Raw genomic sequence first — 57,671 nt, 5'->3', positions numbered from 1 at the left:
GCTGCACCGGGTGTTCGACGAGATCTGGGTGGCCGGCGAGGCCGCCCGCGACCGCTACCTGCAGCGCGGCGAGGGCGTGCGGCCCGACCAGCTCGTCACCGTCGGCCGCCCGCAGCTCGCGCACATCGAGGCCGTCCCCGACGGCGCGCAGCAGGCCTCTCCCCTGACGGTGCTCTACGCCCCGACCTGGGAGGGAAACTTCGAAGGGGTCAACTACTCCTCGGTGGCGCCCATGGGCGAGCGGATCGTCGACGCGCTGCTCGCGTCCGACCGCGACATCCGCGTGCTGTTCAAGGCGCACCCCGCCACCGGCACCCGGCTGGAGAAGGCCGCCACCGCGCGGGCCGCGATCGAGCGCCGCCTGTCCTCCGGCCCCCACCAGGTCGTCGGCACCGAACCGGACGCGCTCTACCGTGCGTTCAACGAGGCCGACGTCCTCGTCGCCGACATCTCCAGCGTGGTCGCCGACTTCCTCGCCTCCCGCAAGCCCTACCTCGTGACCAACCCCGAGGACGTCCCGCTGGCCCGGTTCCACGCGGAGTTCCCCAGCACCGCCGGGGGCGGGGTCATCGGTCGAGACGTCTCCGGCCTCCTCGCGGCGATCGAGGACGCCGCCGGACCCGACACCCTGCGACCCCGCCGGCTCGAGCTCGCGACGTACTTCCTCGGCGAACCCGTCGCCGACCCCATCGCCCGGTTCACCGACGAGGTCACCCGGGCCATCGGCCGCAGCGACCGGGCCCTCGACCGGGCGGTCGAGGCGGCCCAGGTCCAGGCGATCGAGGCCGAGGCCGTGGAGTCCCAGGCCGTGGAGTCCCAGGCCGTGGAGTCCCAGGCCGTGGAGTCCCAGGCCGTGGAGACCGAGGCCGTTTGGACCCAGGCCGTCCAGGAGGACGCGTGAAGACCTACCTGCCCGTCATCGGGGTGCTCGGTGCCGGGTTCGCCCTGCTCGCCGCCGCCCTGCCCCTCGCCGGTTCCCACCCGCTGCTCGCGGCGGTGGTGTTCGTCTTCGGCACGCTCGTCGGTCTCCTCGGCGAGGCCGTGGTGCGCCAGCGAGCGGCCGTCGCCCGCGCGCTCGAGGGTTTCGGGGCCGGCCTGACCGTCCGGACCGGACTGCGCGGCCTGCTGCTGGGGGGCCTGGCCGTCGCGGCGTTCGGTGACGACCACGGCACCGTGGTCCTCGTCGCCGTCACCCTCGCCCTGGTGTGGCTCTCGCGCCTGGCCCTGCAGGTCCTCGTCACCGACGCGGTGGCCCACCGGCTCTCGCCGGTCTCGTGGCGCAACCTCGAGGTCCCCGGTGTGGTCCGCAACCCTCCCCTGGCACCTGCGCTCCTGGGCGAGGGACAGCGGTGGATCTCGGCGGCCACCCTCGCCATGGTCGTGGGCGTGGTGGTCCCCCTCGCGGACGGGCCCCGCGCCGCCATCGCGATCGCCTCGGCGGTCGCAGGAGTGGTGTGCGTGCTGTTCGTCGTGCTGGCCCTGGTCGACGCCCTGCGGGCGCGGAACGACACCCCCCACGAGAAGACGGTCGACCTGCTCGCCGACGCCCTGCGCGACCTCTCCCCCGAGGCGCTCTTCTACTACAGCCGGCCCGAGGCCATCGGCTACATCGCCAACGTGTGGATGCCGACCCTGGAGCTGGTCGACCGCAGGGTCGTCGTGCTGGTGCGTGAGCCGTGGAACGAGCCCCTGGTGTCCACCGACACCCTGCCGGTCGTCATGGTGAGCCGACCCGGCGACATCGAGCGGGTCGTGCCGCCCTCGGTCCGCATCGCGCTCTACCCGTCCAACGTCGCGACGAACAACCACCTCCTGCGCCTGCCCGGCATCGTCGACGTGTTCGTCGGGCACGGTGACAGCGACAAGGGCGGCAGCGCCACGGTCCTCACCCGCATCTTCGACGAGGCGTGGGTCAGCGGCCCCGCCGCTCGCGACCGCTACCGCATCGCCGACGTCGGCGTCCGCGACGAGCAGGTGCGCGAGATCGGCCGACCCCAGCTGGCCGAGATCCACCGGGTCGCCGCCCCGCTCGCCGAGGACCACCACGGCGACGACGGGCAGGGCGAGTGGGACTACACCGTCCTCTACGCCCCCACCCGTGAGGGCTTCTTCGCCGAGTGGGAGTACTCCTCCATCCTCAGCCAGGGGCGGGTCCTGCTCGAGACGCTGCTGGCCGTGCCGGGCGTCAGGGTGCTGTTCAAGCCACACCCGGGCACCGGGACCGACGACCCGGCGTTCGGGGACGAGGTGGACTCGCTCAAGGACCTCGTCGCCGCGGCCGGCCATCCGCACGAGGTCGTCACCGGTTCCGAGGGGCTGTACAGCGCCTTCAACCGCGCCGACCTGCTCGTGAGCGACATCTCCAGCGTCATCACGGACTTCCTGGCCTCCGGCAAGCCGTATGTCGTCACGCACTTCGGGACCACCAGCGCCGAACAGTTCCGCCTCGAGTTCCCTTCGGCCGCAGGCGCGTACGTGCTCATGGGTGACGGCAGCGACATCGCCGGGTTCGTGCAGGACGCCCGCGAGTCGGACTCGCTGAGCGAGGAGCGGACCCGCACGCGGGCCTACCTGCTCGGCGACCAGTCGGAGGACCCGGTCGCCCGGTTCGACCGCGCCTTCGACGAGGCCGTCAGCACGTGGGGGCGCCCCGTCGTCAGCCCTTGAGGGAACGGCGCACCCGCGCGGCGAGACCGGTCAGCCGCTCCGTCGTGGTCGGCCCGGCCGTGGCCCGACGGGACGAGACGCCGAAGGGTGACACGACGACGACCTCGAGCAGCCGCACGGCCCCCCAGGGCCCGGGCGCCGACAGCGTCAGCTCGTAGGTGCCAGGACGCAACGACTCGCCCTCGGGGGCGGAGGCCACCCAGGTCTGGCCGCCGGTCACCACCGGCCACGACGTGCGGTGGCCGTCCGCCCGGCGCAGGCCCAGCGTGCCCTTGCCACCGTCCTGCGCGAGGTGCACGTTCGGCGCCAGCTCCACCCGCGTCCGCGATGCGGAGCGCACCGAGGTGCGCGCGATGAGGACCCGGGCGCGGTCCTTGGGGATGTCCACGTTGAGGCTGAGGTTGCCGTGCGGGTCGGTGTCGAACCGCTCGACGAGGCGTCCGCCCGGCTCCGCGAAGAGGTCGGGGACGACGATGCCGGCGCGCCGGTCGGCGCCCAGTCGCTGCTGGCGGGCCCAGCCGAAGACACCGAGCCGCAGGTAGAAGTCCTGCTTGCCCTCGCGCAGCGCCCGGCCAGCGGCTGCCCTGGCCGGGTCGACGGTCGCGGTGCCCCGCCAGACCACCTCCTGCCCGGCGCCGGACTGCTCCAGCGTCACCTCGAGCGGCTGCGGCAGGTACCACTCGTCGCGCAGCTCCCGGTGGCGCAGCACGACGTCGCCGTACGCCGCGTCGAGCTGGTCGTCGACGCGCCGCTCGTCGTCGGTGCACGCGGTGCCGACGACGGCGCGGGGCAGGAACAGCCGGCCGTCACGGGCCTCGAGCACCAGCGGCTTGCCACGGTGGGTCAGCCGCACCTCGACGTCGAGCTCGAAGGACGAGCCGGCCCAGCGCATCCCGGTGAGGACCGCAGCGGCCTTGACCGCGTTGTACTCGCGGGCCAGGTCCATGATCTGCTCGCGGTCACCGGCGCGGACGATGCCGGCCCGCACCCGCATGGCCGCACCCATACCGGCGTCGACGGAGGCGGGGAACCGCTCCTCGAGGAGCGCGCGGACCTCGCGCAGCAGGGCGTCGAAGTACTCCTCCGGGTGCTTGAGCACCTTGCCCCCGCCGAGGCGCCCGAGCAGCTCGACCCGCAGGAAGCGGCGGTAGAAGTGGTCACGCTCCTCGCCCGGCTGGGTGTGCGCGTCGACGACGTCGAGCACCTCGCGGAGGTTGCCGTAGTAGACGGCCGGGTCGAACCGCTTGGACCCGGCGTTGCCCCCGTCGGGACGGCGCAGGTAGCGGTAGCAGACGTAGTCGCCGACGATCGTCGCGGCGGAGGCGGCGAAGTAGGCCTTCGCCATGTAGAGCTGGTCCTCGAGGCGGCGCGGCCCCTCCGGGTAGCGGATCCCCTTCTCCCGCAGGAAGTCCGCGCGGAACATCTTGTGCGGCGTGAGGCTCTCCATGAGCGGGGCGTCGAAGACGGTGCACGACGGCCGGTGCGTGCGGTAGACCTCGTGGTTGACGCCGCGGAAGTCGCTGATGACCTTGCCGAGCACGACGTCGGCGCCGTTGGCAGCGGCCAGGGTGTGCATCCGCTCGAGCGCCTCGGGCTCCATCGTGTCGTCCTGGTCGACGAACATGACGTAGTCGCCCTTGGCCTGGTCGGCCCCGGTGTTGCGGGGCTTGCCCGGCCAGCCGGAGTTGGGGATCGGGATGACGGTGACCTGCGGGTGCTGGGCCGCCACGGCCTGGAGCTTGGCGAGCGAGTCGTCGGTCGACCCGTCGTCGACGAAGATCAGCTCGAGGCCCTCCGCCGCCATGGTCTGGCCCAGGAGGGACTCGATGCAGGGGTCGATGTACGGGCCCGGGTTGTAGACCGGGACCACGACGCTCACCTTGACGGACACCGTGTACTCCTCTCGCTCCGACGCGTCGCCGGCTACTGGCCCGGCGCGGAACCGCTGGCGGCGGCCTCCGCGTCCTCGGGCATCTCGTCGTGCGGTTCGGTCTGGTGCATGTCGTCGGCGAGCGCGGCCGTGAGCTCGTGCGAGGTGAAAGGGTCGGCGCGCCGGATGTCGATGACGTGACCGGTCAGCTCGGACACCAGCACCCGCAGGGCGGCCCGGGCGACGGTCTCGGACTCGAGCAGGCTGTCAGCAGGTTCCTGGCCGAAAGCCTTGGTGCGCATGGGGGTTCCGGTGCGCTCGGGGTTGACGCAGTTGACGCGCACCCCGGAGACGGCCCACTCGTCGGACAGCGCCTGCGTGAGGTTGACCGTGGCGGCCTTGGCCGAGGAGTAGAGGCTGTAGCCCGAACGGCCACGGGTGTACGAGCTCGACGTGAACAGCAGCAGGGCTCCACCGGACTCGCGCAGGTAGGGGTAGAACTCCTGGGCGATGAGGATCGGCGCGATGTAGTTGACCTCGGTCGCCGCGTAGATGGTCTCCTCGGTCGTCTCCTCGAGCGTCCCGCGGGGCAGCACCCCGGCGGTGTTGACGACGAAGTCGACGCGGCCGGTCTCCGCGAGCACCTGCTGGCGCGCGGCGACGATGTCGGCGCGGCGCTCGACGTGGGTGCGGGTGCCGGACCGGCTGAACGCGCGCACGGTGGCACCGAACCGCTCCGCGAGCGAGACGATGTCGGCGCCGATGCCGTAGCTGCCGCCGAAGACCACGACGGTCTTGCCGCGCAGCACCTCGCCGAACTCGTCGTCGGTGTGGTCCTGCGGGAGGTCGTGGCTGGTGAGCTGGAAGAGCTTGTCGGCGAGGTAGACGTCGATGGGCTCGGTGACCTTCATGTTGCGCTCGTCGCCCGCGACGACCGCGATCGGCACGTCGGGCAGGTAGCGCAGGACGACGGTGCAGTCGTCGGTGGCGGTGAAGTTCGGGTCCTGGGACGCGAGCTCGTACGCGCGCGAGATGACCGACTTGCGGAAGCCCTGGGGCGTCTGGCCACGGCGCAGCTCGGACCGCTTGAGGACGTCGCTGATCTCGCTCTGGTCGGTGACCGAGATGATCGTGTCGGCGGACGGGATCGCGGTGTCGACGGCCTCGTACGTCTCGAGCGCGGCCACGCAGTCGCGGACGATGCGCTGGCTGAGCAGAGGTCGCACGGCGTCGTGGAAGAGGACGTTGCACTCCTCGGCGCCGAGCGCCTGCAGCGCGCGACCGGTGGTGCCGTTGCGGGTGTCGGCGCCCTCGAGGATCTGGGTGACCTTGGTGTAGTCGCCGTTGGCGACGATGGCGCGCACCGGGTCGAGGTACCCGGGGGTCATCATGACGATGATCTCGTCCACGAGCGGGCTGCTGTTGAGAACCTCGATCGTGTGCTCGATGATCGGCCGTCCGGCGATCTTGATGAGCTGCTTGGGGATGCTGAGTCCCACCCGGCTCCCGACTCCACCGGCAAGGACCACGGCAACCGTGCGCAACGCTGTCACGCGCCAGACCCTACCGGCTGTGGCGCGAGCGGCTGTCAGCCCCGCGCGGTGCGTCGAGCAGCGAGAGGACCGCCCGGGCGAACGCCTGGTCCCCCTCGGCCCCGACGTAGTGGCGGCGCACCGCCACCCGCTCCTCGCGCAACGGGTCGTCGCCGAGCATGCGGGCCAGCACGGCCGGCAGCTCCGCCAGGTCCGGTGCGACGAGGTATGCCGCCCGTGCGACCGGGTTGCGCGTGGCGAAGTCCGGCTCACCGTCGGTGACCAGCGCCAGGGGCTTGCCCGAGGCCAGGAACTCGGTCACGACGCTGGACAGGTCGCCCACCATCGCGACCACGCGGTTGGCGCTGGCCGCGAACGGCTCGTCCACGCCGTACACGTGGGCACGTCCCGTGGCCCGGGCGTCCGCGGCGAGCAGCTCCTCCACCGCGGCGACGTGGCCGCGTTCGGTGGCGCGGGTGCGCGAGAACGGGTGCGGGCGGAACACGACGGGACCCGGCAGCTCGAGCAGGGCGCGCACCACCTGCACCCCGTGGCCCAGCGAGGAGTAGGACGAGTCGTCGTTGTAGCCCTGCCACGTGGGCGCGTAGAGCACGGCACCGGCGGGGCGACCGTCCGAGGAGCCCGCGACGGTGTCGACGGGCTCCACCGCGGCAGACTGCGGGTTGCCGACGACGACGAACTTGTCGGCGGGCACCTGCACTCCGTGCCGCGCGTACCGTTCGACCGCGGCCTGCCCCGCGACGAAGACGAGGTCGTACATGGCGTGCGCGGGGTGGTGCGAGAGCGCCTTGTCCGACTCGCCGTGGCCGAGGTAGACGTGGGTCAGCTGCCGGTAGGTCACGAAGTCGGCGTTGGCCGCGACGCTGTTGACGTAGAACGCCGCGCGCAGGCTCGGGACGACCACCCGGTCGAGGTCTCGCCACGTGGGGCACGCGACCACGGGAGCCGTCGTCACCTCCGCGAGCGGTGCGAGGGCCGCCGGGTCGCGCGTCACCACGAGGAACGGTCGGCCGAGCGCCTCGAGGTGGGGCAGCCACATCTGCAGCTGGTAGGCGCCACCACGGCGGGCGGTGTAGAGGACGAACTCCGGCGCCACCTGTGCCACCGCGCGACCGAGGGCGGCTGCGGCGGCCGGCCGCGCGGCATACGCGCGCAGCGCCTGGGCCGTGGCGAGCAGGAGGGGCACCCCCTGGACGACGGCGGCCACGCCGAAGACCCACGGCGTCAGCGCCCCGGCCGCCGCGACGAGGACGACCAGGAGGGCGACGAGGGCCGCCGGGACGACGAACCGCGCCACGGCGACGGTGGGCGGCGTCCAGCCGGGGAGCTGGACGGCGGCGGGGACGGGGAGCAGCCGGCGCAGGACCGGCTCGACGGCGGTGGCCACCAGCAGCACGCCGGCCACCAGCCAGACGAGGGCGTCGTCGGGGCGCTGCGCGACCCAGGCCGCGGTGAGGGCCGTGAGGGCCAGCAGCCGGGGCACGGTGAGCCACCCCGGGGTGGCCGGGCCGTCGGCGGCGGACTGGCGCAGCACCGCACGGAGGGTGCCGGACCACGACCTCACAGCGGGCACCGCCGGCACGGCAGGCCTCGCGCGGTGGTGGGCATGCGGTCCTCTTCGGTGCGGCGGCAGGGCCCGCGCAGCATATCGCCAGCGACCCGGCCAGCCCCGGATCCCGCGGCGCCGGGGTCGGGTGCCCGGCACTGCGTCGCGCCGCTCGTATGCTGTCGCCCATGACCCCAGCGACGCGTCGGCCCGTCCCCGGTGCCGTACCGGGGCCCCCCGTGACGATGGCGCGGCGCTGATGGCCCTCGGTTCCACCACGTGGCTCGAGGCCGTGCCGGTCGTGGCCGTCGCCGCGCTCCTGCTCGTGCTCCCCGGAGCGGTGGGCGCCCGCCTGGCCGGGCTCCGCTGGGCCACGGCGCTGGGAACCGGTCCCCTGCTCACGACGACGGCCGTCGCCGGGGGCGGCATCGTCGCCGGGATCGTCGGCGTGGACTGGGGCGTCGCCACCCTGGCGGTCAGCGTGCTGGTCCTCCTGGCCGGCTGCGCCGTGGTCGGCCTGCTGCTGCGGTCCCGCCCCGAGCCCGACGGAACCGGGACGACCGACGGTCCCGACGACGGCCGCTCCGCGGCGTCGGACGGGTCGCCGTGGTCGCTGCTCGTCGGGGTCGCCGTCGCCCTGGTCGTCGCCGTCCTCGTCGTGGTCCCCGAGACCGCCCGTCCCACCGCGTTCCCGCAGAGCCCCGACACGATCTTCCACCTCGGCACGATCCAGTGGATGCTGGCCGGCCACGACATCTCGGCCCTGCACGCCGGCGGGTACGCCTCCCCCAGCGGCACCGGCTTCTACCCCGCCGCCTTCCACGGGGTCGCCGCGACCGTCGCCCAGCTCACCGGTGCCACCCCCGTCGTCGCAGCCTCCTGCGTCGCACTCGCCCTGGCCGGGGTCGTGTGGCCGATCGGCCTGCTCGTGCTCGCCCGTCGCCTCTTCGGCTCCGGGTGGGCGACGACCGTGTGCGCCGCCCTGGCGTCGGTCGCCTTCGCCGCCTTCCCCTTCTGGCTCATGGGGTACGGCGTGCTGTGGCCCAACCTCTTCGGCCAGGCCCTCCTGCCCGCGGCGCTCACCCTGCTGCTCGCCGCGGTCGACGGCCCGGTCCGTTCGCGCTCGCTGCTGCTCGGCCTGGCCGGCCTGCCGGGACTGGCCATCGCCCACCCGAACGCCCTGATCTCGTTCGTCCTCATCGGCGCCCTCGTCGTCGTGGCCGCCCTGCTGCGCCGGGCCTGGCTGCTCCGGTCCACGCGACGCGTGGCGAGCGCCCTCTCGGTCGGGGCGGCGCTCGTCGTCCTGCTCGGCCTGTCGGCCGCCTGGGTCGCCGCCACCGTCGTCTCCGTCGGCATGCGCTCCTCGAACCCCCCGGGCCGGGAGATGAGCAACGCCAAGGGTGTCGTCGACGTCCTGTTCCTCTCACCCCGCGCGCTCTCCCCGCTGTGGGTCGCGGGGCTCGTCGTGCTCGTGGGGCTGGTCGTCCTCGTCGTCCGACGGCAGCACCTCTGGGTCGTGCTCGCCCACCTCGGCGTGACGGCGCTCTACCTCGCGATCGCCCTGGTCGACGACGGTGCCACCCGCCTCCTCACCTGGCCCTGGTACAACAACAGCCCTCGGCTCGGGGCCCTCATGGTCCTGCCGGCCGCCCTGCTCGCCACGGCTGCCCTGACCGCGGCCGCTGGCTGGCTGGGCACCCGGATGGGCACCCGGTTCGGTGGAGGCGCGTCGCCCGAGGCGTCCGCCGGGTCGTCGCGGCGGGCCACGTCGGCCCTGGCCGCGACGGCGCTCGTCGCGGTCGCCTTCGTCGCTGCGACCGCCGGGGCCGACATCGGCGCAAGCCGCCACTCGCTCACGGGGTACTTCTCCGCGCCGGCCGACGAGTCGTGGGCCAGCGAGGCCGACCTCGAGGCGCTGCGCACCCTCGGCGCCAAGGTGCCCGCCGGAGCCGTCGTCGCCGCGAACCCGTGGCAGGGCGGCAGCTACCTCTACCTCACCAGCGACCGGCGCGTGCTGTTCCCCACGGAGAAGGTCTGGTCCGAGGGCGGGGACCTCGAGCTGCTCGGCGCCGACCTCGACCGTGCCGCCGAGGACCCGGCCGTCTGCCAGGCCGCCGCGCGCCACCGGGTGGGCTACGTCCTCACCGGCGGTTCGTCGATGACCGACAGCCGTGGGCAGGAGCGGCGCTACGCCGGGATCGACGGGGTCGCGGACGCGGCCGGCTTCTCCGTCGTCGGCCGAGCCGGCGACTACACCCTCTACCGGATCGACGCCTGCCGCTGACCCCTTGCCGAGGGCGTCAGTCGATCCGGACCCGGCTGGTCAGGAACCCCCAGCCCCAGCTCAGGTGCATGGTGGGCAGCACCAGCGGGAGCCACAGGCGGTCCGCCGGCTCAAGCCTGCGGTCACCCACGGTGAGGCCCCCGACCGTCGTCGCCACCAGGTATGCCGCGGGCACCAGCCACAGGGGCCACCACAGGAAGCCGCCGACGAGTCCGACGACCACCCCGAGCAGGGCAGCGGGCGGGGCGAGGTAGCGGGCGTTGATGGTGCCGGCGTGGGTGCGGGCCACGACCCGGCGCCACCGGCCGTAGTCGCGGTACTGCCGCGACAGGGCGCCGAGGGTGGGGCGCGGCCGGTACGCGACCCGCAGCCGTGGTGAGAACCAGATGAGCCCACCGGCCTCGCGCAGGCGGTGGTTGAGCTCCCAGTCCTGCGCTCGGACGAAGCGCGGGTCGTAGCCACCGGTGCGGTCCAGCCACTCCCGCCGGAACACCCCCAGGTAGACCGTGTCGGCCGGGCCGGACTCGCCTCCCGTGTGGAAGCGTGCCGAGCCGACCCCGAGCCGCGAGGTCATCGCCGCGGCGACCGCCCGCTCGAACGACGTGACGCCCTCGGCGTCCATGAGTCCGCCGACGTTCGCCGCGCCGGTCTCCTCGAGCAGCTCGACGGCCGTGCGGACGTAGTCGCGGTCGAGCACCCCGTGGCCGTCGACCCGGACGACGACGTCCACGTCGTCGAGCGCGGCGATGGCCGCGTTGAGCGCCTCCGGGGTGCGGCCCGACGGGTTGGTGACGGTGCGCACGCGGGGTTCGCGCGCGGCGATCTCCCGCGCGATGGCATCCGTCCGGTCCTGGCTGGGCCCGAGGGCGAGGACCAGGTGCACGGGTCCGTCGTAGTCCTGGCCGAGCACGGAGTCGACGGCCTCGCCGAGGTGGCGCTCCTCGTTGAGGATCGGCATGACCACCCCCACCCGGGCAGGACGGGGCAGGGCGCCCGGGACGTCGGGTTCGAGGGCGTCGTCGCGCTCGAGGGGGTCACCGGGCCCGGGGGCCGGGGACTCGGAGGCCGGGGACTCGGAGTAAGGGGACTCGGAGGCAGGGGGCGTGCTGGTCATGAGGTTGCAGAGCATACGGAGGAGAGATCGCTCTCCGCCGCGTTGCCGGCCGCCTTGGCCGGGTCCTGCACCGCGGTCCCCGGCTGGGCGACGGGCCGGCTGGGCGCCGGGGTCGCGGCCGTGGCCTTCGCGGTGGCCGCCGGCTTCTTCGCCTTCGCGGACTTCCCCGCGCCCTTCTCCGACGCCTTGATGGTCGAGGCGACGGTGCGGGTGATGACGCCCGGGTCGTAGTCCCACGGCTTGATCAGGGGCGGGACGAAGTTCACGCCGCGGATCTTCTGCGAACGCGCCTTCATCGCCAGGTCGGCGAACCGGCCGAGCTCGGCCTGCGGGAGGTCGGTCTGGATGAGGCCGGAGCTGGCCGAGGCGATCTTCTGGAAGCGCAGCAGGACCGTCTCGGGGTCGAGCTGGGCGGACATGGCGGTGAGGACGCAGCGCTGGCGGGCCATCCGCTCGTAGTTGGTCGAGCCCTGGCGCGAGCGGGCGTACCAGAGGGCGTGGTACCCGTCGAGGTGCTGGCGGCCGGGCTCGATCCATCCCATGATCGGCGAGGTGCCGCCGCCGATGGGCGTGCGGTACTTCACCGTGACGTCGAGGCCGCCGACTGCGTCGACCATCTTGCGGAAGCCCTTGAGGTCGACCATGACGTAGTACTGGATCGTCAGGCCACTGAGGGCCTCGACGGCCTCGCGGGTGGCGAGCACGCCGGGGTTCGCGGTGCCCGCCGGGAACTGCGAGGCGTGGTCCTGGGCCCAGGTGTAGAGGCCGTTGAGCAGGCACTTGTCGCCGCAGTTCCAGCCGTCCGGCATCAGCCGGGCCATCGTCGAACCGGGGCGGAAGTCGATGTTCTCGGTGTCGCGGGCGAAGCCGAACGTGACGGGGGCACCGGTCTGCGCGTCGATGCTGACGAGCTGGATGCTGTCCGGGCGGGTGCCGACGCGGTCCTTGCCCGTGTCGGCGCCGAGCAGGAGCACGTTGTAGCGACCGTCCACGGCACCGACGGCCTCGCCGTCGCCGAACAGGGCCCCCAGGGCGTCCTTCCCGGCACCCACGCTGCTCGCGGCATACACGAGGCCTCCGGAGGTGACGACGAGCATCACGGCCGTGACCGCGGTGAGCATCCGGCGGGCCCGGATGACCAGGCTGCTGGGGCGGCCGAGCCGCCACGCGTCGACGAAGAGCAGGGCCCACAGGCCGGCGAACCCGAGGATCAGCCACTCCAGCGCGCCGAGCACCCAGGACCGGCCCAGCAGGCCGATGACGAACGAGTGGCTGGCGAGGAACACGACTCCCAGGACGGCCACGAGGCCGATGAGGGCCAGCCACACGCGCACGGCGAACCGGCCCAGGCGGCGGTTCCCCGCGACGAGCTGGGCGCTGCCCGGCACGACGAGGGTGAGCAGCACGAGGGTGAACGCGCGACGGCGGCGCATGCCCGCGTTCAGCACGTCGGCGTCGGCGAGGGTGCGGTGCGCACGGCCAGAGACGTACACGCCGGCCTCGTCGTCCACGGGGGACGGGGCTGGGCTGCGGCTCATGGTGGACCAGTATGAAGTGGGGCCAGCGTGATTCCTGTGACGCGTGTGATCGTGCGAGTGTCGTGGCGAGGTCTGGGATCGGTCAGGCGCCGGTCAGGTCCCGGTCAGGGTTTCGGTGCGTCGCGCGACCGGCTGGGCCGGGCGCACCATTCCGGGTCGAAGTCGGACGAATTCCCGCCCGTGCCGCCGCGCCGTTTTGCCACGCCCGCTCCGCGCAGCGGACACTGGCGGGATGAGTGGACGCCACACCGGGCCGGACGACGCCCGCCCGATCCCGCAGCGCGGCGACGCCGACCCCACGGCCGGGTGGGAGGACGACCCCGACGACGTGTACGTCGTCGACGTGCGCGGCCGCAAGCAGGGCCGTGGCCCCGGCTCGGGCGGCGGCCAGGCCCGCAACCAGGCCCGCAACCAGGCCCGCAACCAGGCCCGGAACCAGGCTCGGGACACCGGTGCGCGCGCCCAGTACGGCGCAGCCGCCACGGCCCCTGCCGACCGGGCCCCCCGGACACCGCGCCAGTCCGCCACTCCCCCGCCGTCCGCTCCCCCGGCCGGTCCCCGCGCGCCGCAGGAGCCGCGCGGACCCCGCGAGCCCCGCCGGCGCCGCCGACGGCCGGTCGCCCTGCTCGTGGGCCTGGTCGTCGTGGCCTGGCTGGCGTTCATGGCCTTCACCCCGCTGCACGCGTGGAACTCCGTCAGCAAGGTCGACACCACCCCCGCCGGCACCCGCCCGGCCCAGAGCAAGGGGTACAACTACCTCCTCGTCGGGTCCGACAGCCGCGAGGGCCTGACCAAGGCCCAGAAGAAGGAGCTGGCCACCGGCAACGCCGTGGGCCGCCGCACCGACTCGATCATCCTCGTCCACGTCCCGGCCGGGGGCGGCAAGCCCGCGCTCATCTCCCTGCCGCGCGACAGCTTCGTGCCGATCCCGGGCCACAACAGCAACAAGATCAACGCGGCCTTCGCGTTCGGCGGCCCGAACCTGCTCGTCCAGACCGTCGAGCAGGTCACCGACCTGCACATCGACGGGTACGTCGAGATCGGGTTCGCCGGGTTCGCCTCCGTCGTCGACAGCGTCGGCGGGGTGAACATCTGCGTGAAGTTCGCCATGAACGACAAGAAGGCCGGCATCAACCTCAAGAAGGGCTGCCAGCTGCTCGACGGCCGCAACGCCCTCGGCTACGTCCGCGCCCGCTACTCCGACCCGCGCGGCGACATCGGCCGGGCCGAGCGCCAGCGCCAGTTCCTCGCGGCGATCATGAAGAAGGCGCTCACACCGTCGACGGTCCTCGTGCCGACCCGCTACTGGGGGTTCTCCCACGCCGCGGCCCAGGGCCTCATCGTCGGTCAGGACACCTCGATGCGCGACGCGAGCCGCGTGCTGCTGGCGATGCGCGCGGTCTCCAACGACCAGGGCCTGAGCCTCGTGGTCCCGCTGCAGAGCCTGAACTACCAGACCAGCGCCGGCAGCTCGGTCAAGTGGGACACCCCGCGGGCCAAGGCGCTGTTCACGCTGCTGCGCAACGACACCCCGCTCGAGTCCCCGCCCGAGGGCACCGACGGCAAGCCCTCCGGCGGCTGACCGGTATGGCGCGCGGCCGGCTCAGCGCGCGCGGCGCCAACCGTTCACGGTGACGCCCTACCGCGACTCCGTCCGGTCAGCCGTCGCCAGTGCGGCCGAGGTGTCGCGCATCCACTCGAGCTCGCGCGAGACGTACTCGACGATGTCGCCGGTCTTGAGGTGCCCGGGGAGCACGTCCCACGTGTAGGTCTCGATCTCGAGGTGGTCCGAGAGGTCGAGCTCGGCGTGCACCCGCAACGCTGCCTCGATGCCGGGGCGGGTCGTCCGGAACGGACCCAGGTCGTCCAGGAACACCGGCACGTGGAAGTGCGTGCGCCACTCCCGGTCACCGCCCGGGTCCTTGCGCCACGCCGCGATCGCGTCGGAGAGGTTGAGCATCCGCGTCAGCTCTCCCCCGCGGGACTCCGTCGTCTGGCTGAGGTAGATCGTGTCGGTGAACGCCTCCAGCGCCTCGACCGTCTCCGCGTCCACCGTCGGGACCCACAGCGCGGCAGCCGCCTGGAGCTTGAAGATCGGCACCCCGGCGTCGACCAGCGAGTCCAGCGACACCGCGATGTCCTCGAACTCCACCGACTGGTGGCAGATGTCGAACACGACACCGAGGTGGCGACGCAGCGCGCCGATCGCCTCGCTGACGGGGAGTCCGCTCAGCCTCGCGAACGTGACCAGACCAGCGCGTGACCAGATCCGCTCCTGGAAGTACGTGATCGTCTCTGCCGTGGTCTCGAGGTAGCAGTAGGGCTCCGGCTCGAGGGCGAGCTTCACCCGCCGGCCGGTGCGCTGCTCGAGGTCGACGAGGTGGGCCACGACCCGAAGGAGGTTCTCGGTCAGGAGCACGACATCGGCCTCGGAGGTCACCTTGGGGCGGAACGCCAGCGGGGCCGTCTGGATCGAGGGCGACACCGACTCGGGGGTGATCTCGGCCAGGATGTCGGCCACCTGGCAGGTGTAGTCGACCCGCTCCTGCGTGCTCCAGTCGGGCTCGTAGACGTCCTCCATGACGCTGCGGCCCTTGAACGGACCGTGGGGGAACGCGTTGACGGTGTAGACGTACATGTCGTGCTCGTCGAGCCAGTGACGCAGCCGCTTCCGTTCCACGGGATCGCTCGTCAGGGTCCGGGCGGAGGCACCCGAGATCCGCAGGGACACGGCATACGGCTCGTCCGGGGAGACTCGCGCCTTCACCTGCGGCGCATAGGTCTCGAGGCTCTCGCGCATCTCCTCCCAGGTGTCGCCGGGGTGGACCAGCGTCGAGTAGGCGAGGTGGTGGGTCCGGGTGGGACTGGGCATGGGGTCTCCGAGCTTCTGCTGGTGGACGGACGGCTAGGCGCGGGAGTGTGCCCGGCGGACCACGTCCCGGAGGAAGGCGAGGGCGACCTCCCTCGAGACGGTCCCCGGGTCGTGGCTGAGGGCCACGGAGGACCGCTGGCGGACGGCGATGCCGGGTGAGCCGTCGGCATCGACCACGACCACGCGTCGGGTCGGGGTGCCGAAGACGATGGCCGCGACCTGACCCGGCGGGGGTTCGGCGACCTCGAAGAGCACGTCGGTGTCCTGGAGGAGGCTCACCGTGAAGCCGGCCCCGGGCGGGGGCTCGCCAGCGGTGGCCCCGGCGAGGAGCCGCTGGGCGACTCCCCCGACGTTCAGCTCACCGGCCTGCGACAGCAGGCAGGAGGTGGTGCCGGACCCGGTCGACCACGAGACGGCCAGGTCGCCCGCGTCGGCGCCGGCCCCGGGGGGCAGGAGCGAGGGGTGACTGCGCAGGGCACCGGCGACTGCTGCGACGACTGCCGCCGCTGCCGAGCCGGGCACCGGGACGGACGCCTGGTCGGAGGAGCCGACCCACTGCGCCGCAGGGACGTCCACCTCGGCGACCAGGGTGCGGAACGCACGGTTCGCAGCCGGAGCGGAGCTCCTCGCGAGGCTCGGCAACGGCTCGGTGGCCGCCGCAGACGACACGCGCTGGGACGCGGCCCGGTTCGGTACGGACACCGGCACCTCCGGAGAGGGAACGGGCTCGGGGGCAGCGTGCCGGGCGGCACGCTCCACGTCGTCGGGGGTGACCCGGCCTGCAGGCCCCGTCCCGGTGAGGGAGGCGAGGTCGACGCCGCTGTCGTGTGCGAGCCGCCGCACCCGCGGTGAGTGCCGGTGGCGCGGCCCGCCGGCGGGCGGGGAGGAGCGCTCGCCGCTGGGGGGTGACGGCGAGCGCTCCTCGGCCGCCGGCTCGACGGGCGGTGCACCCGTGGCCTCGGCCCGCTGCCCGGGCGATGGAGCACCGGGCGCGACATGGGCGAGGACCGTTCCGACGTCGACGGTCTCGTCCTCGCCGACGACGATCTCTGCCAGCACGCCGGCGGCCGGCGAGGGCACCTCGGCGTCGACCTTGTCCGTCGAGATCTCGAGCAGCGGCTCCTGGTCGGCCACCGCTTCGCCCACCTGCTTGAGCCACCGCAGGACGGTTCCCTCGGCGACGGTCTCGCCGAGCTGGGGCATCGTGACGGCGACCCGCCCCTCCCGTCCTCCGGTCACGACTGCAGCGCCTTCTCGATGGTGGTCGCGATGCTCTCCTCGGAGGGCATGACGAGGTCCTCGAGCGAGTCGGCCGACGGGAGCGGGATGTGGGGGGTGGTGATCCGCTGGATCGGGCCGTCGAGGTCCCAGAAGCACTCGTCGCTGGCGAGGGACGCGATCTCCGCTCCCCAACCCAGCAGCTGCGGGTTCTCCTCCACCGTGAACAGCCGACCGGTCCGCGACACGGACCCGAGGATCGTCTGCGTGTCCAGCGGGACGAGGGAGCGCACGTCGATCACCTCGACGTCCATGCCCCGCGCGGCCAGCGCCTCGGCCGCGGCCAGGGCCCGCGGCACCATCATGCCGAGCGACAGGATCGTCGCGTCCCTGCCCGGGCGACGGACCTTCGCGGTACCCAGGGAGTCGATGATGTCGCCGTCGGGGACCTCGCCCTTGGACGCGTACAGGCCCTTGTGCTCGCAGAAGATCACCGGGTCGTCGTCACGGATGGCCGCGGCCATGAGGCCGACGACGTCCTCGGGGGTCGAGGGCGTGACGACCTTGAGGCCGGGGATCGCCATGGCCCAGTTCTCGATCGACTGGGAGTGCTGCGCACCGAACCGCAGGCCACCACCGTTGCCGGTCTTGATGACCAGCGGCAGGCTGACCTGGCCGCCGGTCATGTACCGCGTCTTGGCGATCTGGTTGACGACGATGTCCCAGCAGACGGCGAAGAAGTCGGAGAACATGATCTCGGCGACGGGGCGCAGGCCGGTCATGGCGGCGCCCATGGCCGCTCCGAGGATGGCCTGCTCCGAGATGGGGGTGTCGACGACCCGCGTGGGGCCGAACTCGTCGAGCAGGCCCACGGTCGTCTTGAACACCCCGCCCGCGCCGGCCACGTCCTCGCCGACGAGCAGGACGCGCTCGTCGCGTCGCATCTCCTGGGCGATCCCTCGTGCGACGGCGTCCCGGTACGTCAGTTGCGCCATGACCAGCCTCCATCCGCCCAGAGATCCGTGAAGGCGCTTTCCGGTGCGGGCAGGTCACCGGCGATCGCTTCCTGGGTGGCGGTGTCGACCGCGGCCAGCACCTCCGCGTCGATCGCGAGGAGCTCGTCGGCGGACACACCGAGCCTGATGAGCCGGTCGCGGTAGACGTCGAGTGGGTCGTACGCCTTCCAGGCCTCGACCTCGTCGCTGGGCCGGTACTTGCCCGGATCGGCGCGGGAGTGGCCGCCGTGGCGGTAGGTCACCGCCTCGATCAGGCTGGGGCCGTCCCCGGCGCGAGCCCGGTCCAGCGCCCGCCCGGCGGCCAGGTAGACCTCGTCGGCGTCGTTCCCGTCGATCAGCACCGGCTCGAGGCCGTAGGCCGACGCACGGTCGGCGGCCGGCCGCTCCACAGCGGTGATGTCGAAGATCGAGGTGTACTCCATGTACATGTTGTTCTCGCACACGAAGACGACCGGCAGCTTGTACACGGCGGCGTAGTTGAGGGCCTCGTGGAAGGCGCCGATGTTGGTGGTGCCGTCACCGAAGAAGCACACGGCGACCTGGCCGGAACCGCGGTACTGGGCCGACCACGCCGCACCGTTGGCGATCGTGAGGTGGGCACCGATGATCGCGTAGGAGCCCATCATCCCGTGCTCGACGCTGGTGAGGTGCATCGATCCACCCTTGCCACCGAGGAGCCCGTTGGCGCGGCCCAGGAGCTCGGCCAGGACGGGGGTCATGGGGACGCCACGGGCGAGCGTGTGGGCGTGCCCGCGGTAGGTCGCGAAGGTGTAGTCGTCGCGGCGCATCGCCTGCCCGAAGCCGGCAGCAATGGCCTCCATGCCGAGCGAGAGGTGGCTGGTGCCCTTGACCAGCTGCTTCATGAACAGGTCGTAGGCGCGCTTCTCGAAGACACGCATCTCGCGCATGCTCCGGTACAGGCCCGTGCGCACGGCCAGGTCGATGTCGTCCCCGTCGTGCCGGGTCTGGTCCTGCGGTGGCAGGACGGACGCGTGCTGTCCGTAGACGTGGTCGGTCAGTGGTGACCTCATCGGCTCTCCTCCCCCACGCCGACGACCGACGTCGACCTGGTGCGGTTGAGGTGGGACTGGCTGTCCCGCACCGTCGGCAGGTAGCCGCCGGTCGTGTAGTAGCGCTTGCCCGCGACCAGCAGGTCCTCGGCGGGAAACTTCGTGATGACCTCGCACCCGTCCTTGGTCACGACCAGCTCCTCCTCGATGCGCGCGGCGCCCCACCCGTCCGCGGACGGCCAGTACGTCTCGAGTGCGAAGACCATGCCCTCCTCGAGGGTCTCGGGGTGCTCGAGCGACGTCATGCGGCTGAAGATCGGCCGCTCCCAGATCGACAGCCCGATGCCGTGGCCGTACTGGAGGGCGAAGGCCGCCTCCTCGTTGGCGAACCCGAACTCCTGCGCCGTCGGCCACACCGAGACGATGTCTGCGGTGGTGGCGCCGGGCTTCACGAGGTCGATCGCGCGGTCCATGTACTCGCGGCAGATCGTGTAGGCGTCACGCAGGCCGCGCGACGCGCTGCCGACGGCGAAGGTGCGGTAGTAGCAGGTCCGGTAACCCATGAAGCTGTGCAGGATGTCGAAGAAGGCCGGGTCGCCGGGCCTGATGATCCGGTCGCTGAAGACGTGCGGGTGGGGTGCGCAGCGCTCGCCGGAGATCGCGTTGACCCCCTCGACGTGCTCCGACCCGAGGTCGTAGAGCACCTTGCTCACGAGGCCGACGCACTCGTTCTCCTTGATCCCGGGGCGCAGGAAGTCGTACAGCTGCTCGTAGGCTCCGTCGACCATCGACGCGGCCTGGGTCAGCAGCCCGATCTCGTCGCGGGTCTTGATCCGACGCGCCTCGAGGAAGACCTGCTGCCCGTCGACGACCTCGTGCCCTGCGGCCTTGAGCGCTGCGGCGACAGGGGGTTCGACGATGTCGACACCGACGGCCTGGCCCTCGAGCCCGAAGTCGCGCATCACCTCGGCGACCTTGCGGGCGACGTCCTCGGCGCGACCTGCCGCCGGCGAGATCGCCCCGCGCAGCGTGGAGATTCCGGCCCTGGAGCCGTAGCGGTCACCGCGCCCGGCGGCGCGGTGCGGCTCGTCGAGCCACTGGGCCTGCAGGGTGTGGTGGCTGGCGGCGGAGCCGAAGTCCCACAGCACCGGGTCACCGCCGCGTGGCAGCAGTGCGAAGCGGATCATCTTGTCCATGGCCCAGGTGCCGATGTGGGTGCTGGTCATGTACCGGATGTTGTGGAAGTCGAACGTCAGCAGGGCACCGAGGTCGGAACGGTCGAGCTCCTCCTTGAGGCGCGCCAACCGCTCGGACCGCAGTCGGTCCATGTCCAGGCGGTTCTCCCAGTCGACGGCGTTCGTGCCGTATGTCGGCGAAACCATGAGTTCTCCTCGGGTCTGTGCAAGAAAAGTCGGGGGCGGGTGGCACGGGTGGGGTGCCGAGCGGGTCGGCGGGGGCGAGCCTGCGGGTCGCCTCAGGCGGGCACGCGACTCTCGGCCTGCTCCTTCGACGGTCTGGAACGCAGGTACTCCGCGGCCGCGAGCCCGCGCGCCTCCTCGTCGTAGTAGGCGATCTCGACGAGCTCGAGCGCCAGGCCGTCGGGGTCGCTGAAGTAGACCCAGCGCCAGCCGGCGAGCGGCCCGTCGTCCACGACGTTCACCTCGGAGTAGAACGCCACCCCGTGGCTCTCGAGCTCTGCCTTGGTCGCCGCGACGTCGGCCACCTTGAAGCACACGTGGGCCGCGCCGAGGTTGTTGTTGGGCGGCGGCTGCGGGCCGCCGTCGGGCCGCTCGGCGTACTCGATGAGCTCCATGATGGTCTCGCCGGCGAGCAGGGAGACCTGGCGCAGCCTGGCTCCGGGAACACCCACACCGACGGACAGCTCCGGTCCCTCGAACCAGGGCGTCGGCTCGTTGACGAAGGGCAGCCCGAGCAGGTCGTGGTAGAACCAGATCGACCGGTCGAGGTCGCGGACGACGAGGCCCACGTGGTGGATGGCCTGGATGGTGATCGCCATGACCGTCGCCTCAGCCCGACGTCGTCGGCGACACGAGGACCTTGAGCTGGTCACCGGTCGGGTTGACGAGGACGTCGAAGCCTCGGGACACGACGTCCTCGAGCCCGATCCGGGTCGTGACCGCCTTGGCGACGGGGTACTTGCCCGACGCGATCAGCCGGATGATGCGGGGCCAGTCCGTGATGAGGTAGCACCAGCTCCCGATGTAGCTGATGTCCTTCTCCGACAAGCGCATCGCGTCGATCGTCGCGGGCCGGGTGTGCAGCCCGGTCTGGACGATGCTGCCGCGGGTGCGCACGCTGTCCATCGCCGTGGTGAGCCCCGGCGTCGAGCCGGAGCACTCGGCCACGATGTCGACGCCGCGCCCCTCGGTCGTCTCGGCGATGAAGTCGGCGAAACCGTCCTGGGTGGGGTCGACCACCGGCCCGATGTCCATCGCCCGGGCCAACGCCGCACGGTTGGGGTTGGGCTCGGCGATCACGACGGTGGTGGCGCCGAGGGCGCTCGCGTACATCGCCGACAGGACACCGATCGGGCCGGCCCCGGTGACGAGGACGATGTCACCGCCGCGGACCCCGACGCGGTCGATGCCGTATGCCGCGACGCTGGCGGGTTCGACGACCGCACCCTCGACGTCCGACACCGAGTCCGGCAGGCGGCTGACCTGGTACTCCTTCAGCACCGCATACTGCGCGAGGCCACCGGTCTCCGCGGACAGTCCGGTGCAGGCGAACTTCTCGCAGAGGTGGCCCAGGCCCTCCCGGCAGAAGCGGCACCGTCCGCAGACGATGGCGGGCATGATGGCGACCCGGTCACCGACCGCCACGTCACTGACGCTGCGACCGACCTCCACCACCCGCGCGGAGAACTCGTGACCCAGCACCTGTGGAAGCGTCACGCCGGTGAGCGGATGTGGCGTCACCGGCGTGACGATGGGACCGACCATGTACTCGTGGAGGTCGGTGCCGCAGATGCCGCACCACAGGACCTCGACGAGCACCTCGTCGTGCTCGTGGATCTGGGGGACGTCGACGTCCTCGACGCGGATGTCGGACTTGCCGTGGAACCGTGCTGCCCGCATGGGGGTGTCCTCCTGGTCTAGACGCTGGCGCGCGCGCCGCGGACGCGCCCGTAGATGACGGCGGCGGCCACGATGAGCCCGCCCTGGAACAGGTACTGCCACGTCTGCGAGAGGTCGAGGAAGACCGTCGCGTTCAGCAGCTCGATGATCAGTCCGGCACCGAGGAGCGTGCCGATGAACGTCCCCCGACCACCCAGGAGGCTGGTGCCACCGAGCACGACGGCCGTGATGCTGCTCAGGGTGTAGCCGACGCCCTGGGTGGGGTCGCCGATCCCGAGCTGCACGAGCAGGACGACGGAGCCCAGGAAGACGAACAGCGAGGCCACGACGTAGCCGAGCACCACCGTGCGGTCGAGCTTGACCCCGACCCGTCGGGCCGAGCCCTCGTCGGACCCGACAGCGCGCAGCCGCCTCCCCCACCCGCTGTAGCGCAGCAGGCACTCCATCACCACCGCGGCGATGACGAGCAGGATGAACACGTTGGGGACCGGGCCGACCCCGAGCTGGAGGAACGCGGTGACACCGTCCGCGATGTTGCCGCCCGGCGCGCTGCGCAGCAGGAGGCTCAGCCCCTGCAGGGCGATGTAGGCCGCGAGGGTCGCGGCGACCGGGGTGAACTTGGCGTACCGGATCAGCGAGCCGTTGACCGCCCCGACACCGGCCGAGGCCAGCACCATGAGGACGATCCCGAGGGCCATGAAGGCCGGTGACTTCCCGTTGACGAGGAAGAACGAACCGATGACGACGACGAAGCCTGCCAGTGGGCCGACGGACAGGTCGATGCCTCCGGAGAGGAGTGCGACGGTCTGGCCCAGGGCGATGAATCCCAGTGCGGCGCAGGACATCGTGACGCTGGTGATGTTGAACGCAGAGAGGAAACGGGGGTTCTGCGCGTAGATGTAGCCGCCCAGCGCGATCATGACCAGGGCGAGGATCAGGACCGGGGCGTAGTCACCCTGCAGGAAGCGCCCGACCCGGGTGGAACCGGTCGCGCTGGTCGACGCGACCGCCCGGTCCTTGGACTTCGTCCGGCTGGTGGCTCGCACGGCCGCGTCGATGAGGTTGCTCTCGGTGACGTCCGCGCCGGCGAAGGTGTTGACCACCGAGCCCCTCGACATCACGATGACGCGGTCGCAGAGCCCCTCGAGCTCCTTGGCGTCCGAGGAAGCGACGACCACGGGTACGCCGCTGTCGGAGACCTCTCGCAGGATGCGGTAGATCTCCGCGCGCGCTCCCACGTCCACGCCCTGGGTGGGTTCGTCGGCGACGAGCAGCTTGGGTCGCGACAGCAGTGCGCGCGCGAGCACCACCTTCTGCTGGTTGCCGCCCGACAGCGCCGAGACCTCGGTCTCCTGCGAGGCGGTCTTCACGGCCAGGTCCTTGAGCTCCGCGCCGACCGTCTCGACCTCGGCGCCGCGGTCCAGCAGCCATCCCTTGCGGAACCGGCCCAGTGCGGCGAGCGCCGCGTTCTCCCGGACCGAGAGGGTCATCATCAGGCCCTCGACGTGCCGGTCCGCAGGGAGGTATGCCGTCGCGTGCGCCAGCTGCTTCGCCGTGTGGTCCTTGGCGCCGATCCTGACGGTCCCCGTGAACGGCTCGAGCCCGTTGAGGGCGCGCAGCAGATCGCTCTGGCCGTTCCCGACGATGCCCGAGATCCCCAGGACCTCCCCTCGACTGGCGGTGAAGGAGACGTCGTTGAAGCCCTTGCCGGAGAGGCCCTCGACGGTGAGGAACTCTTCTGCGTCGACCACGTCCGGGCGCTTGGGCGGGAACGTGTACTCGAGCTGGCGTCCGACGATCAGGGCCAGCAGCTCGTCGTCGGTGATCGTGTCCACCTCGGCCGTGCCGCGCACGCGACCGTCGCGCAGCACGGTCACCCGCTGCGCCAGCTCGCGGACCTCGGCGAGGCGGTGGGTGATGTAGACGACCGCGGTGCCGCGCTCGGCGGCCCGCCTGACCCAGGCGAAGAGGCGGTCGACCGACTCCGGGCCGAGGGGGGCGGTCGGCTCGTCGAGGATGAGGATGGTCGGCTTGACCAGCATCGCCTTGGCCAGCTCGAGCAGGTGCCGCTGTGCGACGCTCAACGAGTCGACGCGGTCCTCGAGGTGGGCGGTCGAGCCCACGTCGTCCAGGACCTGGCGCATGGTCGACTCGGCGGCCCTGCGCCCACCGAGCCGGTCGGCCTGGACCGCCACCCGGATGTTCTCCGCCACGGTCATGTCCGGCAGCACCGCAGGGTGCTGGTGGACGATCGCGATCCCCAGCTGCGTCGCCCGGGCCGGCGTCAGCGAGTCGATGGGCTCCCCGTCGACCTCGATCGTCCCGCCGTCGGGGAGGACGGAGCCGGTGGCGACGCCCATGAGCGTCGACTTGCCGGCACCGTTCTCCCCGAGCAGCGCGTGCACCTCTCCCGGCCGGATGGTCAGGGAGACGTCGGTGAGGGCGGCCACGCCGTCGTAGTGCTTGCTGATCTCGGTCAGCCTCATCGCCGACCTGAGGTCGGTGGCGAGGTCGGCCGGAGTCCGGTCCTGCGTCTGGTCGCTCATGGATCCGTCCTGGACATCAACGTGCATCTTCGACATGGGATCGCCTCACGTGGGACTTACTTCAGCAGCTTCGCCTGGGCGTCGCCGGCCATCTGGGCGGAGAGGTAGATGTCCCCGGGCAGGGCCTTCTCGCAGGTGACGGGGTGCGGCGTGGAGCTGACCGAGTCCTCGAACATCGGCGCCTTGAACACGTCGTCGCTCGGCGTCTTGCCGCCGGTGGCGAGCGCCACGGCCCACTGGACGGCGAGGCGGGCGTTGTCGTTGCCGGTGGCGACCGTCATGAGCTTGAAGTCCGGGTTCTTGGCCTTGTGCGCCTCGTAGAAGCAGGAGAGCACGTTGCCGTCGGACGTGGCGATCATCGGGATCGACCGGCCGGACTTCTCGAACTCGGGCAGGGCGCCCACGAGGGACGGGCCGAAGTCCGAGACGATGACGTCGATCTTCGGGTACTTGGCGATGGCCGCGCTGAGCACCTGCTGGGTCTTGGACGGGTCCCAGTTGGTCACCTCGAACGGCGACTGACCGATGAACTTGTACTTGCCCGTGGGGTCGAGCACGGACTTCATGCCCTTCAGCTCGTCGACGCCCTGGCTGTTGCCCGCAGGTCCGGAGAGGAAGAGGACGTTGCCGCCGTCGGGGAGGTTCTTGACGATCCAGTCGCCCCAGTTCTTGCCGTCGGTGGTGAAGTCGGCCCCGATCCACACGTTGTAGTCGGCCTTGGCCGTGCCGCCCGGGTTCACGCGGTAGGGCACGGTGACCACTCCCGCCTTGAAGGCGCTGCGCAGGGCGGGGAGCATCGCGTTGCCGGCGTCGGGGAAGACCACCATCGCGTTGACGCCCTTGGCGACCAGTCCCTGGATGTCGGAGATGGCCTTCTGGGTGTCACCCTGCCCGTCGGCGTAGGTGAAGTTCGTGACGCTCGGGCACTTGGCGATCTCCTCCTTGGCCGCGGCCGTCGTGACCAGGCGCCAGCTGTTGCCGCCGAACCCGTCGGTCAGGCCGAGGGAGATCTTCTTGGTGCCGCACCAGGACGGGGCGCCGGCCACGGTCGCACCACTGGCCGATCCACTCGTGTCACCGCCCGCTGTGGTTCCGGTGCTGCTGCACGCTGCCAGCGAGAGGGCGACGGCGCCGCAGGAGGCCATCAGCCGGATCTTGCTCGTGGATTCCTTCATGGTTCTGGACCTTTCTGTGGTGCACGGGACAGCGTTGGGTAGAGCCGCGTCAGGGGAGGCGACGGGGCGACGGCGTGGGGCGGAGCAGGGGTGCTGCGTGGTGGTCAGGAGGGGGACGCGACCGGCCCGGGGCTGCGGGCGAACCGTTCGCGCAGACGGCGCCACTCGATGGAGTAGAGGGCCACGCCGATGGCGAAGGCTGCCGCCTGCACGAGCGTCTCGACGGCGAAGTTGACGCCCAGCGCGAGCACCAGCTGGTCGAGCTGCGTGAGGAACAACGCGGCGATCGCCGTGGCGGCGATGTTGCCGCGGCCGCCCAGCAGCGAGGTCCCGCCGAGGACGACGGCGGCCACCGAGGGCAGCAGGTAGCGGTCGCCCTGGTAGGCGCTGGGCTTGTTGAGGATGCCTGCGAGCAGCAGCCCTCCGAGCCAGTAGTGCACCTGGGCGGCCACGTACCCGCCGGCGCGGTGTCGTTGCACCCGTAGGCCGGTCGCCCACGCCGCCCTGCCGTTCGCCCCCACGGCCTCGAACCTGCGACCTGCCACGGTGCGCTTGACCACCAGGGTCGTGACGGCGACCGTGACGACCGCGACGAGCAGCGAGTTCGGGACCCACAGGAGGGTTCCGCCGGCCACGCTGGCCAGCAGGTCGGTGGTCTGGCGGGGGGTGCCTCCTGAGATGCCGAGGACACCGGCATACAGCAGGGCGTTCACCCCGAGCGTCGCGACGATGGGGTTCAGCCCCATCCGACCGATCAGGAACCCGTTGACCAGTCCGGCGACGAGCACCACGCCCAGCGCCATCAGCGCCGCAGGGAGGACCTTCGCGTCGTTCCCGTAGGCCTGGTGGGTGACGATCACGACGACGATGGACACCGATCCCGGGACGGACAGGTCGAAGCCACCCTGCATGACGACCAGGGTCTGGCCGATGGCCACGATCGCCAGGACCGCAGCGAACGGCAGCATTCCCTGGAGCGCTCCGGAGCTCATGCTGCTCGGGGCGAAGACGATCGAGACGACGGCCAGGAGGGCCAGGGCGGCCAGGACGGTCCACAGTCCGCGCGAGAGCACGGGCAGGGTTCGCCGCGGGCTGCTGCCGTGGGCGCCGTCGGTCGATGCCATCCCGTGCCTCCTCGTCGAGGTCCTCCGCAGTGTTCACAGAACGACTGCAGTTCGTTAGGTGTGACTGTACAACTGTGCCGAGGTGTTCACAAGGGGTTTACGCCTATGGGTTCGTCCCACGGGCGGACCGTCGCGCTCAGAGGCGACTGAGATCGGCCATGTCCCGGTCACCGAAGCCCGACTCCACGGCGAGCTGCACGGTGCGCAGCACCTGCTCGGTCACCACGGCCGGCGCACCCGTGCGACGGGCCTGCTCGGTGATGAGCTGGAGGTCCTTGGCCACCAGCGCCAGCGTCATGGCCACCGGTGTCGTGGTGTCCAGGAAGGCGCCACGCTTGTACTGCACGTACGGTGCGCCGACCACGCTCTCCTGGAGCACGGCATACGCGTCCTCACGCGCGAGACCCGCTCCCTCGGCGAGCCGCAGCGACTCGGCGAGCGCAGCGTTCAGGTCGTGCAGGACGAGGTTGACGGCGAGCTTCATGACCTGGCCGGCCCCGGGATCCCCGACGCGGATCACCCTGCGGGCGATGGCACCGAGCACCCCCTCGGCCCGCGCGATGGCACCCTCCGGGCCCCCGGCCATGACGAGCAGGGTGCCACCCTCGACAGCCGGGACGCTCCCCGAGACAGGGGCGTCGACGAAGGACACCCCTCGCTGCGACAGGCCTTCGGCAAGGCGGTGCGCGGCCTCGACGCCACTGGTGCCCAGGTCGACGACGACGACGACGTCGTCGGCGTACGCGCCCTGCACGTCATCGGCCAGCAGCACCTCGCACGTGGCAGCACCGGTCGCCATCATGGTGAGCACCACGTCGGCGCCCGCGACCGCTTCCGCGGCCGTGTCCGCGACGACCAGGCGCTCGTGCCCCTCGGCGACGGCCTCGGCCGTGGCGCGCGTGCGGTTCCACAGTGGGACGTCGTGCCCGGCACCGGCCACCTTGCGGGCGACGGCCCCACCCATGCGCCCCGCCCCGAGGACGGCGACCCTAGCCACGACGGGGGTCCACGAGGATCTTCTGTCCGGCGGTGCCGGCGGCCAGGGGGTCCAGCCCCTGCGGGACGACGTCTGCCAGCGCGATCGTCCTGACGCCGACGGCATCGCTCAGACGCGTCCGGTCGAGCAGCGCGAGGGCCCGGGGGAGGTCGGTTCCGCACACGTGGGCCACCGTCGTCGCGACGTCCACCTCCCTCAGGACAACCCCCGCGAGGGCGATCGGCTGGGGCGCCTTCGACAGGCCGACCAGCAGGACCCGCCCACCGCGGACGGCGAGGTCCAGGGCCCTCGCAGCCGCCCCGGGGGCACCGGAGCTCTCGATGACGACGTCGACCTGGCCGCCGACGAGGTCGGCGACGGCCTCCATCGAGGTGTCCGCGGTCAGCTTGATGGTGCGGCTCGCACCCAGGGTGGTGGCCGCCGCCAACCTCGCGTCGTCGATGTCGGCCACCACGACCTCACCGTCGTGACCGGTCAGCCCTGCGAGGATGAAGGAGCCGATGGCGCCCGCCCCGAGGACGAGGACCGTGTCACCCGGGCGGATGCCGGCGCGGTCGACGGCGTGCAGCCCCACCGCGAGCGGCTGCGCCAGCGCGGCATCGACGGTGCGCATGCCCGCGGGGACCTCCACCAGGGTCGAGGCGGGGGCAGCCACGAACTGGGCCAGTCCCCCGTGCGTCGACAGACCCAGCGTGTAGTACGAGGCGCAGAGGTTCGTCCGCCCACGGCGGCACCACGCGCAGGCTGCGCAGGAGACACCCGCCCCGGAGGCCACGGTCTTCCCGACCCATTCGCTGGCGTCTGGGGCCGACCCCACGACGCGACCGATGAACTCGTGGCCGAGGATGGTCGGGCCCACGTGTCCGCTGCCGGGGTGGCGGGTCTGCAGCGGGACCATCATCGGTCCCTTGCTGTACTCCGTGGCATCGGTACCGCAGAGGCCGTTGTGGAACACCTCGATGACGACCTCGCCCGCCTTCGGCGTGGGGTCGGCCACCTCCTCGACCCTGAGGTCACCCGGTGCGTGGAGAACTCCTGCAAGCATGCGAATGTCCTTCTCTTCAGGGCTCGGTGGACCTACAGCGTCGCGTCGGACGTCAGGTGGACCTTGACCTGCGCCTTGTCCTCGAGGACGGTCCGGATGCCTCGGTCACCCTCGAGGAGGGGGACCTGGCACGTGACCAGGGGGGAGAGGTCGACACCGCTGCGAGCCAGGAAGCGCAGGGTCTGGGGCCACACCCCGGGTGAGCCGATGATCCCCCGTGCCTGGAGCTCCTTGGACTGGAAGAGACCGAGCTTCGCCGGCACCGAGGAGCCCACGTCGATGCCGACGTAGACCAGTCGGGCGCGGAAACCCGCGACCTCCAGCGCAGAGGCCATCGCCTCCGGGCGACCACTCGCCTCGATGACCACGCTCGGCCCGTGGCCGTCGGTGTGCTCCTTGACCGCGTCCTCGAAGTCGGCCGACGTCGGGTCGAGGGCGATCTCCGCCCCGAGCGTCTGCGCCAGGCCGGACCGGGCGGCCGACGGCTCGGCGACGATGACCTTGGCCCGCTTGCCCGCGGATGCGGCGACCACCCCGAGCCCGATGGGGCCGGCTCCGTAGACCAGCACGGTGTCGCTGGCGTCGAGGTTGTCGGCCTGCACGGTGGCGTAGTAGCCGCAGCTGAAGGGTTCGACCAGGGCGCCCTGGGTCCACGACAGCGCGTCCGGGAGGCGGTGCAGCCACGACTCCTTCGCGACGAAGAACTCGGCGGCCGCGCCGCTGATGCTGAAGCCGAAGTGGTCGCTGCCGATGACGCACTCCCCCACGACCCGGTCGCCGGGCCCGTAGCCGGTCACGCCCCGCCCCACCTGGACGACCTCGCCGGCCCACTCGTGCCCCGGGATCACCGGGTACTCGAAGGGGATGATGTAGCGGCCTTCGAGCAGCTCGATGTCCGAGTGGCAGACGCCCACCGCGCGGCTGGCGACGAGGACCTCGTCATCGCCGATGCGCGGGAGATCCAGCTCGTTCACCGCGTAGGTGGAGGGGGCTTCGAACTGCAGCGCCTTCATGCGCACCTCTCGGTCGACGTCGTTGTCGCAGCATCCGCGAGGGACACCATGTGTTCATACATGGTTAACGCTGCGGCGTTCGGTGTCAAGAACTACCGAACGATCGTCGCCTCAGTGCTGGTGCGCGACGAGCCAGATGCCCCGCGCCGGCTCGTCGCCGCGGTTCGTGAGCAGGTGGGGCAGGGAGGAGTCCAGGCTCATCGAGTCCCCGGCGCGCAGGGTGAACACGTCGAAGCCCGCGGTGATCTCGAGCTCCCCCTCGACGAGGTACCCAAACTCGAAGCCGGCGTGCTGCAGCATCCGGCCGTCGCTCGTCGAGCTGCTGTGCGCCGGGTAGATGATCTCCATGAAGTCGAAGTCCGGCCCCGTGTTCGTGGCCAGTCGCTCCCACACCACGCCGGTGTCCATCTCGAGCCGCGAGCGCTCCCCCGGCCGCGTCACGGCGACCCGGCTGTGGCTCGACTCCTGGGGGAAGGCCTCCGCCGGCGAGCTGATGTCGGAGCGGGCGGGGAGCTTGCCCACCACCCCTACGGCCTTGCGCTGCTTCGGCGTGGACCCGAGCGAACGCACCGGTGTCGCAGCAGGATCCGGCGTCTCCGACTCCACGGCGAAGAGCTCGTCGATGGAGACGTTGAGCAGGCGGGCCAGGGAGTACAAGGTGGCCACCGACGGCTGGGACTTGCCGTTCTCGATCTGCGACACGAAGGACGGCGAGACGCCGAGCTCGCGCGCCGCACCCCGCAGGGACAGGCCGGCCCGCGTCCGTTCCTCGCGCAGGCGTGCGCCCAACCGTCCCACTGGCATGGTGACCAATCCCTCGCTCATCGGATCCACTTCCCGCCGAAGGTACCCCGGATCCGCGAGGACCAGTCGGTCCCGTGCCGCATCAGTGCCACACCGTGTCGATGCGTCCGACCGGAACGGCTCTCGGGCCGGGACGGCGCTCAGGCATGCCCTTCTCCGTTCAGTGGTTCGCGACAGTGATCAAAATGTTAACCTATACTTGACCCCTCGGTCTATGCGCGCCACGATGCCGCACACCGTCGGACCAGGCCCGTCCCCCGCCTGGCTGTCCCGTCACACCTCAGGAGACCTGTCAGATGAAGCGCTCTGCCCTCGTTGTCGGCGTTACCGGCATGGCTGGCTACAGTTCAGCGATCGCCCTGCAGGACAAGGGATTCGAGGTGATCGGCATGTCGCGGTCACCCAAGTACGAGCTCCCCGGCGTCACCCACGTGTACGCCGACGTGCTCGACCGGGAGTCGATCCGGTCAGCCATCGCCGGGCTGACCATCACGGACGTGGTGTTCGCGACCTGGCAGCGGCAGGACACCGAGGCGGAGAACTGCAGGGTCAATGGTGAAATGCTGCAGAACACCCTGGACATCGTGTGCGCCACGAACCAGCTGACGCACGCGACCCTCATCACCGGGCTGAAGCACTACCTCGGGCCGTTCGAGGCCTACGCCAGCGCCCCGGCCGACACCCCTTTCCGTGAGGAGCAGGGACGACTGCCGCACCAGAACTTCTACTACGTCCAGGAGGACATCCTCTTCGCGGCGGCGGAGGAGCACTCGTTCACGTGGTCGGTGCACCGACCCCACACGCTCATCGGCTACGCCCTGGGCAACGCGATGAACATGGGGGTGACGCTGGCCGTCTACGGTGCGATCTGCCGCGCGACCGGCGAGCCCTTCGTGTTCCCGGGCAGCCCGGAGCAGTGGAACGGCGTCACCGACCTCACCGACGCCCGCCTGCTCGGACGCCACGTGGCCTGGTCCACCAGCGAACCGGCCGGCGAGAACGAGGCCTTCAACACCGTCAACGGCGAGGTCTTCCGCTGGCGGCAGCTGTGGAAGGACGTCGCCGCGGCGCTCGGTGTCGAGCCTGCGGAGTACCCGGGCTCCCCCACCCCGCTGGAGGGTCGGATGGACCACGCGGACGAGGTGTGGGCCGGCATCGTCGAGGCCAACGACCTCAAGCCGTATGCCGCGTCCGAGCTGGCGTCCTGGTGGCACACCGACGCCGATCTCGGGCGCACCGTGGAGACCTTCGCCGACATGGGCAAGAGCCGCGCTGCCGGGTTCCTGGACTACCAGGGCACGGCCCAGTCGTTCCGCGACCTGTTCGAGCAGCTGCGCGAGAACGGCATCGTGCCCCGCGTCTGACCGGCCACCTCCGACCTCAAGCCCCCTGGAGACCAGCGTGAACCGTCAGGACCTGCTCGCCGACGTGCCGAAACAGCTGTACATCGGCGGCACGTGGCAGGACTCGAGCTCGGGTTCGACCTTCGAGGTCCACGACCCGGCGACGGGTGCCGTCCTCGCCCACGTCGCCGACGCCACCGTCGAGGACGGCGCTGCCGCGCTGGATGCGGCCGCAGCGGCGCAGGCCGGGTGGGCGCGGACCCCACCGCGCGAGCGCGCCGAGCTGTTGCGCGCGGCATACGAGCTGCTCGTCGAACGCACCGAGGACCTCGCCCTCCTCATGACCCTCGAGATGGGCAAGCCGCTCGCCGAGTCGCGGGCCGAGGTGGCCTACGGCGCAGAGTTCTTCCGCTGGTTCAGCGAGGAGGCGGTCCGCGTCCACGGGCGCTTCTCCGTCGCCCCCAACGGAGCGACACGGCTCGTCACGATGAAGGCTCCTGTCGGCCCCACCCTGATGATCACGCCGTGGAACTTTCCGCTCGCGATGGGCACGCGCAAGATCGGACCCGCCATCGCGGCGGGCTGCACCATGGTGGTGAAGCCGGCGCACGAGACGCCACTGTCCATGCTGGCGCTCGTGCGGCTGCTTCAGGAGGTCGGCGTACCGGACGGTGTGGTCAACGTCGTCACCACGTCGCAGTCGGGGGCGGTGTGCGCACCGCTGATCCGCGACCCACGCCTGCGCAAGCTCACGTTCACCGGCTCCACCCCGGTGGGCAAGGCCCTCGTGGAGCAGTCCGCCGCGCAGCTCCTGCGGGTGTCCATGGAGCTCGGCGGCAACGCCCCGTTCCTCGTCTTCGAGGACGCCGACGTCGACGCCGCAGTCGACGGCGCCATGCTCGCCAAGATGCGCAACATGGGCGAGGCCTGCACCGCGGCCAACCGCTTCCTCGTCCACGAGTCGGTCTCGGAGGAGTTCTCCGGCAAGCTCGCGGCACGGATGGGCGCGCTGACGCTGGGTCCGGGTACCCGGGCCGGGGTGGACGTCGGACCGCTGGTGACGGCCAAGGCGCGCGACGGGGTGGATGCGCTCGTCCAGGACGCCGTGGGCCGGGGGGCGAAGGTCCTCACCGGGGGCTCACCCGTTCCGGGTGACGGCTGGTTCTACGGCCCCACGGTCCTGACCGACGTCCCACCGGGGGCGCGATGCCTCACCGAGGAGATCTTCGGACCGGTGGCCCCCGTCACCACCTTCGCCACCGAGGCCGAAGCCGTCGCTGCTGCCAACTCCACGGAGTACGGGCTGGTCGGGTACGTCTTCACCCGCGACCTCTCGCGTGCCCTGCGCGTCGGTGAGGCCCTCGAGTTCGGCATGGTCGGCGTGAACCAGGGCATCGTCTCCAACCCGGCGGCGCCGTTCGGAGGGGTCAAGCACTCGGGGTTCGGTCGTGAGGGCGGGTTCGAGGGCATCGAGGAGTACCTCGAGACGAAGTACGTCGGCATCGCCCTCTGACACCTGCCCGAGCCGGGTCTAGGTCCGGCTCGTCGCGGGACCACGCACGGCGACCCCCGGAAGCGGCTCTCTGACCGCTCGGCGCTGCATGGCCACGTGGACCATGAGGGAGAGCGCCTGGGCGACCGCCCACACGGTGAGAGCCTGTTCACCGCCCAGGACCGGGATGAGCGCCAGGGTGGCCGCGGACACGGCGAGGTTGCCGAGCGTCCACACCAGCTCGAGCGTCGTGCGGCCGACCAGCACCAGGGTCTGCGACATCGGGAGCCACAGGATGAGGACGGCGAAGCTGAGGCAGGCCGGGACGAGCACCGTCGAGACGCCGTTCCACTGCTCTCCCAGCAGGGGCACCACCCAGAGCACCCCGACGATGATGCCGACGACCGAGGGGATCACGAGCAAGGACAGCCGCCCCAACCACCTGCGGTGCAGGTGCACCCGCTCGGAGCTGTCTCCGTCCCGCACGAGGCGGGCGAACTCCGCCGTGTACAGCGGGGCAGCGGTCGAGTAGACGACGTTGACGACGGCATTCATGATGCGGCTGAGGAGGGCCCAGGCGCCCGCGAGGGCGGTGGCGCCGAATGCCGGCAGGAGGAGCGCCGGGAGCGCGGTCCCGAGGTTGGCCGCCAGGTTGTTGAGCGGCTGCCAGCCGACCTCACGCCGGACGATGCGCCAGTCCCCACGGTGGGCCGGCCGCGCCTGCGAGAGCCAGCCCGGGAGGCCGTGCAGCATCACGAGGACCCCGAGCAGGGTGGAGACGACGAAGGCGCCGGTGAGGACGAGGTAGCCCGGCAGGGACGTGAAGATGAGCCCGATGATCAGGGCCGCGTTGCTGAAACCGCTCAGGACCCTGTTGCGCGCCAGGAGGTGCGGACGGCTGGCGCGGACCACGGCTGACGTCACGACGTTCAGCGCGGAGACCGCCAGGAACGACGGACCGAGCAGGAGGGCGATGCTCGCCCACGTGGCTCCTTCGAGCGAGGCCACTGCGCCCACGAGGACCGTCAACGCGGACGTGGTCACCACCGTGGTCGTGGCCGCGCGGATGAGGGCCCGCGAGTCGTCGTCGGAGACGACCGGCAGGCGGGTCTCGGTGGCGAGGGCGTTCACGGAGGACACCGCCGCCGTGGCGGCACGGATCCCGGCATAGATCGCGAAGTCGGTGGGTCCTGCGCTCGTGGCGGCCACGACCGTGGCCACGAGGGCGGCACCCTGCGCGAGAGCCGTCGACCCGAACAGCTTCCCCGCCATCGCGTACCGGACGCCGACATCCTTCATGCGCGTCACTGCCACACCCCTGTCATCCCCTGCCGACGATGAGCTCGGCATACCGCCGCACCATCGTGGACAGGTCGAAGAGGTCGATGCGTTCGCGCGCGGACGCCGCCAGGTCGCGGCGCACCGAGTCGTCGGCGGCCAGGGCGTCGAGGCCGGCGCGCCACACCATGGGGTCGTCCCCGTCGCAGTACCAGGCCGCGTCGCCCAGCACCTCGCGGTTGAACGGACGGTCGGACGCGATGACAGCCAGGCCGTGGCTGGCGGCCTCGAGCATCACCAGGGGCAGTCCCTCGCGTTCGCTCGGGAAGGCGAGCACATCGTGGTTCCGGTACTGCCCCGCCATCTCCTCGCTGGGAACGCGTCCGGCGAAGGTGACGTCGGCGCCGGTGGTCTCGGCCAACGTGCGCAGCTCCTCGAGCAGCGGTCCGTCACCGCACACGGTCAGGCTGGCCGTCGATCCGGCCACCGCACGGATGGCCACGTCGACCCTTTTCTCGCGGACGAGGCGGCTGGCCACCAGCACCCGCACCGGGCGCGAGGACCGCATTCCGTCGATCGAGTCAAAGGTGGGCTCCGGCTCATCGGCGTGAGTCTGCGGGACCGGTATGGCGTTGGGGATCGCCTTGGCGCGAGCCACGACCCGGAGCCATGGCTGGAACGTCGCGAGGGCAGCATGGCCACACACCACGACGTCGGTGGCGACACGCGTGACGCCGAGAAGGGCGACCACGATCGACTTCGGCGCTCCCAGCAACGGCTGGGATGCGTGGATCACCAGCACTCGACGATCCACCCCCGCTGCACGCGCCGCGGTCAAGGCGAGCGCGGCGGCCAGGACGGTGTGTGCCATCACTGCTTCGGGTCGCTCGGTGCGCCAACTCCTGGCCAGCTGGCGCCACAGCGACGCCGGCGACTGACGTTCCCGCATCGACTGCAAATCCAGGAGGGTAGACGACACCCCTGCTGAGGGCAGGTGTTCGTCCAGCAGCATCGCCATCCGCTGCATACCCCCCATGCGAACGTGGGGCACCACCTGCACGACGTGCGTCATCCGCGCCACCAACGGCTGCGCCCCGTCATGACCACATTGGTGACGTAGGCATCCAGGCGGTCAGCCGTGACCCGGACCCGGGAGTCGTCCTGCGGGATGCGCACGATCTCCGGCTGGGCCAGGGCCGCGGTCAGGAGGCGCTCGAAGGTCTGTTGGTCCTCAGCCAGCAGGACGAGCGAGTCCGCCGCCAGTCGACGAGCGAAGCGCTGCTGGTGGCCGTCGACGATCTCGCCCAGGTCCGGGTCACGCGGCACGCACAGGGGCAAACGGCCCTGTGCCCTAGCCTCGAAGATGGTCCCCGGGCCACCATGGGTGATAACCACGTCGCTCGACGCCATCAGGGCGTTGAGCTCGTCGAACGGGAAGAATGCACGGTTCTTGGCCCGTGACGCGGGTGCCGTCTGTCCGTGCTGCACGAGGACCTGGTCGGCCATGTCCTGGCGAACGGCGAGGAAGTCGTCGACCCAGCCGATGAGGCGGTCGAAGGGCTGGTGATCCGTGCCAATGGTCACCAGAACCCTGGTCACAGCAGCTGTCCGATCACAGTTGCCCCGGGGTACACGACGAGCTGGTCATCGGACTGCACGCAGAAGTCGTCCGTGAGGCGCGCGCAGATGCGCCCGGTGACGGTGCCCGAGTCGAGGCGGTCGATGACTTCGATGTACACCGTCGGGATACCGATCAGCTTCGCGATGAGGAAGAAGGGGACCGCAACCCCGGCCCCGTTGGACACGATCACATCGGGGCGTCGCTCGCGCAGGACGCGAAGGGCCACCCCGAAGTTGCGCAGGAAGTTGCGGGCGTTCCGGGTCGTAGGGAAGTGCGCAAAGGTCACGTCCTCGTCCTGCAGCCGAGCGCGCACGTCGGGGAGGTCGGCCGTCACCCACCGACGATCGTGCCGGGACCACCAAGGGCGGACGGTCATGAGCTGAGCCAGGTGGCCGCCTGCCGAACAGACCAGGAGGAGATCGTGCCGACCCGTGTCGCGACTCATCGTTGCGCCCGCTTGCGCCGGTTCGCCGATACCACGACGAGCACGGGAGCCTCGCCCTGCGAGTTCAGCGAGACCTGCTCCTCCACGTTGTTCTCCGTGGCTCGCCCGGCAGCGGCGACGAGCAGGGTGGGACCACCAGCGGCCTCGTCCACGCCGATGTGGGCGGACAGCCGCGAGGCCTGCGCGTCGGAGCGTCCGGCCCCCACCACGCGTCCGGCCGGCCGGCCGAGCCAGTGCTGGAACTGCTGCACCTGGTCGGGCCGATGGACGTCCAGGACCAGCGGATAGGTGCGCACGTCGTCGTCGAGCTGCAGGTACCGGGGGTGGTGCACCGGCCGACGAATCGCACCCCAGAGCAGCACGAGGAGCACGCCCGCCGCGGCGCCGCCGACCAGCCCGGCGAGGAGTGCCTTGGTGTCCGAGGGCGAGACCAGCGGGGCCACCCAGAGCTTGGTCATCGTCACGGCCGGGAAGGTGTAGGAGTCGATGGCGGCCAGGACGGCACGCTGCCGCGCCGTCGCACCCGCCGACGTCGGGCCCGAAACGGTGACTCCCACCACGTCCGCCGTCGACCCGTCACTCACGCTGACGCTCAGGCGGAGGTCCTCCACCGTGGTCCCGTCCCCCAGCCTCGAGGCGGCGTCGGCCAGCAGTGGGTCGCCCAGAATCGCCTGGGTCTGGGTCTGGAAGAAGCGCAAGGGGTCGACCGCACGGAGGCCCGCCTGGTCCTTGGTCGGCAGTACCGTCAGGTACGTGGTGGTGCTGTACGTCTTCGTGTGCGCCGAGTATCCGAATGCCACGACGAGCCCCGCGAGGGCCAGCACCAGGATCACGGGGAACTGACGAACGACGAGGCGCCAGGCGTAGGCGATGAACACTCTCGGTCCTTTCTTCTTGAAGCCAGCGCGCTGGACAGCGCGACGAGGAGCACCCAGTTGACCGTCGTGAAACCGGTCGCTTCGGTGATGTTGTAGAGGGCCATGACCGTCACCAGGACGACCGGCCACATGTCAGCCCCGGACCCGTGGTCCACGGTGCTGCGCCAGCCACGGACGAGGACGGTCCCGAGGAACAGGACGGTGAGCGCGAGGCCGACGAGACCGAGCTGAGCCGTCACGTCGAGATAGCCGTCGTGGGCGTGGAAGAACGGCACGCCGTAGTTGTCGCTCCAGATGCGTGTGGTCGTCGGGTCCCCGTCGACCCACAGCGCCTTCCAGCCGTAGCCCTGCATCGGTCGTTCCGCAATGGCCCTGGTGACGGCGTACCAGATGCGCGTTCGCCCGGTCAGGGTGGCGTCGCGCCCCAGCAGGCCCAGCACAGCGGACCACTGGGTGTGCACCACCCACGTCAGTGAGCCCAAGACCACCAGCACTCCCGTCACTGGGACCGCCACGGGTCCTTTGCTTCGAGCGATGAGCCTGAGGAGCATCACCAGGACGACGGTCACGAGGCTCAGGCTCAGTCCTGTCGCACTGTCGGCAAGGACCACCCCCACCACGGCCACGACAGGGCGCGCGATGTCGAGGGGCGAGGTCGCCCCCGAGCTGCGGGCCTCCACCAAGGCGCACAGGGCAGCGCCCAGCGCGAGAACAGCGAAGAACGCAAAAAGGTTCTTGTCCGCGAAGAGCCCCTCGATGATGTTGGTGTAGTGCCCCTGAGAGCCCCGGCCGACACTGGGCACGAAGACACCCAGCGCGATGTTCAGCAGCACGAACGCCGCTGAGGTGTCGGCGAACAGGCGCAGGAGCTCCGCGCGGCCACGGCCGACCGCCACGAGCAACCCCGAGACGACGAGCAGGAGCTGGACGAGGACGGCCGACGCCGTCACGCCCGGCAGGACCGACCAGAAGACCGACATGGCCAACCAGGCCAGGTAGGCGAGGAGTGCCAGCGACACCCGCGTCGAGGCGAGCAGCCGCCGGTTCGCCAGGACAGCGAGGACGAGCAGGACGGCCGTGACACCTGATGCCAGCTTGCTGCCGGTGAAGGGCTGGATCGCGGTCGTGCAGAAGATCCAGACCGCGAGCGGTCGGCTCACCAGTGGCCTGGTCATCGGCTCCCCCTGCCGAGGCCGCGGGCCGCCAGCACGACCGGTCTCCCGACGAAGCGGGCGAGATCCAGCGGTCGCGGACGCCCGGTGAGCGCGGCCGTCAGGATGATCCGCTGCTCACCCGGCGACCAGCGGTGGAGTGCAGCCCCTCGGGCCACCTCGGTGAGGACGAAGGCCGAGAACGCGCGCGAGCCCAGGTCGTCGGCGCGCGCCGTGGCCCAGTCCAGGGAGGCCCGCCACGACGATGCTCCGCTGACCGAGTTCCTGCGGGGTGCCGCGTCGACGACCGCGAGCGTCTCCATGAGGACCTCGACCCGGACACCGGCCTGCTCGAGGTCGAGCAGCCAGTCCCATTCCTCGTGGGTCACCAGGTGCTCGGGCATCGGTTGGGCGACGGCGATGCTGCGTGGCAGCAGGAAGGTGGGCGTCGGCAGGGCACCTTCGCCGGCGTGGTTGCGCACGAAGAGGTACTCCGCCAGTCGCTCGTCCTCGCGTGGCGGCCGGGTGGGCCACTCTGCGGCGGAGTGTCCGGTGAGGAAGCGGGACCGGCAGGACACCAGCAGTCGATCGTTGTCGGGCGCAGCCTCCCAGTGCGCGACCTGGCGCTCGAGCTTGGTGGGCAGCCAGTGGTCGTCGTCGTCGAGGAAGGCCACGAGGTCGCCCTCGGCCAACCGCACCCCCGTGTTGCGAGCCGCCGCGGCGCCGTGGGACGAGTCGTGCAGGTGCACGCGGACCGTCGGTGCGTTCAGGACCCGCAGCGCTTCGACGGTCTCGTCGTCCGGGCCGTCGACCACGACGACGACCTCGTGCGGCGGGCGGGTCTGCTCGAGGGCCGAGGCCACGGCGGCCACGACGAGCGTGGGGCGGTTGCGCGTGGGCACGACGACACTCACCCACGTGCGTGCCATCGTTCCCAACCCCCTGGAGCAGTGCGCCGAGGTCGGACCACGTGGTGGTGCAGCGGGCCCTCGGTAGACCCAAACGCTGGGAGCGTACGTCACTAATGGAGCGGGGCAGGCCACTTCCACCAAAGACGCATCAATGGGTTGAAGCCCATCGGAACCGTGCGCATTCAGGCACTGTCAGTCGCAGGTCAAAGGTCGAATTCGCCTCTCCTCGCTGACATCCCGCCGCAAACGACCGCAGGGAGCCGGGTCGGAAGGGCCGTCAGTTCGGGCCGCAGGAGGCGGTGGTGCGGATCGACCACAGCGCGAGCTGCCCCGACTCGCTGGCGTCCTTCTGCTTGGCCGCCAGGGCCCGGGCTGCCTCGGGCACGCCGTCGCGGTAGGAGCAGGCGTAGGGGAGCAGACGCATGTAGCCCTGCACGTCGTTGACCGTCGACCGGTCGGGGTGCACCCAGCCGCCGGGCATCACCGACGCCAGGGAGGCCCGGCCGGCCTCGACGTCGAGCTGGAACTGGAAGTCGATCATCGCCGCGTTGTGGTTCCAGTCCTGGCGGGTGGTGAGGTGGTTGGAGCTGTAGGGCCACCAGCCGCCGGAGGCCTTGGAGACGTCGTGCGCGTAGAGGCGCTGGGCCAGCTCCTGTTGACCGGGTCGCCGCACCCCGGCGTCCCACGCCGACTGGAGGAACCACGACGCCGACGAGTTGACGTTGTAGACGCAGAACCGCCGATCCGTGACAGCCGTGGAGTACGCGAGGCAGTCCTCGTCCCCCGTGACGCGGGGCCACGCCATGACCAGGTCGACGAGGTCACCCACCTCGGCGGCCTGCACCGCCCCGGCGCGGAGCCCGACGAGCAGGCCCACTCCCGCGTGGTCCGTGACCGACACGAGGTAGCTCGTGTCGGGCGGGTTCACCGAGCCGTCGCTGAACGCGTCCCAGGCCCGTTCCATGCCGTAGCCGCCGTCAGGCTTCTTCACGCTGCGCAGCCGCGAGAGCTGGGCCAGCGCCTCGGACGAGCCCCAGCCGTAGAGCGTGGCGATCGAGGCAGCCTGGTATGCCGCGTCGTAGGCGACGTAGGCAGTCGGCGGCTGCTTCTGCTGGCGGGCCAGCAGGTCGAGCGAGAGCTGGAGCCAGGTGCCCACCCTGCGGGAGCGAGCGAGGTCTGCCGCGACGGACGCGAGCGCCCCCTTGCCCGGGGCGGTGAGCAGCACGGGGCCGCCCTGCGTGGCGGCACCCACACCACCGACGAGGGCGTCGGCGAATCCCTGACCCGTTGCGAGGTACGCCCCCGTCGCCTTGCGGAGCTGGGCGACGATGGCCGCAAGGGCGGACGACGTGGCATACCGGTCGGCGCCGGAGGCGCGCTCGGCCGTGGCGCCCGTGGCCGACTCGGCGGCAGCGACGGTGCGTGCGGAGACGGCCGAGGTGCCACCCGCGACGACCAGGCGGCCGGGCGCGAGCCGCACGAGCTGCTCGCCCACCGAAGGGGGAAGCGATGTCGGCGGCGTGAGCAGGAGCGGTCCGCGCAGGGCCGCCGCGACCGGACCCGCCGAGACACCGTCGGGGAAGGCGGCCCCGGAGGCCAGCACGGCTCCGGCCCCGCCGGCGGCGAAGTACCCCGCCACCTTCGCGGAAGTGGAGTACCGGTCGGAGCCGTAGATCCGGCGCAGTGCCACCGAGGCGCCGCCTGCAGCGGCGCGGGCTGCATCGGCGACCCGGGCCGAGACCACGCCGGGACCACCCACCACGGTGACCCGCGTCGGCGACAGCCGGGCGAGCTCGGCCGCGACGGACGACGGGAGGGCATCGCGCGGCACGAGGAGCAGCGGCCCCCTCAGCCGTGAGGCGAGCGGGGCGGCCGACAGCGCGTCGGGGAAGTCGACACCGGAGGCGAGGACGACCTCGCCGGCGCCGTTCGGGGCGATCGCGCGGGACACCGACACGGCCGTCCGGAACCGGTCCGAGCCGGCGATGCGACGCGAGTCGCCGGCGACGACGTCGGCACGGTCGCGGAAGGTGTCCGGGAGGACGCTCGCGCCACCGAGCAGGGTCACCTGGATGGTGGGGCGGGTGATCCCAGCGACCAGCCCACCGCCCGCCGCCGCAGCCGCGAGCTGTCCGGGCTCGACGTTGCGGTCATCGGCGCTGGCCGGGGTGGCCGACGCAGCCATGACGCCGACCGTGACGGCGGCGGCCAGCAACGCACCGGACATGGCTCTCACTCGTGACACACGGGACACCGTAACGGCCGCCGGGCCGGCGACCGAGTGAATGCGGACAAAACGAACCGAACGGGCCAGGTTCGGCCGGTCCGACGGTCAGCCCAGCAGCTGGCGGGCCATCACGACACGCTGGACCTGGTTGGTGCCCTCGTAGATCTGCGTGATCTTCGCGTCGCGCATCATCCGCTCGAGCGGGAAGTCGCGCACGTACCCCGCGCCACCGAGCAGCTGCACCGCGTCCGTGGTCACCTGCATGGCGACGTCGGAGGCGTAGCACTTGGCGGCAGCCCCGAAGAACGGCAGGTCCTTGTCACCGCGCTCGGACTTGGCGGCCGCGACGTAGACCATCTGGCGAGCGGCCTCCACGGCCATCGCCATGTCGGCGAGCATGAACTGGATGCCCTGGAACTCGGCGATGTGCTTGCCGAACTGCTTGCGCTCCTTGACGTACCCGATGGCGAAGTCGAGCGCGCCCTGGGCGATGCCGACGGCCTGCGCACCGATGGTGACGCGGGTGTGGTCGAGGGTGCGCAGGGCGATCTTGAGCCCCTCGCCCTCGGCGCCGACGATGCGGTCACCGGGGATGCGGACGTTGTCGAAGTGCAGCTCGCGGGTGGGGCTGCCCTTGATGCCGAGCTTGCGCTCCTTCTCGCCGAACGTGAACCCCGCGTCGGACTTCTCGACGACGAACGCGCTGACGTTGGCGCCGCGGCGGCCCTCGGGGTCGGTCACGGCCAGGACGGTGTAGTACTCGGACACACCGGCGTTGGTGATCCACGACTTCTGGCCGTTGAGGACCCAGTCGTCACCGTCGCGCCTGGCGCGACACTTCATCGCGGCGGTGTCCGAGCCGGCCTCGCGCTCCGACAGGCCGTACGAGAACGTCGACTCCCCCGCGGCGACCGGCGTGAGGTAGCGCTTCTTGACGTCGTCGTTCGCCGCGAGGATCAGCGGCATCGTGCCGAGCTTGTTGACCGCCGGGATGAGCGAGGCGGAGGCGTCGACGCGGGCCACCTCCTCGATGACGATGCACGTCGCGAGCGCGTCGGCGCCGACGCCGCCGTACTCCTCGGCGATGTGGGGCGCGAAGAAGTCCGACGCCACGAGGGCGTCGTGCGCCTCCTGCGGGTAGCGCGCCTCCTCGTCGACGGCGGCCGCGTAGGGCGCGATCTTGTCCTCGGCGACCGCGCGCACCGCGTCGCGCAGCGCCTCGTGGTCCTCGGAGATCCGGAAGAGGTCGAAGTCGGGGTTCCCTGTGCTCACGAGGTCAGGTTACCCGCTGGTATGCCGCCTGGGGCAGTGCCCCGGCGTGCGTTGCGCCACGCCGGGGTCACCGAGCAGGACCACGCCCCGGGGCCGCCTCAGCGGCGGCCGAGGTGCCAGAGGTGGCCGTGCTCCTCGCGGTCGAGCAGCTCGGGCATCACGTCGCGTTCGAACATGGCGATGCCGGTCGTGTCGTACGCGGCCTCGGGGAAGTTGAGGATCGCGTAGGTCATGCCGAGCTGCTGCAGCGCGCCGAGCTTCTCCACGATCTGCTCGGGCGTCCCGACGGTCGCCGAGTCGCGGTACTCGGCGAGCAGCCCGTCGACCCGCGCCTCCGGGGTCCCCACCGACAGCAGGCGGTCACGGATCGAGGCGAACCGGTCGTCGACCTCGCGCTCGTTGCTCCCGATGAAGACGTTGAGGTTGCCGCTGCGGACGATCTCGCCGAAGTCACGGCCCACGTCGTCGCAGTGTCCCTTGAGGATCGCGCTCTTGGCCGCAAAGCCCTCGGGGCTGGGGTCGAAGTTCGTGTAGTCGGCGTACTGCGCCGCGATCCGCAGCGTCTTCTTCTCGCCACCGCCCGCGATCCACATCGGGATGCCGTTGCCCTTGGACCCGGGGACGGCGGTGCCCTGCAGCGGCTGCGGGTAGCAGCGGGCGCCGTCGACCTGGAAGTGCTTGCCCTCGAAGGTCGCCGAGCCGGTGGTCCACATCTGGCGGAAGATCTGGACGCCCTCGTCGAGGGCGGCGAGACGCTCGCCGGCGCGGGGGAAGCCGTAGCCGTAGGCCCGCCACTCGTGCTCGTACCAGCCGGCGCCGATACCCATCTCGACTCGTCCCTCGGAGATGATGTCGATCGTGGCCGCGACCTTCGCCAGGTAGGCCGGGTTGCGGTAGGCCATGCAGGTGCACATCTGTCCGAGCCGCACCCGCCCGGTGACGGCGGCGAAGGCGGCCATGAGGGTCCACGCCTCGTGCGTCGCCTCCTCGCTCGGGATCGGCACGGTGTGGAAGTGGTCGTAGACCCAGATCGAGGTCCAGTCCTCGTTCGCGTCGGCTCGACGGGCCAATCCAGCCATCACCCCCCAGTGCTGCGAGGGGTCGATGCCGACGAGGTCCATCCGCCAGCCCTGCGGGACGAAGAGTCCGAACTTCATGCGACCACTCCTGGTTCGTGGGTGTTGCGGCGACCCGACACTACACACCGGAGCCACCGCGCCCACCACCTAGGATCGGGGCCGTGGCCACCCCCCGCATCCTGTGCATCTCGCTGTCCCCCATCTCCCGCGACGCGCGCGTCCTGCGCCAGCTCGCGGTGCTCGCCGAGCACGGCGACGTGGTCACGGTGGGCTACGGCCCGAAGCCGCAGGGAGCGGCCGAGCACGTGCAGGTCCCCGACGCCGCCCTCACGCTGCCGCAGACCCCGAAGGGCGTCGTCAAGCTCGGCCTGCACCGGCTGCGCAGCGCCGAGCTCGACGCCCCCGCAGTGCAGTTCGCGCTGTCCCGGCTCCGGGGGCAGTCCTTCGACCTGGTCGTCGCGAACGACGCCCGGGCGCTCGCGCTGGCGTTCGCGATCGCCGACGCCGGCGGGTCCCCGCCGGTGTGGGGCGACATGCACGAGTGGGCCCCCGGCCAGCGCGACCAGTACTTCGTCTGGCGGACCATGGTCGCCCCGCTCATGGACTACATGTGCCGCACCTACCTGCCGCGCTGCGCGGCGGTCACGACGGTGGCAGCGAGCCTCGTCGACGAGTACGCCCGTGTGTACGGCGTCCGACCCGAGCTGGTCCGCAACGCCCGGCCGTTCACCGAGCTCACGCCCACCCCGCTGCCGGCCGACGGCACCATACGGCTGGCCCACAGTGGCGGTGCCGAGCCCAACCGCAACCTCGGCATGCTCGTGGACGCGGCCCTCGAGCTCGAGCACGTCACCCTGGACCTGTATCTCGTCGCCGCGGGCGACGGTGGCAAGTTCCTGAGGTCCCTGCGAGAGCAAGCCGCCCAGAGCCCCCGGATCACCATCCACGACCCGGTGCCGCCGGCCGACCTCCCGAAGACCCTCAACCAGTACGACGTCGGGGTGTTCTCGCTGCCACCGGACAACTTCAACATGGAGAACTGCCTGCCGAACAAGCTGTTCGACTTCCTCCAGGCCCGGCTCGCGTTCGCGGTGAGCCCGTCGCCGGAGATGGCCCGGTTCGTGACGGAGAACGACCTCGGGGTCGTCGCCGCGGACTACTCCAAGGAGGGTCTGGTTGCCGCGCTGCGGACCCTGACGCCCGAGCGGATCGTGGCCGCCAAGCAGTCGGCCCACGCCCACGCGCAGGCGCTGAGCAGCGACACCGACGTCGCGACCTCGCACGCGATCGTCACCAGGCTCCTCGCCGGACGCACGGCCTGAGCGCACCGCCGACGGGTCACCCGAGCAGCGAGCGGTACTGCTCCCCGAGGCGTTCGGCGCTGACGGCCAGGCTGCGTTCAGCGACGACGAACTCCCGCGCGGCCCGGCCCATGGTCTCGTGGTCCGCGGCCGGAAGGGTGAGCAGCTCCTCCAGGCGCACGGCCAGGTCGGCCGCGTCGCCCTGGGTGGCGAGCAGGCCGGTCGCCCCCGGCCGCAGCATCTCGGGCTTGCCACCCCCGTCGTAGGCCACGACGGGGACCCCGCAGGCCTGAGCCTCCAGCAGGACCAGCCCGGCGGCCTCGCGCGGCGTGCTGGGCAGGGCGACGACGTGCGCTGCGCGCAGCTGCTCGCGCACACCGACCCGGTCCAACGAGCCGGTCACGCCGACGTGCTGCTCGCGCTCGGACAGCGCGTCGAGCTCCGCCCGCAGTGGGCCGTCACCGACGAGGACCAGCTCGTGCTCGACGCCGCGGGCCCGCAGCGCGCTCGACGCCTCCACGAGGTCCGGCACCCCCTTGTATGCCGCGAGCCTCCCGACGAAGACCACCCGCGGAGGACCGCCCGTCGACGTCGCGGACGGTCCGGGCCCACGATCTGCCGAAGCACCCGGGTCGGCCGGCGTCAGGAAGTCGGTGTCGATCCCCTGGTGGTGCACCTCGACCCGCTCCGGGGGCGCCCCTGCCGCCACCGCCGCGTCGGCGAGGAAGCGGCTCACGCACAGGATCCGGTCGGCCTCCGCATAGACACCGGCGAGGTTGGCGCGATGCCAGCGGTACCGAGGGTCACGGCCGGTGTAGCTCGACGTGAACACGTCGGAGCCGTGGAGCGTCGCCACCAGTGGCACGCGCAGCCGTCGGACGGATCGCCGCGCCGGCAGCGACCACGTGCCGAAGTGCTGGTGGACGAGGGCGGGGTCGAAGTATTCGACGGCCGACGCCAGTCGACCGAGCACGAGCGGCAGGAGGAACTCGCGCTCGCGGAACGGCCTCCCGTGCAGGCCGAGGGCGTCGACGACGGGGAACGGCGAGGCCCCCTCGGCGACGTCGGTGGCGAGCGCGAAGAAGGTGAAGTCGAAGCGGTCGGCCAGCGGCACAGCGTGCTGGATGGTGAAGTACGTCGGCGGGACGCGCAGGGTGCCGTGGACGACGGCGACCCGGGGTCGGTCGGCTGCGGACGACGCGTCCGCGCTGGCGATCGGCAGGTCGGCAGTCACCGGACGGAGTCTAGGGCCGACGCAGGTAGGGTCGTCGCGTGAGAACACGGGCCCTGGGCACCTCCATCGTGGAGAACCTCCGCCCCCTCCGGCTCGACACCCCGACCGCCCACAGCCTCGCCCAGCGCGGGGCGCTGAGCACGGTCGGCCTCCTCGCCCAGGGGGTGCTGCGGTTCGCGACCAGCTGGCTCATCGGGCGCATCGCCGGCAAGCTCGTCCTCGGCACCGTGCAGGCCGCGATCTCCACCGCCTCGCTGCTGACCCTGATGTGGCCCACGACGACGGGCAGCGTCGCGTCCAAGTACCTCGCCCGGGCCCGCGGCTCCGGCAACCTCGAGGAGCTGCACGCGGTCGCCACCCACTTCCGTCGCCGTGCCCTGCAGTCCAGCCTGCTGCTGGCCGGGGTCGCGGCCCCGTTCTGGGTCTACTACGACGACGGCCGCTGGATCGACGGCCTGTGGGTTGCGGTGTTCACCGCCTCCTACTCCGGCTACAGCTTCATCCGCGGGGTCCAGTTCGGCACGGGGCAGGTCGCCCGCGCCACGACGTGGGACCTGCTCAGCGCCGGCTCCGGGCTCGTGGCCCTGGCGGCCTTCCTGCTCGCCGGGGTGCGTGGCCCCGCGCTCCTGCTCGCCCTCTCCCTCTCGTATGGCGTGTACACGCTCTCGGGGTGGCCGCGGGGTGTGGACCGCACGGCCCGGCTCGAGCCCGCGCTCAAGCGCGAGATGGACCAGGTCGTCCTGGTCGGCGTCGCCGGGACGCTCGCGAGCGCAGGCTTCCTCCAGCTCGCCATGGTCGTGGCCAAGGGTCTCGACCAGGCCGGTGCCGGCCAGTTCGCCGCGGCGATGGCCACCGCGACCCCCGCGTCCATGCTCGCCGCGTCGCTCAGCCTCGTGCTCTTCCCGTCGCTCGCCGAGGCCTGGGGCCGCGGGGACCTGGTGAACTTCAAGGCCCAGACCAACCAGGCGACGAGGGTCCTCGTCCTCGTCATGGTGACCATGTTCGGCTCGCTGATCCTGTGCTCGCGGCTGGTCATGACCGTCCTGTGGGGCAAGAACTTCGACCCCGAGTCGCTGATCCTCCCCGTCCTTGTGTTCGCCCTCATGCTGACCAACGTCGCCGTCGCCAGCATCAACGCCCTCGCCACCCGCTCCCGCCGGGCGATGCAGCTGACCAGTGGCGCCGCGTTCGCCGGGTTGTGCGTCGGCGGCCTGTCGTGGTGGCTGCTCACCCCCGGCATGGGGGTCGACGGCGTGGCGGTCGGGTTCCTCCTCGGCTCCGCGGTGTCGGCGAGCGTGCCGTTGCTCGCCGAGTGGCGCAAGGGACGGCACGCGTGGCTCGGGCTGGCGGCGCGTGGCCTGACCGGGGCGGTGACGATCGTGGGCCTGCTCGTGGCCGAGCGCACCCTCGAGCTGCCCGTCTACCTCGAGCCGGTCGTGGCCGCGGCGTTCTGCCTGGCGTGGTGGACGCTGTCGCGCAAGGACCTGCGGCTGCTGCCGCTGCCCGCCGCCGTCAAGGACCGGCTGCCCGGGTTCCGCTGAGCAGAGCGACCCCCTGCCTCCGCTGCCCGGCCAGGTCCAGGCCAGGTCCCGGCGGGATCGGTCGCCCACGGACCCCGGATCGCGGGCCGCTAGAGTGACCGGCCGTGAAGATCCTCAGCGTGGTCGGCGCCCGGCCCCAGTTCGTCAAGCTCGCCCCCGTCGCGACCGCCATGGCGGCCCGGGGCGACGAGCACGTGATCGTGCACACCGGCCAGCACTACGACATCAACATGTCCGACGTGTTCTTCCGCGACCTCGGCATCCCCGCACCGGACCGCCACCTCGCGGTCGGCTCCGGCTCGCACGGACGCCAGACCGGGGCCATGCTCGCCGCGATGGACGAGGTGCTCGAGGAGGCCCGCCCCGACTGGGTGCTCGTCTACGGTGACACCAACTCCACCCTCGCCGGCACGCTCAGCGCGGTGAAGATGGGGATCCCGCTCGCCCACCTCGAGGCCGGGCTGCGGTCGTTCAACCGCCGCATGCCCGAGGAGCACAACCGCGTCCTCACCGACCACGCCGCCGACCTGTGCCTGGCACCGACCGAGGTGGCGATGGGCCACCTGCGCACCGAGGGACTGGCCGGCTCCAGCGTCATGGTGGGCGACGTGATGACCGACGTGCTCCTGCGGGTGCGCGACGCCGTCGCCGACCGGCCGGCCGAGCTGCCCGCGGGCGTCGACCCCGAGCAGCCCTACTACGTCACCACCCTGCACCGGGCCGAGAACACCGACGACGCGGACCGCCTGCGGACGATCATCGACGGGCTCGCCGGCGTGCAGGCGCCGGTCCTGCTGTTCGCGCACCCCCGGCTGCGCCAGCGCGCCGCCGACTTCGGCATCGACCTCGACCGCGGCTCGGTCACCGTGGCCGACCCGATCCCCTACCCCGCACTGGTGCGCAACGTCATGACCAGCGCCGGCGTCATCACCGACTCCGGCGGGCTCCAGAAGGAGGCCTTCATCCTGCGCGTGCCGTGCACCACGGTGCGCACCGAGACCGAGTGGACCGAGACGGTCGACCTCGGCTGGAACGTGCTCGTCCAGGACCCGAACGACCTCAGGGACCTCGTCCAGCGCCCGACCCCGGCCGCGACCGACGAGACCCCCTACGGCGACGGCGACGCCGCCACCCGCGTGGTCGAGGCGATCCACACCGCCCAGCGCCGCTGACCCGGGTTCGGCTCCCGCACCGCGCGGGCTGAGCTCGTCAGGACAGGCCGGCGCCGCGCAACGCGGCCTCAGCTGCCTGGCGACCCATCGTCCTCAGCGAGGCGTGGCCGTGCGTCCAGGCGACGACGTGCTCGCTGGTGCGGGCCCGCTCCTCCTCGGTGAGGGCCCACGCGCTCGACATCGCGCGCGCGACCCCGTCGGCGTCGTACCCGGGTGCCCAGCCGAGCCGCTGGGACTGCACGAGCTCGTGGCCGGCGCCGGCGCCGGCGAAGATCACGGGCGTGCCGCAGGCCGTCGCGGCATACACCTTGGTGGGCTTGGCGAAGTCGTAGCCCTGGCCGGGCTTGATCGACACCAGCGCGGCCGTCGCGGAGCGCAACCAGGCCGCCGCCTGAGCCGGGGGCACGACGCCACGGAAGTCCACGGCACCCGGGGCGAGCTGGTCCGAGAGCCGGCGCAGGTGGGGCACGTCGCTGCCCTGTCCGAGGAAGACCAGTCGCGCCGTGGGCTCGGCGGCACGGAAGGCTGCGAGGGCCCGCACGAGCACCTCGGCTCCCTGCCACTCCGACATCGTGCCGGTGTAGACGAACAGCGGCCCCGCACCCCCCTCGGCCAGGGCCTCGGGTGCCGGCCCCTCGGGGGTGAAGACGTCGGTGTCGACGCCGTTGCCCACCACGACGATCCGGGAGTCCTCGACGCCGAGGTGCGCGACGCGTTCGGCGACGCCGTCGCTGATGCACAGCACGCTGCTCGCTCCACGCATGACCCAGGACTCGACCGCCCGGAGCACCTTGACGATCGCAGCGGGGGCGCCCATCGACGCGGCGCCGTCCGACCAGACGTCGCCGGCGTAGTAGGCGTAGGGCACCCGCTGGATCCCGGCCGCCACGCGCACGACTAGGCCGGTGGTGGGTGGCGGTTCGCAGACGAGCAGCGCCGGGCGGCGTCGCACCAGCAACCGGATCGCCAGCGGCAGGTCGAACGACAGGTAGTGCAGGTAGCCCCGGATGTTGCCCTGGTCGTCGCGCAGCGCCGGCCACCGGCTCACCCGCAGCGGACCGTCGTCGGGGACGAGGCCCCCGGGCGGGGTGGTCGTGAGCACCTCGACGGGGTGGCCCAGGGAGTCGAAGGCGTCGGACAGCACGCGCAGCCGGAACGCCGCAGCAGCCACCTCCGGCGAGAACAACCGCGACGCGACGCGGACCGGACGGGTCACCGGCGGGCCCCGACCACGCGGAGGGGCAGGCGGCGGACGGGGGTCATGACACCCTTTCGTAGCAGTACAGCGAGGACATCAGGTCGACCCCCTCCGGGGGGTCACGGCGGTCGCGGAGGCGCCAGCCGGGCTCGTGCACGGCGATCCACTCGGAGAACGAACGGTGCTGCTCCGTCGCGGCCTTCCGGACGCCGGTCCGGTCGATGCTGCAGATGACCACCCAGCGTTCCGCGCTGGCGAACAACGTCCGCAGGTAGTCCTCGAAGACCTCCTGCTCCACGAGGTGGAACAGGACCTCCATCGACAGCGCCAGGTCTCCGCGCAGCCAGCCGGCCGGGTCGGTGAACTCCCCCGGCGGCAGGTGCAGGAAGCTCTTGTCGCGGTCACCGGCGAAGCGCTCCATGCACAGGCGCACCGCCGTGGCGGACGCGTCGATGCCTAGGTAGCGCGGGTACTCCGCGAGCGCGAGCTGCTGCCCGTCACCGCACCCGAGGTCGACGACCGAGGTGGCCCCCAGCTCGCGCACCCAGCCGTTGACGACCTCGGCCTTCCACGCGGCCCGGGGGCCGGACGAACCGGCCCCCGAGGTGCCGCCCGCGGCATACCGCCGCTCCCAGTAGGCAGCGGTGCCCGGGAAGGTGCGCCGGCGCAGCCACAGGGCGGCCGGCTCGAGCACCGGGGTGCGGGCGAGACGACTCACCGCGCGCCGCAGGGCCGTGGTCACGTCGTCCTAGAGGGCCGGGACGGCGTCGGTCAGGTCGATGGTCCGGCTGGTCTTCGCCGACTCGATGCAGGCCTCGGCCACGCGGACGGTGGTCAACCCCTGCTCCATGGTGACGATGTCCGCGTCCTTGCCGAGCACCGCGTCGCGGAAGTTCTCGTGCTCGACCCGCAGCGGCTCCGGCTTGGCGATGGCGTACCGGACGACATCCCCCTCGGAGACCCCACGGAACTTGGAGATCGCGTCCCACGTGGTCGCGATCTCGCCGTTCGCGTGGAAGGTGAGGTCGGCCGTGAGGGTGTCGGCGACGAACGTCCCGCGCTCACCGGTGATGATCGTGACACGCTCCTTGAGCGGCGACAGCCAGTTCACCAGGTGGCTCGTGACCGTGCCCCCGCTGAGCTGGCCGACGATGGCGACGAGGTCCTCGTGCTCGCGACCGGACTTGTATGCCGTGCGCGCCGACACCGACGTGTACGTCTGCTGGGTGACCCAGGCCGTCAGGTCGATGTCGTGGGTGCCGAGGTCCTTGACCACGCCCACGTCGGCGATGCGGGCCGGGAACGGGCCCTGCCGGCGGGTGGTGACCTGGTAGACGTCGCCGAGCTCGCCGGCCTCGAGGCGCGCCCGCGCGCTCTGGAGTGCCGGGTTGTAGCGCTCGATGTGGCCGACGGCACCGACGAGACCGGCGTCCTTGAACGCCGTGGCCAGGCGGACGGCGGACGGGGTGTCCTGCGCCAGCGGCTTCTCGATGATCGCGTGCACCCCGGCAGCCGCCAGGGCCAGGCCGACCGGCTCGTGGTAGATCGTCGGGACGGCGACCATGCAGTAGTCGAGGCCGTGCGCGATCAGGCCCTCGATCGAGTCCTCGAGCGGGCGGTTGCCGGCGACGCCGTGGGCGTCACCACCCGGGTCGGCCACGGCGACGAGGTCGACGCCCGGCAGGGAGCCCAGGACCCGGGCGTGGTGGCGGCCCATCATGCCCAGGCCGATGAGGCCGGCGCGCAGGTTCGCCATCAGGCACCGGCCTTGGCGAGGGCGTTGACGCCGGCGACGATCCGCTCGAGGTCGTCCTGGCTCAGCGACGGGTGGACCGGCAGGGACAGGCACTCGGCCGCGGCCTTCTCCGTCTCCGGGAGGTCGACGGTCCCGTCACCCACGAACGGGGCGAGGCGGTGGTTGGGCACCGGGTAGAACATGCCCGAGCCGATGTTGTGCTCCTCGCGCAGGGCGGCGGCGAGGCCGTCGCGGTCCTGCGGGACCCGGACGGTGTACTGGTGGTAGACGTGCACCGCGCCGTCCGCGACCGGGGGCGTGGTGACGCCCTCGAGGTTGGCCGTGAGGAACGCCGCGTTCTCCTGGCGCTGCTTGGTCCAGGCACCGACCTTGGTCAGCTGGACGCGACCGATGGCGGCGTGGATGTCGGTCATGCGGGTGTTAAACCCGACGACCTCGTTGTGGTACTGCTTCTCCATGCCCTGGTTGCGGTAGAGCCGCATGAGGCGCTCGACCTCGTCGTCCGCGACCGAGACCATGCCGCCCTCACCGGACGTCATGTTCTTCGTGGGGTAGAGCGAGAACATCGCGAACGTGCCGAAGGCTCCGACCGGGGTCCCGTTCAGCGAGGCGCCGTGGGCCTGGGCCGCGTCCTCGTAGACCTGCAGGCCGTGCTTGTCGGCGATGGCCATGAGCTGGTCCATCTTGGCCGGGTGGCCGTAGAGGTGGACCGGCATGATCCCGACGGTCTTGTCGGTGATCGCGGCCTCGACGGCCGCCGGGTCGAGGCAGAAGTCGTCGGCCGAGATGTCGGCGAAGACCGGGGTGGCACCGGTCAGCGCGACGGAGTTGGCCGTCGCGGCGAACGTGAAGGACGGGACGATGACCTCGTCCCCCGCCTTCACACCGGAGGAGAGCAGGCCGAGGTGCTGGCCGGAGGTGCCGGAGTTGACGGCGACGCAGGCGCGGCCGAGGCCGAAGTGCGCGGAGAACTCCTCCTCGAAGGCCTTAACCTCCGGGCCCTGGGCGAGCATGCCGCTGCGCAGGACGCGGTCGACCGCCTCGCGCTCCTCGTCGCCGATGAGCGGCTTGGCAGGGGGGATGAACTCGGTCATGGTGCGACGGCCTCCGTCAGGGTGTTGTCGTGCTCGGTGTACTGGTCTCCGGTCTGGGGGCAGACCCACGTGCCGGAGTCGTTCTGCTCGAGGGGGACGCCCGCCTTGCCGACCCAGCGGATCCGCCTCGCCGGGACCCCGGCCACGAGGGCGAAGTCGGTGACGTCCTTGGTGACGACGGAGCCTGCGGCGACGAGCGCCCAGCGTCCGATCGTCACCGGTGCCACGCAGACGCTGCGGGCGCCGATCGACGCGCCGGTGCGGCAGGTGACCCCGACCGCCTCCCAGTCGTCGCCGGTCTTCAGGGTGCCGTCGGGACTGACGGCACGAGGGAAGTGGTCGTTGGTGAACACGACCGCCGGACCCACGAACACACCGTCCTCGAGGACGGCGGGCTCGTAGACGAGGGCGTAGTTCTGCAGCTTGCAGTTGTCACCCATCTGCACCCCGGTGCCGACGTACGCCCCACGCCCGACGACGCAGTTCTCGCCGAGGACGGCGCCCTCACGGACCTGCGCGAGGTGCCAGATGGACGAACCGTCACCGATCGTCGCGCCGTCGGCGACGTCGGCCGAGTCGACGATCCGGACCGCCACGGTCAGCCCACCTTCTCGGCCTGGCCGACGACGAGGAAGCGGACGTCCTCGAACCTGGCCGGGTCGAGGATGCGCCGGCCGTCGACGACGACCTGCACGTCCGGGAAGTCCTTGGCGGACAGCTCGCGGTATGCCGCGTGGTCGGCCTGGATGACGACGACCTCGACCGGGTCACCGAGCGTGTAGGCGTCCCAGCCGTACTTCGCGAGCTCCTCGGCCGTGTACATCGGGTCGTGGACGACGACGTCCGCGCCGGCCTCGCGCAGGGCGTCGACGGTGCCGAAGACGCCGGAGAACGCCGTCTCCTTGACGCCGCCGCGGTAGGACGCACCGAGCACGGCCACTCTTTTGCCGGCGAGGCTGCCACCGGCGGCGCCGACGGTCAGGCCGACCGTGTAGGCGGGCATCGCGGCATTCGCCTCACGCGCCGCACGCACGACCGTGGCGTCGGGGTCGTTCCACAGGTACAGCCGCGGGTAGACCGGGATGCAGTGCCCGCCGACGGCGATGCCGGGACGGTGGATGTGGCTGTACGGCTGGGAGTTGCTGGCCTCGATGACCTGGAAGACGTCGATGCCGTTCTTCGCGGCGAACGCACCGAACTGGTTGGCCAGCCCGATGTTCACGTCGCGGTACGTCGTCTCGGCGAGCTTGGCCATCTCGGCCGCCTCGGCGGTCCCGAGGTCCCAGACGCCGTTGCCACGCTCGAGGTCGGGGCGCTCGTCGAACTGCAGCACCTGCTCGTAGAACTCGACGGCCTTGGCGGCCCCGGCCTCGGAGAGCCCGCCGAGGAGCTTGGGGTACTTGCGCAGGTCCTCGAAGACGCGGCCGGTGAGGACGCGCTCGGGCGAGAAGACGAGGTGGAAGTCGCTGCCCTCGGTCAGGCCGCTGCCCTCCTCGAGGCGGGGCTTCCAGCGGGTCCGCGTGGTCCCGACGGGGAGGGTGGTCTCGTAGATGACCAGGGTGCCGGGCTTGAGGCCGCGCGCGATGTCGTCGGTGGCGGAGTCCATCCAGCCGAAGTCGGGACGGGCCTCCGCGTCGACGAACAGCGGCACGACCACGACGACCGCGTCGCTCTGGGAGACGGCGTCGGCGGTGTCGGTGGTGGCCACGAGGCGCCCGGCCGGCACGACCTCGGCGAGGTACTCCGCCAGGTGCGCCTCACCGGGGAACGGCTCGGTCCCTGCGTTGACGAGGTCCACGACGGGCTGGCTGACGTCCGCGCCGAGGACGTCGTGCCCGGACTTGGCGAACTGCACGGCCAGGGGAAGGCCGATCTTGCCGAGGCCGACTACGGTGATCTTCACGGTGTTCCTTCACGGTTGGGGTCCGCGAACGATCTTAGGGCTTCCCCGGCGACGCGCCGGCACGCCCCGTGGCCGCCCCCATAGCCGCCCCCGTGGCCCCCCGGTGAGAGCGAAGTGGCAGCACCGTGGCGGCCGGGAGCCTTGCGCCTCCGGGGGAACGTGTGATGCTGGCCTTCATGAGCCTGAAGCACCAGAACGACTCCGAGCTGGTCCGCGAGCTGCTGGTCGATCCCGGCATCTGGGTGGTCGTCGGACTGTCGAACAACCAGGACCGCGAGGCGTTCGGGGTCTCCCGGTGGCTCAAGGTCGAGCTCGGCAAGGGGCTCATCCCCGTGCACCCTCGGGCCGAGACGGTCCACGGCGAGCAGGGCTACGCCACCCTGGCCGACATCCCGGACGGCACGGACATCAAGGTCGTCGACTGCTTCGTCAACTCCGAGCACGTCGGGGCGCTCGTCGACGAGGTCATCGCCCAGAAGGACCGGCTCCAGATCGACGCGATCTGGATGCAGCTCGGGGTGGCCGACGAGGCGGCGGCCGCGCGCGCCCGCGAGGCCGGCCTCGGCGTGGTCATGGACACCTGCCCCCGCATCGAGTGGCGCACCGTCCGCTCCTCCGGGATGGCCCGCTGACCACACGGCCCACGACGGCCGAGCCCGTCAGCAGGGCGTGAGCGCGAGGGCGCGCTCGGAGACCACGGCCGTCCCCCCCAGGGCGGTGACCTTGGTGGCACCGAGCCGAGTGATCTCTGCCAGCGTGGCCGCCGGAACGCAGTCCTTGAGGGTCAGCAGCACCGGTCGGCCGCCGAAGTAGGGCGCGACCGCCGACCCGGAGAGGGCGTCGGGGTAGGACATCCCGTCGGCGAGCAGCACCTCGGTGGCCGAGCGGAGGGTGCCCTGCGAGACCAGCGCCGCTGTCGCGAAGCGGTCCTTGCCGCCGATGCGGCGCACGGCATCGTTGGCCAGCCCGGCCGCGGACCTCGCGGCACCGAGGACGCTGGTGGAGATCGCCCCCGTCCCACCGAGGACGACCATCTCGGAGGGCTTGATCCGCTTGAGGGCGGCCGCTGTCTCGGGCGGGAGCTTGGTGGCACCGGTGAGCAGCAGGTACCCCCCTGCGACGCTGGCCGCGGCCCCACCGCCGAGTGCGTCGGGGAAGGTGGTCCCTGAGGCGAGGTAGACGGGGACCCCGGTCAGCGGCGTCTCGAAGGCATCGGTGAGGGAGGCGGCGGTCGCGTACCGGTTGCTGCCGGCGAACCGGTAGGCCATCGCGTTGCCGGCGTGCTTCTCCAGCTGGGTGAGCATCGAGTCGCTGACCGACCCGGGGCCACCGACGACGATGACGTCCCTGGTCTTCAGACGGTCCAGCTCGGCGGCGATCTCGGCCGGAAGCTTGCCCGAGGTCGGGACGAGCAGCAGGGGGGCCTGGACGAGGGCCGCGAACGGACCGGCGCCGAGCGCGTCCGGGAAGTTCTGCCCCGAGGAGACGACGACCGTGTCCTGCGGAGGGGCGAAGTTGGCCTTCGAGATCGCGACCGAGGTCGCGTACCGGTTGGCGCCGGACAGGCGTGAGGTGGTGACGGCGGCGACCGCGGCGGTCGAGGCGACGCGGGTGCCCTTCGCCTCGGGGGACGGGGCGGCGGTGGCGGCGGTGGTGCCGAGGGCGAGCAGGGCGCTGGTGACCAGCGCGGGGACGGTGAGGCGGGCAGGGCGCATGGGGGGACCCTCTCGGACGGGTGCGGGGGAAGGGTGCGAGGCACCGTAACCCCACGATGCGGGACAAATCACCCACTCCGCGAAGGTCTGACCAGACGGACGACCCCGCTCAGCCGCCGGTGCCGCGGCGCTCGCGCAGGGCCGCTCCCTTGGCATGGGCCTGGTCGCGCAGCGCGAACTGGAACCGCACCATCGCCTCACGCAGTCCGGCCGCGAGCTCACCCTCCCCTGCTGCGAGGATGCGAGCCGCGAGGAGCCCTGCGTTGCGGGCGCCCCCGATGGAGACGGTGGCCACCGGCACTCCGGCCGGCATCTGCACGATCGACAGCAGGGAGTCCATGCCGTCGAGGTGCTTGAGCGGGACCGGCACCCCGATGACGGGAAGCGGCGTGACGGCGGCGAGCATGCCGGGCAGGTGGGCGGCTCCCCCGGCTCCGGCGATGATGACGCGCAAGCCCCGGTCGGCCGCCTGCTGGCCGTAGGCGATCATCTCGTCGGGCATCCGGTGCGCCGAGACGACGTCCGCCTCGTACGCGATCCCGAACTCCTCCAGCGCCGTGGCCGCCAGCT

48 protein-coding genes (1 of these 48 only partly in view) are annotated in these 57,671 nt (G+C 71.7%); 10 read left to right on the top strand and 38 right to left on the bottom strand.

What is annotated here, in order from left to right:
• A protein-coding gene (locus tag ASD62_RS16205; protein WP_056916836.1) for a CDP-glycerol glycerophosphotransferase family protein crosses the window boundary here: on the top strand, positions 1 to 901 show its 3' end. The gene continues 1,010 nt to the left of window position 1, outside the view; only the last 901 of its 1,911 coding nucleotides appear in the window; its start codon lies off the left edge, out of view; the stop codon is at positions 899 to 901.
• Complete coding sequence (locus tag ASD62_RS16200; protein WP_056916835.1) at positions 898 to 2,667, top strand: CDP-glycerol glycerophosphotransferase family protein; 1,770 nt, start codon at positions 898 to 900, stop codon at positions 2,665 to 2,667. The genes ASD62_RS16205 and ASD62_RS16200 overlap by 4 nt, the downstream gene beginning before the upstream one ends.
• Here the strand turns inward: ASD62_RS16200 and ASD62_RS16195 are convergent.
• Genes ASD62_RS16195 through ASD62_RS16185 form a run of 3 tightly spaced genes read right to left on the bottom strand, consistent with a single transcriptional unit; the run spans position 2,657 to position 7,624 of the window.
• Positions 2,657 to 4,558, bottom strand: a complete 1,902-nt coding sequence (locus tag ASD62_RS16195; protein ID WP_056916834.1) for a glycosyltransferase family 2 protein — start codon at positions 4,556 to 4,558, stop codon at positions 2,657 to 2,659. The two genes, ASD62_RS16200 and ASD62_RS16195, sit on opposite strands and share 11 nt — an antisense overlap.
• 32 nt (positions 4,559 to 4,590) lie before the next feature.
• Complete coding sequence (locus tag ASD62_RS16190) at positions 4,591 to 6,090, bottom strand: bifunctional cytidylyltransferase/SDR family oxidoreductase (protein WP_082580881.1); 1,500 nt, start codon at positions 6,088 to 6,090, stop codon at positions 4,591 to 4,593.
• Positions 6,091 to 6,100: 10 nt separating this feature from the next.
• Positions 6,101 to 7,624 carry a CDP-glycerol glycerophosphotransferase gene (locus ASD62_RS16185; protein ID WP_157581514.1) on the bottom strand — a complete coding sequence of 508 codons (1,524 nt, stop codon included), beginning with the start codon at positions 7,622 to 7,624 and terminating at the stop codon, positions 6,101 to 6,103.
• 271 nt (positions 7,625 to 7,895) lie between these two features.
• Between ASD62_RS16185 and ASD62_RS16180 the strand changes: the two genes are divergently transcribed.
• Positions 7,896 to 9,920: a DUF6541 family protein gene (locus tag ASD62_RS16180; RefSeq protein WP_056916832.1), complete on the top strand. Its 2,025-nt coding sequence runs from the start codon at positions 7,896 to 7,898 to the stop codon at positions 9,918 to 9,920.
• A gap of 16 nt (positions 9,921 to 9,936) precedes the next feature.
• Here the strand turns inward: ASD62_RS16180 and ASD62_RS16175 are convergent, their stop codons facing one another.
• The gene (locus tag ASD62_RS16175) at positions 9,937 to 11,034 is read right to left on the bottom strand and encodes a glycosyltransferase family 2 protein (protein WP_162254778.1); all 1,098 of its coding nucleotides are present in this window, start codon (positions 11,032 to 11,034) and stop codon (positions 9,937 to 9,939) included.
• On the bottom strand, positions 11,031 to 12,572 hold the full coding sequence (locus ASD62_RS16170) for an LCP family protein (RefSeq protein ID WP_082580880.1): 1,542 nt from the start codon (positions 12,570 to 12,572) through the stop codon (positions 11,031 to 11,033). The genes ASD62_RS16175 and ASD62_RS16170 overlap by 4 nt, the downstream gene beginning before the upstream one ends.
• A 232-nt stretch (positions 12,573 to 12,804) precedes the next feature.
• Between ASD62_RS16170 and ASD62_RS16165 the strand changes: the two genes are divergently transcribed.
• Positions 12,805 to 14,154 carry an LCP family protein gene (locus ASD62_RS16165; protein ID WP_082580879.1) on the top strand — a complete coding sequence of 450 codons (1,350 nt, stop codon included), beginning with the start codon at positions 12,805 to 12,807 and terminating at the stop codon, positions 14,152 to 14,154.
• Positions 14,155 to 14,211: 57 nt separating this feature from the next.
• Here the strand turns inward: ASD62_RS16165 and eboE are convergent, their stop codons facing one another.
• The 14 genes from eboE to ASD62_RS16095 all read right to left on the bottom strand — a co-directional run bounded on the left by eboE (position 14,212) and on the right by ASD62_RS16095 (position 30,511).
• A complete protein-coding gene (gene eboE / locus ASD62_RS16160; protein WP_056916831.1) occupies positions 14,212 to 15,444 on the bottom strand; it encodes a metabolite traffic protein EboE in 1,233 nt (410 codons plus the stop codon).
• Between the two features lie 33 nt (positions 15,445 to 15,477).
• Positions 15,478 to 16,683 carry a biotin/lipoyl-containing protein gene (locus ASD62_RS16155; RefSeq protein WP_056916830.1) on the bottom strand — a complete coding sequence of 402 codons (1,206 nt, stop codon included), beginning with the start codon at positions 16,681 to 16,683 and terminating at the stop codon, positions 15,478 to 15,480.
• On the bottom strand, positions 16,680 to 17,657 hold the full coding sequence (locus ASD62_RS16150) for an alpha-ketoacid dehydrogenase subunit beta (RefSeq protein ID WP_056916829.1): 978 nt from the start codon (positions 17,655 to 17,657) through the stop codon (positions 16,680 to 16,682). Before ASD62_RS16150 ends, ASD62_RS16155 begins: the two co-directional genes overlap by 4 nt.
• A complete protein-coding gene (locus ASD62_RS16145; RefSeq protein WP_056916828.1) occupies positions 17,645 to 18,709 on the bottom strand; it encodes a thiamine pyrophosphate-dependent dehydrogenase E1 component subunit alpha in 1,065 nt (354 codons plus the stop codon). Before ASD62_RS16145 ends, ASD62_RS16150 begins: the two co-directional genes overlap by 13 nt.
• On the bottom strand, positions 18,706 to 20,070 hold the full coding sequence (locus ASD62_RS16140) for a Xaa-Pro peptidase family protein (protein WP_056916827.1): 1,365 nt from the start codon (positions 20,068 to 20,070) through the stop codon (positions 18,706 to 18,708). The genes ASD62_RS16145 and ASD62_RS16140 overlap by 4 nt, the downstream gene beginning before the upstream one ends.
• Before the next feature lie 92 nt (positions 20,071 to 20,162).
• Positions 20,163 to 20,705 carry a VOC family protein gene (locus ASD62_RS16135; protein WP_200956901.1) on the bottom strand — a complete coding sequence of 181 codons (543 nt, stop codon included), beginning with the start codon at positions 20,703 to 20,705 and terminating at the stop codon, positions 20,163 to 20,165.
• 10 nt (positions 20,706 to 20,715) lie between these two features.
• Entirely contained in the window at positions 20,716 to 21,786 is a 1,071-nt protein-coding gene (locus ASD62_RS16130; RefSeq protein ID WP_056916826.1) for a 2,3-butanediol dehydrogenase, read from the bottom strand.
• Positions 21,787 to 21,803: 17 nt separating this feature from the next.
• Positions 21,804 to 24,332 (bottom strand): ATP-binding cassette domain-containing protein, encoded by a 2,529-nt coding sequence (locus tag ASD62_RS16125; protein WP_056916825.1) that lies wholly within the window; start codon positions 24,330 to 24,332, stop codon positions 21,804 to 21,806.
• Between the two features lie 56 nt (positions 24,333 to 24,388).
• The gene (locus ASD62_RS16120) at positions 24,389 to 25,507 is read right to left on the bottom strand and encodes a substrate-binding domain-containing protein (protein ID WP_056916824.1); all 1,119 of its coding nucleotides are present in this window, start codon (positions 25,505 to 25,507) and stop codon (positions 24,389 to 24,391) included.
• 104 nt (positions 25,508 to 25,611) lie between these two features.
• A complete protein-coding gene (locus ASD62_RS16115) occupies positions 25,612 to 26,631 on the bottom strand; it encodes an ABC transporter permease (protein WP_056916823.1) in 1,020 nt (339 codons plus the stop codon).
• A 136-nt stretch (positions 26,632 to 26,767) separates the two neighbouring features.
• Complete coding sequence (locus ASD62_RS16110; RefSeq protein ID WP_162254777.1) at positions 26,768 to 27,628, bottom strand: NAD(P)-dependent oxidoreductase; 861 nt, start codon at positions 27,626 to 27,628, stop codon at positions 26,768 to 26,770.
• Positions 27,621 to 28,673, bottom strand: coding sequence for a zinc-binding dehydrogenase (locus ASD62_RS16105; RefSeq protein WP_056916821.1), 1,053 nt, complete (start codon positions 28,671 to 28,673; stop codon positions 27,621 to 27,623). The genes ASD62_RS16110 and ASD62_RS16105 overlap by 8 nt, the downstream gene beginning before the upstream one ends.
• A 32-nt stretch (positions 28,674 to 28,705) precedes the next feature.
• Positions 28,706 to 29,686: a zinc-binding dehydrogenase gene (locus ASD62_RS16100; RefSeq protein WP_056916820.1), complete on the bottom strand. Its 981-nt coding sequence runs from the start codon at positions 29,684 to 29,686 to the stop codon at positions 28,706 to 28,708.
• Positions 29,687 to 29,797: 111 nt separating this feature from the next.
• The gene (locus ASD62_RS16095) at positions 29,798 to 30,511 is read right to left on the bottom strand and encodes a helix-turn-helix domain-containing protein (RefSeq protein ID WP_235530731.1); all 714 of its coding nucleotides are present in this window, start codon (positions 30,509 to 30,511) and stop codon (positions 29,798 to 29,800) included.
• A 275-nt stretch (positions 30,512 to 30,786) separates the two neighbouring features.
• On the opposite strand from ASD62_RS16095, the gene ASD62_RS16090 reads away from it, so the two are divergent.
• Positions 30,787 to 31,854, top strand: coding sequence for an SDR family oxidoreductase (locus ASD62_RS16090; RefSeq protein ID WP_056916819.1), 1,068 nt, complete (start codon positions 30,787 to 30,789; stop codon positions 31,852 to 31,854).
• 25 nt (positions 31,855 to 31,879) lie between these two features.
• Positions 31,880 to 33,346, top strand: a complete 1,467-nt coding sequence (locus tag ASD62_RS16085) for an NAD-dependent succinate-semialdehyde dehydrogenase (RefSeq protein WP_200956951.1) — start codon at positions 31,880 to 31,882, stop codon at positions 33,344 to 33,346.
• Positions 33,347 to 33,364: 18 nt separating this feature from the next.
• On the opposite strand, the gene ASD62_RS16080 is transcribed toward ASD62_RS16085, so the two are convergent.
• The 10 genes from ASD62_RS16080 to ASD62_RS16035 all read right to left on the bottom strand — a co-directional run bounded on the left by ASD62_RS16080 (position 33,365) and on the right by ASD62_RS16035 (position 44,265).
• Positions 33,365 to 34,633: a lipopolysaccharide biosynthesis protein gene (locus ASD62_RS16080; protein WP_056916817.1), complete on the bottom strand. Its 1,269-nt coding sequence runs from the start codon at positions 34,631 to 34,633 to the stop codon at positions 33,365 to 33,367.
• A 13-nt stretch (positions 34,634 to 34,646) separates the two neighbouring features.
• A complete protein-coding gene (locus ASD62_RS16075; protein ID WP_056916816.1) occupies positions 34,647 to 35,474 on the bottom strand; it encodes a glycosyltransferase family 4 protein in 828 nt (275 codons plus the stop codon).
• Positions 35,475 to 35,671: 197 nt separating this feature from the next.
• On the bottom strand, positions 35,672 to 36,187 hold the full coding sequence (locus tag ASD62_RS16070; RefSeq protein ID WP_162254776.1) for a glycosyltransferase: 516 nt from the start codon (positions 36,185 to 36,187) through the stop codon (positions 35,672 to 35,674).
• Positions 36,188 to 36,198: 11 nt separating this feature from the next.
• On the bottom strand, positions 36,199 to 36,558 hold the full coding sequence (locus tag ASD62_RS16065; RefSeq protein WP_235530729.1) for a UDP-N-acetylglucosamine--LPS N-acetylglucosamine transferase: 360 nt from the start codon (positions 36,556 to 36,558) through the stop codon (positions 36,199 to 36,201).
• A 107-nt stretch (positions 36,559 to 36,665) separates the two neighbouring features.
• Positions 36,666 to 37,547 carry a hypothetical protein gene (locus ASD62_RS16060; protein WP_056916813.1) on the bottom strand — a complete coding sequence of 294 codons (882 nt, stop codon included), beginning with the start codon at positions 37,545 to 37,547 and terminating at the stop codon, positions 36,666 to 36,668.
• Entirely contained in the window at positions 37,499 to 38,722 is a 1,224-nt protein-coding gene (locus ASD62_RS16055; RefSeq protein ID WP_082580876.1) for an O-antigen ligase, read from the bottom strand. Before ASD62_RS16055 ends, ASD62_RS16060 begins: the two co-directional genes overlap by 49 nt.
• The gene (locus tag ASD62_RS16050) at positions 38,719 to 39,627 is read right to left on the bottom strand and encodes a glycosyltransferase family A protein (protein WP_056916811.1); all 909 of its coding nucleotides are present in this window, start codon (positions 39,625 to 39,627) and stop codon (positions 38,719 to 38,721) included. Before ASD62_RS16050 ends, ASD62_RS16055 begins: the two co-directional genes overlap by 4 nt.
• A 259-nt stretch (positions 39,628 to 39,886) precedes the next feature.
• The gene (locus tag ASD62_RS16045) at positions 39,887 to 41,854 is read right to left on the bottom strand and encodes a cell wall-binding repeat-containing protein (RefSeq protein ID WP_157581512.1); all 1,968 of its coding nucleotides are present in this window, start codon (positions 41,852 to 41,854) and stop codon (positions 39,887 to 39,889) included.
• Positions 41,855 to 41,941: 87 nt separating this feature from the next.
• A complete protein-coding gene (locus ASD62_RS16040) occupies positions 41,942 to 43,108 on the bottom strand; it encodes an acyl-CoA dehydrogenase family protein (RefSeq protein WP_056916809.1) in 1,167 nt (388 codons plus the stop codon).
• 98 nt (positions 43,109 to 43,206) lie between these two features.
• Positions 43,207 to 44,265 carry an LLM class F420-dependent oxidoreductase gene (locus tag ASD62_RS16035; protein WP_056916808.1) on the bottom strand — a complete coding sequence of 353 codons (1,059 nt, stop codon included), beginning with the start codon at positions 44,263 to 44,265 and terminating at the stop codon, positions 43,207 to 43,209.
• A gap of 83 nt (positions 44,266 to 44,348) precedes the next feature.
• Between ASD62_RS16035 and ASD62_RS16030 the strand changes: the two genes are divergently transcribed.
• Complete coding sequence (locus ASD62_RS16030; RefSeq protein WP_056916807.1) at positions 44,349 to 45,509, top strand: glycosyltransferase; 1,161 nt, start codon at positions 44,349 to 44,351, stop codon at positions 45,507 to 45,509.
• A 16-nt stretch (positions 45,510 to 45,525) separates the two neighbouring features.
• Here ASD62_RS16030 and ASD62_RS16025 read toward each other — a convergent pair whose 3' ends face one another.
• Complete coding sequence (locus ASD62_RS16025) at positions 45,526 to 46,722, bottom strand: glycosyltransferase (RefSeq protein WP_056916806.1); 1,197 nt, start codon at positions 46,720 to 46,722, stop codon at positions 45,526 to 45,528.
• 38 nt (positions 46,723 to 46,760) lie between these two features.
• On the opposite strand from ASD62_RS16025, the gene ASD62_RS16020 reads away from it, so the two are divergent.
• Entirely contained in the window at positions 46,761 to 48,263 is a 1,503-nt protein-coding gene (locus ASD62_RS16020) for a lipopolysaccharide biosynthesis protein (protein ID WP_056916805.1), read from the top strand.
• Between the two features lie 104 nt (positions 48,264 to 48,367).
• Positions 48,368 to 49,435 (top strand): non-hydrolyzing UDP-N-acetylglucosamine 2-epimerase, encoded by a 1,068-nt coding sequence (gene wecB / locus ASD62_RS16015; protein ID WP_056916804.1) that lies wholly within the window; start codon positions 48,368 to 48,370, stop codon positions 49,433 to 49,435.
• 37 nt (positions 49,436 to 49,472) lie between these two features.
• On the opposite strand, the gene ASD62_RS16010 is transcribed toward wecB, so the two are convergent.
• The 6 genes from ASD62_RS16010 to ASD62_RS15985 are packed head-to-tail and all read right to left on the bottom strand — an operon-like array spanning position 49,473 to position 55,386.
• Positions 49,473 to 50,651, bottom strand: a complete 1,179-nt coding sequence (locus ASD62_RS16010) for a glycosyltransferase family 4 protein (protein WP_056916803.1) — start codon at positions 50,649 to 50,651, stop codon at positions 49,473 to 49,475.
• A 43-nt stretch (positions 50,652 to 50,694) separates the two neighbouring features.
• Positions 50,695 to 51,375: a class I SAM-dependent methyltransferase gene (locus ASD62_RS16005; protein ID WP_056916802.1), complete on the bottom strand. Its 681-nt coding sequence runs from the start codon at positions 51,373 to 51,375 to the stop codon at positions 50,695 to 50,697.
• A 6-nt stretch (positions 51,376 to 51,381) separates the two neighbouring features.
• Complete coding sequence (locus ASD62_RS16000; RefSeq protein WP_056916801.1) at positions 51,382 to 52,389, bottom strand: Gfo/Idh/MocA family protein; 1,008 nt, start codon at positions 52,387 to 52,389, stop codon at positions 51,382 to 51,384.
• A complete protein-coding gene (locus tag ASD62_RS15995; protein ID WP_056916800.1) occupies positions 52,389 to 53,483 on the bottom strand; it encodes a DegT/DnrJ/EryC1/StrS aminotransferase family protein in 1,095 nt (364 codons plus the stop codon). The genes ASD62_RS16000 and ASD62_RS15995 overlap by 1 nt, the downstream gene beginning before the upstream one ends.
• Positions 53,480 to 54,079, bottom strand: a complete 600-nt coding sequence (locus ASD62_RS15990) for an acyltransferase (RefSeq protein WP_056916799.1) — start codon at positions 54,077 to 54,079, stop codon at positions 53,480 to 53,482. The genes ASD62_RS15995 and ASD62_RS15990 overlap by 4 nt, the downstream gene beginning before the upstream one ends.
• Positions 54,080 to 54,081: 2 nt before the next feature.
• On the bottom strand, positions 54,082 to 55,386 hold the full coding sequence (locus tag ASD62_RS15985; protein WP_056916798.1) for a nucleotide sugar dehydrogenase: 1,305 nt from the start codon (positions 55,384 to 55,386) through the stop codon (positions 54,082 to 54,084).
• A gap of 176 nt (positions 55,387 to 55,562) precedes the next feature.
• On the opposite strand from ASD62_RS15985, the gene ASD62_RS15980 reads away from it, so the two are divergent.
• Entirely contained in the window at positions 55,563 to 56,018 is a 456-nt protein-coding gene (locus ASD62_RS15980) for a CoA-binding protein (protein WP_056917464.1), read from the top strand.
• 27 nt (positions 56,019 to 56,045) lie between these two features.
• Here ASD62_RS15980 and ASD62_RS15975 read toward each other — a convergent pair whose 3' ends face one another.
• On the bottom strand, positions 56,046 to 57,101 hold the full coding sequence (locus tag ASD62_RS15975; RefSeq protein ID WP_056916797.1) for a cell wall-binding repeat-containing protein: 1,056 nt from the start codon (positions 57,099 to 57,101) through the stop codon (positions 56,046 to 56,048).
• 109 nt (positions 57,102 to 57,210) lie between these two features.
• Positions 57,211 to 57,669, bottom strand: a complete 459-nt coding sequence (purE, locus tag ASD62_RS15970; RefSeq protein ID WP_056916796.1) for a 5-(carboxyamino)imidazole ribonucleotide mutase — start codon at positions 57,667 to 57,669, stop codon at positions 57,211 to 57,213.
• Between the last annotated feature and the right edge of the window lie 2 nt (positions 57,670 to 57,671).

This window comes from Phycicoccus sp. Root563, assembly GCF_001427915.1.
Classification (GTDB): domain Bacteria; phylum Actinomycetota; class Actinomycetes; order Actinomycetales; family Dermatophilaceae; genus Pedococcus.
Note: the sequence above shows the minus strand (reverse complement) of the source record. Positions and strands in the feature narration are given on the sequence as shown.

Coding starts and splice junctions, on each gene's coding strand:
- ASD62_RS16180 (WP_056916832.1), top strand. CDS start 7,896: ATGGCCCTCGGTTCCACCACGTGGCTCGAGGCCGTGCCGGTCGTGGCC.
- ASD62_RS16175 (WP_162254778.1), bottom strand. CDS start 11,034: ATGACCAGCACGCCCCCTGCCTCCGAGTCCCCTTACTCCGAGTCCCCG.
- ASD62_RS16170 (WP_082580880.1), bottom strand. CDS start 12,572: ATGAGCCGCAGCCCAGCCCCGTCCCCCGTGGACGACGAGGCCGGCGTG.
- ASD62_RS16165 (WP_082580879.1), top strand. CDS start 12,805: ATGAGTGGACGCCACACCGGGCCGGACGACGCCCGCCCGATCCCGCAG.
- eboE (WP_056916831.1), bottom strand. CDS start 15,444: ATGCCCAGTCCCACCCGGACCCACCACCTCGCCTACTCGACGCTGGTC.
- ASD62_RS16150 (WP_056916829.1), bottom strand. CDS start 17,657: ATGGCGCAACTGACGTACCGGGACGCCGTCGCACGAGGGATCGCCCAG.
- ASD62_RS16145 (WP_056916828.1), bottom strand. CDS start 18,709: ATGAGGTCACCACTGACCGACCACGTCTACGGACAGCACGCGTCCGTC.
- ASD62_RS16140 (WP_056916827.1), bottom strand. CDS start 20,070: ATGGTTTCGCCGACATACGGCACGAACGCCGTCGACTGGGAGAACCGC.
- ASD62_RS16135 (WP_200956901.1), bottom strand. CDS start 20,705: ATGGCGATCACCATCCAGGCCATCCACCACGTGGGCCTCGTCGTCCGC.
- ASD62_RS16130 (WP_056916826.1), bottom strand. CDS start 21,786: ATGCGGGCAGCACGGTTCCACGGCAAGTCCGACATCCGCGTCGAGGAC.
- ASD62_RS16125 (WP_056916825.1), bottom strand. CDS start 24,332: ATGAGCGACCAGACGCAGGACCGGACTCCGGCCGACCTCGCCACCGAC.
- ASD62_RS16120 (WP_056916824.1), bottom strand. CDS start 25,507: ATGAAGGAATCCACGAGCAAGATCCGGCTGATGGCCTCCTGCGGCGCC.
- ASD62_RS16115 (WP_056916823.1), bottom strand. CDS start 26,631: ATGGCATCGACCGACGGCGCCCACGGCAGCAGCCCGCGGCGAACCCTG.
- ASD62_RS16105 (WP_056916821.1), bottom strand. CDS start 28,673: ATGCTTGCAGGAGTTCTCCACGCACCGGGTGACCTCAGGGTCGAGGAG.
- ASD62_RS16100 (WP_056916820.1), bottom strand. CDS start 29,686: ATGAAGGCGCTGCAGTTCGAAGCCCCCTCCACCTACGCGGTGAACGAG.
- ASD62_RS16095 (WP_235530731.1), bottom strand. CDS start 30,511: ATGAGCGAGGGATTGGTCACCATGCCAGTGGGACGGTTGGGCGCACGC.
- ASD62_RS16090 (WP_056916819.1), top strand. CDS start 30,787: ATGAAGCGCTCTGCCCTCGTTGTCGGCGTTACCGGCATGGCTGGCTAC.
- ASD62_RS16075 (WP_056916816.1), bottom strand. CDS start 35,474: ATGGCACACACCGTCCTGGCCGCCGCGCTCGCCTTGACCGCGGCGCGT.
- ASD62_RS16055 (WP_082580876.1), bottom strand. CDS start 38,722: ATGACCAGGCCACTGGTGAGCCGACCGCTCGCGGTCTGGATCTTCTGC.
- ASD62_RS16050 (WP_056916811.1), bottom strand. CDS start 39,627: ATGGCACGCACGTGGGTGAGTGTCGTCGTGCCCACGCGCAACCGCCCC.
- ASD62_RS16035 (WP_056916808.1), bottom strand. CDS start 44,265: ATGAAGTTCGGACTCTTCGTCCCGCAGGGCTGGCGGATGGACCTCGTC.
- ASD62_RS16000 (WP_056916801.1), bottom strand. CDS start 52,389: ATGGCGAACCTGCGCGCCGGCCTCATCGGCCTGGGCATGATGGGCCGC.
- ASD62_RS15995 (WP_056916800.1), bottom strand. CDS start 53,483: ATGACCGAGTTCATCCCCCCTGCCAAGCCGCTCATCGGCGACGAGGAG.
- ASD62_RS15980 (WP_056917464.1), top strand. CDS start 55,563: ATGAGCCTGAAGCACCAGAACGACTCCGAGCTGGTCCGCGAGCTGCTG.
- ASD62_RS15975 (WP_056916797.1), bottom strand. CDS start 57,101: ATGCGCCCTGCCCGCCTCACCGTCCCCGCGCTGGTCACCAGCGCCCTG.